Annotated in this window: 66 protein-coding genes and 2 pseudogenes (1 of these 68 running past the window's edge); 51 read left to right on the top strand and 17 right to left on the bottom strand. The window is 60.8% G+C overall.

The annotated features are described in order from the left end of the window. The 7 genes from R2676_RS25715 to R2676_RS25685 all read left to right on the top strand — a co-directional run. A protein-coding gene (locus R2676_RS25715) for a conjugal transfer protein TraB (protein ID WP_004636223.1) crosses the window boundary here: on the top strand, nt 1–93 show its end. 1,161 nt of this gene lie to the left of the window's left edge; the window shows 93 of its 1,254 coding nt (coding positions 1,162–1,254); its start codon lies off the left edge, out of view; it ends in the stop codon at nt 91–93. Continuing rightward, nucleotides 90–338, top strand: coding sequence for a DUF2274 domain-containing protein (locus tag R2676_RS25710; RefSeq protein WP_004636222.1), 249 nt, complete (start codon nt 90–92; stop codon nt 336–338). Before R2676_RS25715 ends, R2676_RS25710 begins: the two co-directional genes overlap by 4 nt. Nucleotides 339–348: 10 nt before the next feature. Beyond that, on the top strand, nt 349–585 hold the full coding sequence (locus R2676_RS25705; protein ID WP_223293337.1) for a hypothetical protein: 237 nt from the start codon (nt 349–351) through the stop codon (nt 583–585). Then, nucleotides 582–1,154, top strand: coding sequence for a phospholipase D family nuclease (locus R2676_RS25700; protein ID WP_004636218.1), 573 nt, complete (start codon nt 582–584; stop codon nt 1,152–1,154). Before R2676_RS25705 ends, R2676_RS25700 begins: the two co-directional genes overlap by 4 nt. Before the next feature lie 2 nt (nt 1,155–1,156). Beyond that, a complete protein-coding gene (locus R2676_RS25695) occupies nt 1,157–1,366 on the top strand; it encodes a DUF3717 domain-containing protein (RefSeq protein WP_004636217.1) in 210 nt (69 codons plus the stop codon). A gap of 53 nt (nt 1,367–1,419) precedes the next feature. Continuing rightward, on the top strand, nt 1,420–1,656 hold the full coding sequence (locus tag R2676_RS25690) for a hypothetical protein (protein ID WP_021197843.1): 237 nt from the start codon (nt 1,420–1,422) through the stop codon (nt 1,654–1,656). Nucleotides 1,657–1,732: 76 nt separating this feature from the next. Beyond that, on the top strand, nt 1,733–2,029 hold the full coding sequence (locus tag R2676_RS25685; protein WP_021197844.1) for a hypothetical protein: 297 nt from the start codon (nt 1,733–1,735) through the stop codon (nt 2,027–2,029). A gap of 104 nt (nt 2,030–2,133) precedes the next feature. Here the strand turns inward: R2676_RS25685 and R2676_RS25680 are convergent, their stop codons facing one another. Next, on the bottom strand, nt 2,134–2,340 hold the full coding sequence (locus R2676_RS25680) for a hypothetical protein (protein ID WP_004636210.1): 207 nt from the start codon (nt 2,338–2,340) through the stop codon (nt 2,134–2,136). Between the two features lie 198 nt (nt 2,341–2,538). Beyond that, nucleotides 2,539–2,979: a hypothetical protein gene (locus R2676_RS25675; protein ID WP_004636209.1), complete on the bottom strand. Its 441-nt coding sequence runs from the start codon at nt 2,977–2,979 to the stop codon at nt 2,539–2,541. 771 nt (nt 2,980–3,750) lie between these two features. Between R2676_RS25675 and R2676_RS25670 the strand changes: the two genes are divergently transcribed. The 5 genes from R2676_RS25670 (at nt 3,751) to R2676_RS25650 (ending at nt 7,949) form a co-directional block, all read left to right on the top strand. Then, entirely contained in the window at nt 3,751–4,578 is an 828-nt protein-coding gene (locus tag R2676_RS25670; RefSeq protein ID WP_004636206.1) for a DUF932 domain-containing protein, read from the top strand. A gap of 65 nt (nt 4,579–4,643) precedes the next feature. Then, entirely contained in the window at nt 4,644–6,515 is a 1,872-nt protein-coding gene (locus R2676_RS25665; protein WP_021197827.1) for a ParB/RepB/Spo0J family partition protein, read from the top strand. A gap of 97 nt (nt 6,516–6,612) precedes the next feature. Beyond that, nucleotides 6,613–6,846 carry a hypothetical protein gene (locus tag R2676_RS25660; RefSeq protein WP_004636925.1) on the top strand — a complete coding sequence of 78 codons (234 nt, stop codon included), beginning with the start codon at nt 6,613–6,615 and terminating at the stop codon, nt 6,844–6,846. Nucleotides 6,847–6,909: 63 nt separating this feature from the next. Next, a complete protein-coding gene (locus R2676_RS25655; RefSeq protein ID WP_004636923.1) occupies nt 6,910–7,134 on the top strand; it encodes a hypothetical protein in 225 nt (74 codons plus the stop codon). 11 nt (nt 7,135–7,145) lie between these two features. Next, nucleotides 7,146–7,949, top strand: a complete 804-nt coding sequence (locus R2676_RS25650) for a DUF4942 domain-containing protein (protein ID WP_004636921.1) — start codon at nt 7,146–7,148, stop codon at nt 7,947–7,949. A gap of 473 nt (nt 7,950–8,422) precedes the next feature. On the opposite strand, the gene R2676_RS25645 is transcribed toward R2676_RS25650, so the two are convergent. Next, entirely contained in the window at nt 8,423–10,117 is a 1,695-nt protein-coding gene (locus R2676_RS25645) for a type IV secretion system DNA-binding domain-containing protein (RefSeq protein ID WP_231973593.1), read from the bottom strand. Nucleotides 10,118–12,131: 2,014 nt separating this feature from the next. Here R2676_RS25645 and R2676_RS25640 point away from each other — a divergent pair. Together R2676_RS25640 and R2676_RS25635 are read left to right on the top strand one after the other, a co-directional pair. After that, the gene (locus tag R2676_RS25640) at nt 12,132–12,815 is read left to right on the top strand and encodes a hypothetical protein (RefSeq protein WP_021197829.1); all 684 of its coding nucleotides are present in this window, start codon (nt 12,132–12,134) and stop codon (nt 12,813–12,815) included. Then, nucleotides 12,793–13,215, top strand: coding sequence for a hypothetical protein (locus R2676_RS25635; RefSeq protein ID WP_004636912.1), 423 nt, complete (start codon nt 12,793–12,795; stop codon nt 13,213–13,215). The genes R2676_RS25640 and R2676_RS25635 overlap by 23 nt, the downstream gene beginning before the upstream one ends. Nucleotides 13,216–13,495: 280 nt before the next feature. Here R2676_RS25635 and R2676_RS25630 read toward each other — a convergent pair whose 3' ends face one another. Both R2676_RS25630 and R2676_RS25625 read right to left on the bottom strand, forming a co-directional pair. Beyond that, a complete protein-coding gene (locus R2676_RS25630) occupies nt 13,496–16,525 on the bottom strand; it encodes a Tn3 family transposase (RefSeq protein ID WP_011342939.1) in 3,030 nt (1,009 codons plus the stop codon). Then, the gene (locus tag R2676_RS25625; protein WP_442548595.1) at nt 16,522–17,100 is read right to left on the bottom strand and encodes a recombinase family protein; all 579 of its coding nucleotides are present in this window, start codon (nt 17,098–17,100) and stop codon (nt 16,522–16,524) included. Before R2676_RS25625 ends, R2676_RS25630 begins: the two co-directional genes overlap by 4 nt. A 253-nt stretch (nt 17,101–17,353) precedes the next feature. On the opposite strand from R2676_RS25625, the gene R2676_RS25620 reads away from it, so the two are divergent. Both R2676_RS25620 and R2676_RS25615 read left to right on the top strand, forming a co-directional pair. Further along, nucleotides 17,354–17,632: a hypothetical protein gene (locus tag R2676_RS25620; RefSeq protein WP_011342941.1), complete on the top strand. Its 279-nt coding sequence runs from the start codon at nt 17,354–17,356 to the stop codon at nt 17,630–17,632. Next, nucleotides 17,629–17,913, top strand: a complete 285-nt coding sequence (locus tag R2676_RS25615) for a type II toxin-antitoxin system RelE/ParE family toxin (protein ID WP_095145693.1) — start codon at nt 17,629–17,631, stop codon at nt 17,911–17,913. The genes R2676_RS25620 and R2676_RS25615 overlap by 4 nt, the downstream gene beginning before the upstream one ends. 97 nt (nt 17,914–18,010) lie before the next feature. Here R2676_RS25615 and R2676_RS25610 read toward each other — a convergent pair whose 3' ends face one another. Genes R2676_RS25610 through phnC form a run of 5 tightly spaced genes read right to left on the bottom strand, consistent with a single transcriptional unit; the run spans nt 18,011 to nt 22,418 of the window. Next, nucleotides 18,011–18,877: a LysR family transcriptional regulator gene (locus R2676_RS25610; RefSeq protein WP_231108837.1), complete on the bottom strand. Its 867-nt coding sequence runs from the start codon at nt 18,875–18,877 to the stop codon at nt 18,011–18,013. A 14-nt stretch (nt 18,878–18,891) separates the two neighbouring features. Then, nucleotides 18,892–19,902 carry a phosphonate dehydrogenase gene (locus R2676_RS25605; RefSeq protein WP_009238667.1) on the bottom strand — a complete coding sequence of 337 codons (1,011 nt, stop codon included), beginning with the start codon at nt 19,900–19,902 and terminating at the stop codon, nt 18,892–18,894. Between the two features lie 24 nt (nt 19,903–19,926). Continuing rightward, entirely contained in the window at nt 19,927–20,724 is a 798-nt protein-coding gene (gene phnE / locus R2676_RS25600) for a phosphonate ABC transporter, permease protein PhnE (RefSeq protein WP_009238668.1), read from the bottom strand. 12 nt (nt 20,725–20,736) lie between these two features. After that, nucleotides 20,737–21,597 carry a phosphate/phosphite/phosphonate ABC transporter substrate-binding protein gene (gene phnD / locus R2676_RS25595; protein ID WP_004629229.1) on the bottom strand — a complete coding sequence of 287 codons (861 nt, stop codon included), beginning with the start codon at nt 21,595–21,597 and terminating at the stop codon, nt 20,737–20,739. 2 nt (nt 21,598–21,599) lie between these two features. Next, nucleotides 21,600–22,418, bottom strand: a complete 819-nt coding sequence (gene phnC / locus R2676_RS25590) for a phosphonate ABC transporter ATP-binding protein (RefSeq protein ID WP_020200553.1) — start codon at nt 22,416–22,418, stop codon at nt 21,600–21,602. A gap of 347 nt (nt 22,419–22,765) precedes the next feature. On the opposite strand from phnC, the pseudogene R2676_RS25585 reads away from it, so the two are divergent. Continuing rightward, a pseudogene (locus R2676_RS25585) lies at nt 22,766–24,327 on the top strand (IS3 family transposase). A 417-nt stretch (nt 24,328–24,744) separates the two neighbouring features. On the opposite strand, the gene R2676_RS25580 reads toward R2676_RS25585, so the two are convergent. After that, nucleotides 24,745–25,500: a replication initiation protein gene (locus R2676_RS25580; RefSeq protein WP_004636909.1), complete on the bottom strand. Its 756-nt coding sequence runs from the start codon at nt 25,498–25,500 to the stop codon at nt 24,745–24,747. Between the two features lie 778 nt (nt 25,501–26,278). Here R2676_RS25580 and R2676_RS25575 point away from each other — a divergent pair. The 9 genes from R2676_RS25575 to R2676_RS25535 all read left to right on the top strand — a co-directional run bounded on the left by R2676_RS25575 (nt 26,279) and on the right by R2676_RS25535 (nt 30,460). Then, nucleotides 26,279–26,932, top strand: coding sequence for a transcription elongation protein SprT (locus tag R2676_RS25575; RefSeq protein WP_316887551.1), 654 nt, complete (start codon nt 26,279–26,281; stop codon nt 26,930–26,932). A gap of 170 nt (nt 26,933–27,102) precedes the next feature. Beyond that, nucleotides 27,103–27,744: a division plane positioning ATPase MipZ gene (locus tag R2676_RS25570; RefSeq protein ID WP_004636905.1), complete on the top strand. Its 642-nt coding sequence runs from the start codon at nt 27,103–27,105 to the stop codon at nt 27,742–27,744. 39 nt (nt 27,745–27,783) lie between these two features. Next, nucleotides 27,784–28,023: a plasmid partition protein ParG gene (locus tag R2676_RS25565; protein WP_004636903.1), complete on the top strand. Its 240-nt coding sequence runs from the start codon at nt 27,784–27,786 to the stop codon at nt 28,021–28,023. A 51-nt stretch (nt 28,024–28,074) separates the two neighbouring features. Then, a complete protein-coding gene (locus R2676_RS25560) occupies nt 28,075–28,380 on the top strand; it encodes a DUF7673 family protein (RefSeq protein ID WP_004636902.1) in 306 nt (101 codons plus the stop codon). A 49-nt stretch (nt 28,381–28,429) separates the two neighbouring features. After that, a complete protein-coding gene (locus R2676_RS25555; RefSeq protein WP_004636900.1) occupies nt 28,430–28,627 on the top strand; it encodes a hypothetical protein in 198 nt (65 codons plus the stop codon). 88 nt (nt 28,628–28,715) lie between these two features. Continuing rightward, nucleotides 28,716–29,072, top strand: coding sequence for a hypothetical protein (locus R2676_RS25550; RefSeq protein WP_004636899.1), 357 nt, complete (start codon nt 28,716–28,718; stop codon nt 29,070–29,072). Nucleotides 29,073–29,150: 78 nt separating this feature from the next. Beyond that, nucleotides 29,151–29,564 carry a hypothetical protein gene (locus R2676_RS25545; RefSeq protein ID WP_004636896.1) on the top strand — a complete coding sequence of 138 codons (414 nt, stop codon included), beginning with the start codon at nt 29,151–29,153 and terminating at the stop codon, nt 29,562–29,564. An 82-nt stretch (nt 29,565–29,646) separates the two neighbouring features. Further along, a complete protein-coding gene (locus R2676_RS25540) occupies nt 29,647–29,859 on the top strand; it encodes a hypothetical protein (RefSeq protein WP_021197832.1) in 213 nt (70 codons plus the stop codon). 151 nt (nt 29,860–30,010) lie between these two features. Beyond that, complete coding sequence (locus R2676_RS25535; protein ID WP_004636892.1) at nt 30,011–30,460, top strand: hypothetical protein; 450 nt, start codon at nt 30,011–30,013, stop codon at nt 30,458–30,460. A 302-nt stretch (nt 30,461–30,762) separates the two neighbouring features. On the opposite strand, the gene R2676_RS25530 is transcribed toward R2676_RS25535, so the two are convergent. Both R2676_RS25530 and R2676_RS25525 read right to left on the bottom strand, forming a co-directional pair. After that, entirely contained in the window at nt 30,763–32,496 is a 1,734-nt protein-coding gene (locus tag R2676_RS25530) for a phage integrase family protein (protein WP_004636889.1), read from the bottom strand. A gap of 8 nt (nt 32,497–32,504) precedes the next feature. After that, nucleotides 32,505–32,795: a hypothetical protein gene (locus tag R2676_RS25525; RefSeq protein WP_004636888.1), complete on the bottom strand. Its 291-nt coding sequence runs from the start codon at nt 32,793–32,795 to the stop codon at nt 32,505–32,507. 211 nt (nt 32,796–33,006) lie between these two features. Between R2676_RS25525 and R2676_RS25520 the strand changes: the two genes are divergently transcribed. From R2676_RS25520 to R2676_RS25510, 3 genes are read left to right on the top strand one after another with little or no spacing between them, the layout of a single operon-like run. After that, nucleotides 33,007–33,237: a hypothetical protein gene (locus R2676_RS25520; protein WP_012436847.1), complete on the top strand. Its 231-nt coding sequence runs from the start codon at nt 33,007–33,009 to the stop codon at nt 33,235–33,237. Next, entirely contained in the window at nt 33,224–33,595 is a 372-nt protein-coding gene (locus R2676_RS25515) for a type II toxin-antitoxin system PemK/MazF family toxin (RefSeq protein WP_004636884.1), read from the top strand. Before R2676_RS25520 ends, R2676_RS25515 begins: the two co-directional genes overlap by 14 nt. Then, nucleotides 33,592–33,816, top strand: coding sequence for a hypothetical protein (locus R2676_RS25510; protein ID WP_004636881.1), 225 nt, complete (start codon nt 33,592–33,594; stop codon nt 33,814–33,816). Before R2676_RS25515 ends, R2676_RS25510 begins: the two co-directional genes overlap by 4 nt. A gap of 38 nt (nt 33,817–33,854) precedes the next feature. On the opposite strand, the gene R2676_RS25505 is transcribed toward R2676_RS25510, so the two are convergent. From R2676_RS25505 to R2676_RS25495, 3 genes are all read right to left on the bottom strand, one after another. Continuing rightward, nucleotides 33,855–34,082: a hypothetical protein gene (locus R2676_RS25505; protein ID WP_004636880.1), complete on the bottom strand. Its 228-nt coding sequence runs from the start codon at nt 34,080–34,082 to the stop codon at nt 33,855–33,857. A 424-nt stretch (nt 34,083–34,506) separates the two neighbouring features. After that, nucleotides 34,507–34,896 carry a hypothetical protein gene (locus R2676_RS25500; protein WP_004636877.1) on the bottom strand — a complete coding sequence of 130 codons (390 nt, stop codon included), beginning with the start codon at nt 34,894–34,896 and terminating at the stop codon, nt 34,507–34,509. Nucleotides 34,897–35,049: 153 nt separating this feature from the next. Then, entirely contained in the window at nt 35,050–35,367 is a 318-nt protein-coding gene (locus tag R2676_RS25495) for a hypothetical protein (protein ID WP_231973595.1), read from the bottom strand. Nucleotides 35,368–35,533: 166 nt separating this feature from the next. Here R2676_RS25495 and R2676_RS25490 point away from each other — a divergent pair, with 166 nt between their 5' ends. The 12 genes from R2676_RS25490 (at nt 35,534) to pilV (ending at nt 46,566) form a co-directional block, all read left to right on the top strand. Further along, a complete protein-coding gene (locus R2676_RS25490; RefSeq protein ID WP_004636872.1) occupies nt 35,534–35,803 on the top strand; it encodes a helix-turn-helix domain-containing protein in 270 nt (89 codons plus the stop codon). Nucleotides 35,804–35,976: 173 nt separating this feature from the next. Beyond that, nucleotides 35,977–36,816, top strand: coding sequence for a hypothetical protein (locus tag R2676_RS25485; protein WP_037012878.1), 840 nt, complete (start codon nt 35,977–35,979; stop codon nt 36,814–36,816). After that, nucleotides 36,813–37,250, top strand: a complete 438-nt coding sequence (locus R2676_RS25480) for a lytic transglycosylase domain-containing protein (RefSeq protein WP_004636280.1) — start codon at nt 36,813–36,815, stop codon at nt 37,248–37,250. The genes R2676_RS25485 and R2676_RS25480 overlap by 4 nt, the downstream gene beginning before the upstream one ends. 29 nt (nt 37,251–37,279) lie before the next feature. Next, entirely contained in the window at nt 37,280–37,879 is a 600-nt protein-coding gene (locus R2676_RS25475; RefSeq protein WP_004636277.1) for a toxin co-regulated pilus biosynthesis Q family protein, read from the top strand. Next, a complete protein-coding gene (locus R2676_RS25470; protein WP_004636275.1) occupies nt 37,876–39,561 on the top strand; it encodes a hypothetical protein in 1,686 nt (561 codons plus the stop codon). The genes R2676_RS25475 and R2676_RS25470 overlap by 4 nt, the downstream gene beginning before the upstream one ends. 17 nt (nt 39,562–39,578) lie before the next feature. After that, entirely contained in the window at nt 39,579–40,145 is a 567-nt protein-coding gene (gene pilP / locus R2676_RS25465) for a type IV pilus biogenesis protein PilP (RefSeq protein ID WP_004636274.1), read from the top strand. Nucleotides 40,146–40,147: 2 nt separating this feature from the next. After that, entirely contained in the window at nt 40,148–41,404 is a 1,257-nt protein-coding gene (gene pilO2, locus R2676_RS25460; protein WP_004636272.1) for a type 4b pilus protein PilO2, read from the top strand. Beyond that, the gene (locus R2676_RS25455) at nt 41,404–43,233 is read left to right on the top strand and encodes a GspE/PulE family protein (protein ID WP_004636270.1); all 1,830 of its coding nucleotides are present in this window, start codon (nt 41,404–41,406) and stop codon (nt 43,231–43,233) included. Before pilO2 ends, R2676_RS25455 begins: the two co-directional genes overlap by 1 nt. Beyond that, nucleotides 43,230–44,270, top strand: a complete 1,041-nt coding sequence (locus R2676_RS25450; RefSeq protein WP_004636268.1) for a type II secretion system F family protein — start codon at nt 43,230–43,232, stop codon at nt 44,268–44,270. The genes R2676_RS25455 and R2676_RS25450 overlap by 4 nt, the downstream gene beginning before the upstream one ends. A gap of 34 nt (nt 44,271–44,304) precedes the next feature. Continuing rightward, on the top strand, nt 44,305–44,805 hold the full coding sequence (locus R2676_RS25445) for a type 4 pilus major pilin (protein WP_004636266.1): 501 nt from the start codon (nt 44,305–44,307) through the stop codon (nt 44,803–44,805). A gap of 31 nt (nt 44,806–44,836) precedes the next feature. Continuing rightward, a complete protein-coding gene (locus tag R2676_RS25440; RefSeq protein ID WP_004636265.1) occupies nt 44,837–45,316 on the top strand; it encodes a hypothetical protein in 480 nt (159 codons plus the stop codon). 11 nt (nt 45,317–45,327) lie between these two features. After that, a complete protein-coding gene (gene pilV / locus R2676_RS25435; RefSeq protein WP_004636262.1) occupies nt 45,328–46,566 on the top strand; it encodes a shufflon system plasmid conjugative transfer pilus tip adhesin PilV in 1,239 nt (412 codons plus the stop codon). A gap of 652 nt (nt 46,567–47,218) precedes the next feature. On the opposite strand, the gene R2676_RS25430 is transcribed toward pilV, so the two are convergent. Beyond that, nucleotides 47,219–47,380: a hypothetical protein gene (locus R2676_RS25430; protein WP_004636259.1), complete on the bottom strand. Its 162-nt coding sequence runs from the start codon at nt 47,378–47,380 to the stop codon at nt 47,219–47,221. A 120-nt stretch (nt 47,381–47,500) separates the two neighbouring features. On the opposite strand from R2676_RS25430, the gene R2676_RS25425 reads away from it, so the two are divergent. From R2676_RS25425 to R2676_RS25380, 10 genes and pseudogenes are all read left to right on the top strand, one after another. After that, entirely contained in the window at nt 47,501–48,526 is a 1,026-nt protein-coding gene (locus R2676_RS25425) for a CAP domain-containing protein (RefSeq protein ID WP_012436855.1), read from the top strand. Nucleotides 48,527–48,683: 157 nt separating this feature from the next. Beyond that, nucleotides 48,684–48,917: a hypothetical protein gene (locus tag R2676_RS25420; RefSeq protein ID WP_004636254.1), complete on the top strand. Its 234-nt coding sequence runs from the start codon at nt 48,684–48,686 to the stop codon at nt 48,915–48,917. 29 nt (nt 48,918–48,946) lie between these two features. Continuing rightward, complete coding sequence (locus tag R2676_RS25415; RefSeq protein WP_004636252.1) at nt 48,947–49,159, top strand: hypothetical protein; 213 nt, start codon at nt 48,947–48,949, stop codon at nt 49,157–49,159. A gap of 36 nt (nt 49,160–49,195) precedes the next feature. Next, a pseudogene (gene ssb, locus R2676_RS25410) lies at nt 49,196–49,549 on the top strand (single-stranded DNA-binding protein); the annotation flags it as partial. 59 nt (nt 49,550–49,608) lie between these two features. Then, the gene (locus R2676_RS25405) at nt 49,609–49,962 is read left to right on the top strand and encodes a hypothetical protein (RefSeq protein WP_004636248.1); all 354 of its coding nucleotides are present in this window, start codon (nt 49,609–49,611) and stop codon (nt 49,960–49,962) included. Continuing rightward, on the top strand, nt 49,959–50,510 hold the full coding sequence (locus R2676_RS25400; RefSeq protein WP_004636245.1) for a lytic transglycosylase domain-containing protein: 552 nt from the start codon (nt 49,959–49,961) through the stop codon (nt 50,508–50,510). The genes R2676_RS25405 and R2676_RS25400 overlap by 4 nt, the downstream gene beginning before the upstream one ends. Beyond that, nucleotides 50,503–51,534: a CpaF family protein gene (locus R2676_RS25395; RefSeq protein ID WP_004636244.1), complete on the top strand. Its 1,032-nt coding sequence runs from the start codon at nt 50,503–50,505 to the stop codon at nt 51,532–51,534. The genes R2676_RS25400 and R2676_RS25395 overlap by 8 nt, the downstream gene beginning before the upstream one ends. 17 nt (nt 51,535–51,551) lie before the next feature. After that, nucleotides 51,552–51,968 (top strand): hypothetical protein, encoded by a 417-nt coding sequence (locus R2676_RS25390; RefSeq protein ID WP_004636242.1) that lies wholly within the window; start codon nt 51,552–51,554, stop codon nt 51,966–51,968. 5 nt (nt 51,969–51,973) lie between these two features. Continuing rightward, nucleotides 51,974–52,330: a VirB3 family type IV secretion system protein gene (locus R2676_RS25385; RefSeq protein ID WP_004636240.1), complete on the top strand. Its 357-nt coding sequence runs from the start codon at nt 51,974–51,976 to the stop codon at nt 52,328–52,330. Next, nucleotides 52,324–54,194: conjugal transfer protein TraC (locus tag R2676_RS25380; RefSeq protein ID WP_316887550.1), on the top strand; the 1,871-nt coding region annotated here is incomplete at its 3' end. The genes R2676_RS25385 and R2676_RS25380, both read left to right, overlap by 7 nt.

Below are 54,194 nucleotides of genomic sequence, written 5' to 3'. Positions count from 1 at the left end.
CAAAGCATTTCTTCTATTGCACGCATTGCCGGCGTTCCGCTTCTGCGCGCCGTCAACGTGCCCAACTCACCCACCCTCAACGCAAAACCATGACTGAAAAGAAAGCTCGCCTCATGCTGCCCGTCGCCAAGCCGGTTCCGCAGCACGCCACGCTCAAGTTGACTATTCCAGCGGGCTTGCATGCCGCGCTGCTGCATTACCAGGATGCCTATCGGGAGATGAACGAAGCCGAACTATCCATGGACGACATCGGCGAATACATCCTGCGTCAGCACCTGCGCCGCGACAAGGCGTTTGCCGCATGGGCCGAAACGCGCGGCATCAAGCTCGAAATCTAGGTTTCCTGATGTGACGCACCAGACGACTGATACCGAATGGACAGGCCACAACATGCAGCGGATCACGGTCACGCTTGAAATGCATCCTGATGACTACAGGCGAATGCGAGAGGCGGCACAAACGGCGCAGATTCCAGAACCGGAATTCTGCGCGCTGGCCATCCACAAGGGTGTCAAGGTGCTTATGAACTGCCAGGCGGACGTGAGCGCGCTGCTCCATCCACTCAACGCCGGAGCCATGAAATGACGCCGCGCCGCCTGCCCTTGTTTGTGCCCGGCCTGGTGCTGGCCAGCACTGTTGCACTGTCTCCGATCGGCAGCTATGCAGAAGGCGTCTCGCTGCAGAACACCGGCACCGTCACCGTCTATTTCTCGCCGGCCGGCGGTGCCGCCGACGCGATCGCGCGGTCCATCGAGGCGGCCCACACGCGCGTGTGGCTTGCCGGCTACGAGTTCACGCACCCACGCATCGCCCGCGCGCTTGCGCAAGCTGCAGATCCGCGCCGGCATGTCGACGTGCGCGTGGTGCTTGACCAGGAGAACGTTCGTTCGTCCTACAGCGTGGCAACCTACCTGGCGCACGCCGGCGTGCCCGTGCGGATCGACTGGACGCATCCTCGCATGCACCAGAAGACCGTCGTTATCGACGACAACATCGTGGGCCTGGGCAGCATGAATTTCACGCGCGCTGGCGACGAGAAGAATTCCGAAAACTGGAACGTCTTCCGCGGCAACCCTCAGCTCGCGCAGCTCTATGCGCAGGCCTTCCTGCAGCTGCACGCACAATCGACGCCGTACCAGAGCAAGGGGCAGTAGCCATGACGACATTCACCATCGCTCAGATCGAACAGGCTATTAATTACTGGCGCGCTGCACAGCCTGGCGCCGAGTTCGCCTTGAATGCGCAGGCCCGGGCCCTCGCCAGCGTCTACGGGTTGATGATCTATGACGGCCGCGCGCACGTCGCGCTGGCGGATCTCACCGTTGGCCAGGTGGAAGCGCTGACCGCTGCGCTGGGCACGCAGTGATTCTCAACGGCAGCGACTCAAGAATGAGCCGGCCTGGCCGGCAAAGGAGACGGATGATGACAACCGGCAACACCACAAAAATCTTTATCAAAGCAAAAGACGCTACAGATGAAGTGCTGGCCGAGATCACGTTGAAGGATGGTCCGCACATGAATGCGCACGGGGATCTCGACTGCACGCGGTACTCGCTTCAGACGGCATTTGCGGAAATCTTCGGCCGAGAGGTGCGGGTCGTGGCCGATTCCGATATTCCGCTTACCGACAATCCAGGTATGGTGTTCCTGCCGTAAGCGCTGGTGAAATTTCGGGTTTCCCATGGAAACAATTGACGACGATGTTTCAGGGCGTCCGCCAGCAGGCGGGCGAGTGGCGGCAGCAGCTGACACGTCCCCCATCAACGCCGGCCTGCAGGCCGGCGTTGATGCGTCTGGCGTCATCGTCGCCAACGATCGTGACCGGCGATCCCTCGCCTGGTTGCGCGAACAGGTCGGCGACGCTGCCATCGAGGCCGCCGTCGCGCAGCTCGCTGGCCAACGCCGGCCCTACGTGTCCAACGTGGCCAAAGCACTCGGCATCGCGATCCCGAGCGACCTTGCGCTGACCAGCGCAGACACCGCCCGGGCCCGCATCGCGGCGTTGCGCTCGCTCATCAAGAAGAAGTGACCACGCAGGCTTGCGCCGGCGCGCCGGCGGCAAGAAAAAAGCGAGAGGGGTGAACCCTCTCGCTTTGGTGCTGCGTTGGCTATAGGAGCCGATTCCCGTGTGTCTCACGGCGTTTCTTTTTGCGTCCAAGCACCGTCATCGAGTGCCTGTTGTGCCTTCGCTTGCGTGGTGAAATATTCCACCGACTCGCGTGAGCACGGACCCGCATCGTCAGCCGTACCAATGTAGAAGCCGGCATTGGATTTGAGCACTTGCAACGGAAGTTCAATGTTGCAGTACTGCTGGGCCAACAAACCAAACGTGTGAATCATGATGGATCTCCAAAGTTGAGTGGAGCCATCCGGGAGCGTCGATCGACGCGCCGCGAATGGCGAAACGTCGATCAATGCCGGAACATTCTACAACTGGCGTTTTGGAGATGTCACAAGAAAAAACGGGGAAGGTTTTCACCCTCCCCGTTCGTGCGGCTAAAAAGCCTTTCCCGCTTGCTGCCTGACGACTTTTCACCATCATTCCCAGCTGGGTTTCATAGTGATTCTGCCGTCCAACCAATAGCATCCCATCAGCTTCAGCTCGTAGCCAGCTCGATGCAAGCGGCTCAGCCGTTGTATCCAGGCCGGCAGTCTGAACCACCAGTGCAACATCAGCGCAGGGTAGGCATCCGAGATCATCCAAAGACGCCCTTGGCAATTGTGCGTTTTCGCATTGCACCAAAGCGATCCCACACACGTGCCTTTTCTGGTGTACAGCGTCATCGACCAAGCTGCGTCTGGATGACTCGGAAGCGCGTCCAGAACAGCCCAGATCGCACCAGCTCCTCTGCCGATCTGTATTGCGCCCTTCATGATCCAGGAACCATATGCCTCGCTGCTCTCAGGGCGAAAATCAGGCCCTTCAGACAGGCAAGACAGGTTCAGCTCGACTTCAGGGATAAGGTTTGCAGACAACATGATGGCCTCCAATGAAAAAGGCCACTCGGGAGCGTCAATCGACGCCCCGCGAATGGCAGAACGTCGATCAACACCGGGCCATTCTATGCCTGCGATTTTGCGGAGCAAACAGGTATTTTTTTGCTGGTGATGCTGCGTCGTTTTCCGTCTGCAGCCCGGCCGTCAATTGCCACCCTGGGCGTCTCCCTGCGCTTCGCTTCGGGCCGGGCTCTCGTGCTGCGCATCGAGCCAGGCTGTGCCTGTCTCGCCCCGCCAGTGGCGGGCTTCCATCCCTGACGCTTCCGCTGGCCAGCCAGCGGTGCACCCCCTGTTGTGGCGCTCCTTCCAGGAGCGCAGTCCGACGAGCGGCAGCAACGACCGCGCCAGGGCCAGACCCGCGCCAGCGCTGCGCACTGTCACGTGTCTGGCTTGTCCTGTCACGGCCCTTGCCACGCCGCGCGAGGGTGCCGGCATCCGCCGCGCCAGCGCGCTACGCGCACTGTCACGTCGGCCGCTTCTCGGCCCCCTCGAAAACCGGCAGCACACAGCCCGTCAGCCGCGTCTGCATCCCCCCACAACCCCCGCACCTAGGGTGAGGGGGACTTGTGGGGGGATGCTTTGACGACGCGGCCGACAGGCTGTGTCTCACGCTGCCATCACCCCACCCTTCCCCAACCCCTTCCCGTGAGGGAAGGGGCTTATCTCCCCACCCCCCCGCCCGCCCCCAGGGGCGGGAGCGAGGAAGGTCCGAGCGAGAGGATCGCTCTCAACAACCTCTAAAGGAGATTCACCATGTCTTACCTGTCGCTGCGCAATGCCAACGTCGTGCGCTCCAAGACCCCGCTGGCCGATGACGACATCCGCCGCGTTGCGCCCTCCATCTTCGCGGACGGCAAGCACGAAAGCCGCTCCGATCGGTATACCTACATTCCCACCATCGACGTGCTGAACGGCCTGCGCAAGGAAGGTTTTCAGCCGTACATGGCAATGCAGACCCGCGTGCGCGACGATGGCAAGCGCGAACACACCAAGCACCTGTTGCGCCTGCGCCATGTTGACCACGTGGTCGACGTGGGGCAGGAGGTGAACGAAATCATCCTTTTGAATTCGCACGATGGATCAAGCGCGTACCAGATGCGCGCCGGTGTGCATCGCTTCATCTGCTCCAACGGCTTGGTGGTCGGCGACGATTTCGCGGACATCCGTATCCCGCACAAGGGCAACGTCATCGATCAAGTCATCGAGGGCGCATTCACTGTGCTCGATACCTTTGAGAACGTGAACACGCAGCGCGACGGCATGAAGGCGCTCACGCTCGACAGTGGCGAGCAGCAGGCTTTCGCGCGTGCCGCGCTCGCCTTCCGCTACGACGAGACGGTGGCACCCGCACCCATCACCGACACCGATCTGTTGAGCGTTCGCCGCATGGATGATCGCGCGCCCGACCTGTGGACCACGTTCAACCGCGTTCAGGAAAACATCATCAAGGGCGGTGTGCGTGGCCGCAATGCGACCGGCAAGCGCGTTACCACGCGCGCTGTGAACGGCATTGACCAGGACATCAAACTCAATCGCGCTCTGTGGGTGCTCGCTGAGGAAATGCGCAAGCTCAAGGCCTAGCCCATCGCGGCCAGCGCCCGGGCGGGCGCTGGCCGCTTCCCCTCTTCTCTCATTGGATACCCATCATGCAACGCAACCTGATTACCGTCCCTCTGTCCCGCCTTGTCGAATCCGACGCCAACGTGCGCACCGGTGAACTGCCGAACATTCCCGCACTGGCGGCCTCCATCCGCGTGCACGGCTTGATGCACCCGCTCGTCGTTACCGAAGTCAAGCAAGGCCGCAAGACCTGCTATGCCGTCGCCGCAGGGCGTCGGCGCCGCGCCGCCATGGAACTACTGCGCGATCAGCGCGCGATTGATGCCGATCATGACGTGCTGTGCCTCGTTGCGGAGAACGAATCGGAGGCGTTGGAACTGTCCACAGCGGAGAACATCGAGCGCGAAGACATGCACCCCGCCGACGCCTATGAGGCCTTCCGCAAGATGGTGGACGCCGGCACCAGCATCGAGGACGTGGCCGCGCGCTTTGGCGTCACGCCCGCAGTCGTGCAACGGCGCTTAAAACTCGCCAAGGTATCGCCTGCGCTGATCGCCGCCTATCGTGCCGAGGATATGTCGCTCGAACAACTGATGGCAATGACCGTCACTGACGATCACGCTGCGCAGGAACAGGTGTGGAACTCCCAGCCGCACTACGAACGCACGCCGGAAAAGTTGCGCCGCGCGCTGCTCGGACAGGACACCGTGCGCTCCGATAGCCCTCTTGCCGCCTATGTCGGCAAGGATGCCTATCTCGCGGCGGGCGGGCGCACGCAGGTGGACTTGTTTGAGTCCACCGCCTACTGGCTTGATGGCGCGCTCACGCGTGATATGGCACTGGCCAAGATGGGCGCGGAGGCCGAGGCGATCCGCGCCGCCGAGGGCTGGGCATGGGCGCTGGCGCTGCTGAATCCGAGCTACAGCGATATGGAGGCCTTCGGGCGCGCGCCGACAACCCTGCGCGAACCGACCAAGAAGGAAGCCGCCACGATTAAGAAGCTCGACACCCGCAAGACCAAGATCGAGCGTGACATGGGCGACATTGAAGAACGAGGCGAGGAAGAATCCGAGGCGTATGCAGCGCTGTCCGACGAATGGGACCGCATCGAGGGCGAACTGAGCGACCTGCAAGACCAGATGCAGGTGGTGGCCGACAAGAGCCTCGCGGGCGTTGTGGTTCTCTTCCAGCACAACACCGTCAAGATTCTGCGCGGCGCGATCAAGCCCGACGACCGCAAAGCCGCCGCCAAGATCGAGCGGGCCGCCACGCGCGCCGCATTCGGTGCCGGTGACGGCACCGATGCTGCACCCGCACCCACCCTTTCAGAAAAGCTCACCCGTGCCCTGACCGCGCAACGCACCACGGCACTGCAGGCGGTGCTGATCGAGCGCACCGATGTTGCGCTCGCCACGCTCGCTTATGGGCTGGTTTCGTCGCTGTGGTCGGAACGCTATTGGCGTGCCAACGCGGTCGGCGTGCGCACCACCGACATGCGCCACACCGTCACACAGGCCGATGCCAGCATCGAAACCTCGCGCGCGTGGCAGCAGATCGAGGCCGCAAGCGAAGCTTGGAAGGCCCGCCTGCCGGAAGAACTCGATGCGCTGTGGCCGGTGCTGCTGGCGATGCCGCGCGACGAACTGCTGTCGCTGCTGGCCTTCTGCACTGCTGTGACGGTGAACGGCATCCAGCCGCGCGCGGGCGAGCACGAAACCGATGCGATCGCGCAATCCGTCGCGCTCGACATGGCCGACTGGTGGGAGGCCACCACTGAGAGCTACTTGTCGCACGTGCCCAAGGCACAAGTGCTGGCCGCAGTCACGGAAGGCGTCGGTGCCGCCGAGGCGGCACCGCTCGCCGCGATGAAGAAGGGGCCAATGGTGGAGGCCGCCGCGCGCGCGCTCGCAGGCAAGCGCTGGCTGCCCTCCGTCCTGCAAGCCAGCGCTACGCCTTAGAAAAAAACGGCCCCGCCCGCTCGCGCGGGCAACCCGACAAAGGTGGTCCGAGCCGAGTGCTCGGACCACGCAAGCCACAATCTATTGAAGACCAATCATGACCAAGACCACCGCAGCCAAGTCCGACAAAAACGAACTGATCCGCCATGCCATCACAGCATGCGGCTACCTCGTGCGCTGGGGTTCCCGGCTGACCTTGCCCGAGTTTGCCGCAGCGATCCGCCGCCACTCGACGGACCAACGCGCCGAAGCCGTGGCCGCCGCGCTGGAGTCGGCCACGGGCTTTGTGGCCCGAGACTGGCGCGGCTTGCGCGCGAACTGGCAATGCTGAACGTCTCTGGCCCCGGCCAGCGTGCCGGGGCTGTCATCTGCCCCATCACCGCAGGGAAACACCATGCTCAAGTCCCAAGACGATGCTACCCGCGCAATCAACCTCGCCGCGCGAAACCTGGAAACCACGACGGCGGCCATGCAAAGCAGCGCCGCACTGTGCCTGCTCGATGCGCGCGACCTGATGGCGCGCGGCAATCATGACCAGGCTGTGTGCCGTGCGCGCGATTCGCTCGCGTACAGCGTCGGCATTTTTCATCCCGACTACAAGACCGCAGCCACGATCTAGCGAGACCCATCATGAGCGACTTGGTAAAGAGCGTCAGCATCGCCAATCTGGCGAGCCAGCGCGCGGCAGTGGTGGAACGTGTGCGCCAAGCGCTGGACCTGCTGGGCGAGGCCCAGAAGCTGGCCAGCGGCGCGCATATCGGCTTTCCGCGCCTCGTCATTGACAACAGCTATTCGAGGCGCGGCACCGTGTGCGTGACGGGCGACTACGCGAAGCGTGACGAGGCGGAAACCTGCATCCTGCACACCATCGACGCCGAGGGCTGGAATTACCTGCTTCAGGAGTCGGGGCTGCGCACCTTGATGGATGCCACGGCCCGCGATACGTGGGCAAAACAGATTGCCGAGGGCGAGGTGCCCGAACTGACCGCCGCCAACATCGAGGCGACGTTCGGTCAACTCTACGAGGCGCGCGGCGACATGTTCGAGCGCGGCGTCCTGCAATGCTTCCGCCGACTTTCTTGGGACTACAAGACCAATCAGCCATTCAAGTTCGGCAAGCGGGTCATCGTGACGGGCCTGATGACAGGCGGCTATGCAGGCAGCCGCGCGACGAACGAACTGGACGATCTGATGCGCGTCTTCCACGTGCTCGACGGCCAGCCCGAAGCGGACCACAGGAACGGCATGCACGCGCTGATTTCCGGCGCGCGGCACGAAAGGCGCAGAGAAGCCGAAAACGCCTATCTGCATTTGCGCTGGTTCAAGAACGGGAACGGGCATGCCACGTTCAAGCGGCCCGATCTGGTGGACAAGCTCAACCTCATCTTGGCCAAGCACTACCCGGCCGCGCTCGCGGCCGAGCGGAGGCGGTGATGGGCTTTGCGCTCGATTTCGTATGTCCCTTTGAAACGCGACCGCCCGAGGTGCCGCCGTAGGATCAGGCCGTCGTCATGCCTGGATCGCGCAGCCGCCCAGCTGAGACGCCGGCGGCCGCCGGCGCCCCAGCTCGTGGCACCTGCGGTGCCCCGACCCGGCGCGGCCGCTAGGCGGCGGCGCCGGGCGTGCGGCGCCAGGCCAAAACAAAGGGCGGGAACCTTTCGGTTCCCGCCCTTTGTTCGTTCATATTCCAGGAAAACGCTGGAGCCCTTCGCCGTTGCCAGCCGCACTATCGCGCAGCTGGCGAGCGGAACGGGATATTTCTGACGGTGGCCACCAAGTGCGGCCATGGCAGAGACAGAGGCGCGCGGCTCGCCCGGTTCAGCGCCGGCGCGGCCGGCACCGAACCATGCGCACCGCCGCCGGCGCCGCGCACCAGGTGCATGCGCACCTGGCGAGCCGCCTGGTTGCTATGCCGCCATCGTTGTGTCTTCCTCCGGCTTTTTCCACGATGCGACACTGTTGTCAATTTGCGTGTGGCAGGTGTACAGCTTGGAAGCAATCCGGCCTGGCATGTAAGCAATGGCGATGCGCTCAGGCAGATTCAGCAACGTATTGCGCGAAACGACCGGCTGCTCCTCTTTGCCAACCGTCCGATTCGCTTCCCACTGCTCGCCCCCGTGTTTGTTCGCCTTCGTCTGCTCGCGTTGCACCACATTGAGCCATTGCCCCGCCGACAGGTTTTCCGCCCACTCGGCAGTGCGCTCGTCGGCGGCGCGGTAGACGAACTTGATCGGCGTGTTGACCTCGAATTCCCGTGCCAGCGCCTTGCCATCGAGCCGCTTGTCGTCCGGTGCTTCCAGGTTCGCAATCGACTGCGCGGCCAGCAGCATGTTGCACTGGTGCTGTCGGATCGTGGCCAGCGCCTCATTGATTTCCGCGCAGGCCAGGAACTTCAGCTCGTCAATGCCGAGCACAACGTGCGCCGGCCGCGTCGCATCGAGCCGCTTAATTTCCGTCACCAGTTCCGATATGTATGCCTTGGTCGCGGCCTTAATCACCGGGTCGGCTAGGTCACCACGCACATACACAATCGCGTTGTTCATCAGGCACTGTTCGATCGAATGGCCCTTGCGCTTCACGGACTGTGAGAACGTGTCGACACGCGACCATTCACGCAAGGAATCGCGCAAGGTCGACAGGTTGTCGCGCCCTGTTTCGGCGTTCTTTTTCACGTATTCCAACAGCGACTTGATCGTGCCGTCGGTGCCTTCGAGCGCGTCATCGAGCAGCCCGCGCTCCTTCGCCTTGTGCACATCGGCGTCCGTGCCGAAGGATTCCAGGTTGAATGCGCGCACGATGCGAGTGCGCCGTTGGCGGAATGCGCCACCCAGGAACGGATGCCAAACACCACGCCCTTCCGGATTCAAATCGAGATAGACGAAGCGGCGACCGGCCGCCTTCGCTTCGTTCTGCAGCAGGTACGGCAGCCAGTTGTCGCCCTTCGGATCGACGTAAAAAATGCCGAAGCCAAACCGAATGCACTGCTTGAAGATGCTCTGCAGCACGATGCCCTTGCCGTAGTTTGTCGGGCCGAGGATGGCGTGGTGCGTCGTGCGGAACCTGTCCAAATCGAAGTAGATCGGCTGGCCGTCATCATCCAAGCCGTAGAAGATTTTGCCGTCGACAAAGTAATCCTCCGGCTTGAAATCCTTCGCCTTGAGCGTGGCGACTTCCTCCCGCGCATCGACAAGTTTGTCCGTCTCCTGCTCGATGCGAAGCGACCGCCAATACTTTGAAAGCACTGGAACAGCGTAGCGGTCCCACAGGAACCGCAGCGCCAGGCCGACCACGAACGCTCCCGCGACCATCATCCAGTAGCGGCCCAGACGATCAGCGCCCCACTCCAGGAACACGCTGGACGCTTGCCCAGAAGACGTGTCAGCCGAGAGAACGAAGGTGCAATACACCAACAACGGTATCGCCAAGATGCCCCAAAGCGCGGTGTATGCCGCCGCTTTGCGGACCCACAACACAAGATGAGCGACGAATGAGTCCTCGTCGTCCTTCAATGTCCACGGCACGGGATGCAGCAGTCCGACCGTGGCCAACGCCACGGCGAGCACGATCCAATACCACGGACTCGACCACGCCAGCAGGGCCATGATTGCCTTGCCGACCCATGCGTGCATTCCAAGGTGTCCGAGCATACGTCTACCTCATCTTGTTAGAAAACGGTGAAACCAGAGGGGGAAATCCCCCTCTGGTTTAGGCCAGTCAACTGCAAATAGAGCACAGCAGATCCGCCATAGGGCATCACCACTGGACCGGGTAGATAACGGTCTACGGCCGTACTGCAAGACGATGGTTTCCCACACCATCGACCCTGACGCGGGCTTGTGGCCCGTTTGACAACTGACTCTCCAGGTCAACGCCCGGATTGCCACAGCGAGCACGACGCGGTAGCGCCGGACCACTGTTTGCCGACAGCGAAAACATCGCTGCCATTCCCACCGGCCTGATTGCTGCCGGGTTGACTTTTCGGCGCCGAGGCGCCCACTGCTGTACTGCAATCAGTCCATACGGCCGGACTGATTTGACCGCTGATCCAACCGCGATCAGCGTGCCGAGACAGCCATGGTGGACTGTCGTTTTTGCTGCCACCGGCCCCATACGGGCGACCGAACTGCCTGCCGATCCAACTGCTATCGGTTTGACTCCAGCTCACTGCGCTGGCTTGCAGACTGACGCCGGCACCGCTAGGCGGTGCCGTTGCCGATGCCGGGTATCCGCCCGGCCGGGTGTTGGCAATTGCCATCTTCGTAGCTCCTTTTTCAAGGGTTCAATTACACGTTGGAGGACACCGAATTACCCATTCGGTCCGGGCGCGGGTACCAGCCGCGCCCGTTCCAACAACCACCGCGGGAACCACCCCGCTAACTTCACACTTGCGTACGCCGCAGTCTTTCGGACAGGCTTGCGCCTGCTGTTTGCGCTTCAGACGAATCGCGACAAACAGCTACGTGGCTTGCGCCACGCGGCCCTACTCAACCACTCTCCCTCGCATAGCCACCGGGTTACCAGCCCGGTTATGGCCTTAGCGATTCCCACGTTAGTGCAACGCTACTGACGCCAAACTGCGCGCCAGGACTTCACGCCTGCGCCTCCAGCAACAACAGTGAGGTGTTCCCTCTCACCCATTAGGTTTTCAGCGGCCCGAGATTCCAAAGCGGCTCGCTTACCTGTTGTGCCATCAACAGCTTCGTCTTCAGACAGGCTTGATGCCCCACCACATAGCGACCTCTTCGGCCGCATTTACACGCTTAAGCTATACAGCGACCCCACCAGCTTGCGCCGGTAGGTGCCGCGTGCGCCAGGTTTCCCCTTGCACGCCTGCGCCCTTTCGGAACGCCTCAGCAGCCTACGTGTGTGGCACAGGTTCTACGGTCTCCCGCAGCCCCTGGGCGGTGCTAACGACGGTGCAGACAGCCACCGTCTACCGCTTTCACGCTACACAGGAACTCAGCGCATTTCCTCGCTGAGCCCGTTTCCGTGTCGCCCAAACTCGCCCCTCCCGGGGATTGAGTCGAAGGACGGAGTTACACCGTCCAGCGCTCGTCGTAGTCGTACCAGCGCCATTACGCGCATACGACTTCGGCGTACTCGACGCAGGTGGTAAGCCCGCATCTAGAGCCATACAGCTTCGTGTGAAGTGAGTGGAATTTTGGGGATGGTCAGCCCCCAAAACGTCGCGGTGGTCTGCCCCCAATCCGTGTAATTTCGCTCGCGCGCAATTACCACTTCGGGCGACCGGTCCTGTACTACGTACTGCAAAGGGTTGGTCGCCCTCGTGCTGCGTTGCTGGCCGCTTGTGGCGGCCTCGGCAACGCAGGTGATACTTGCGCGCGTGGGCCGCTTGTGGCGGTCAGCAATCACATTGTAGCGTGATATGTTGGCCGCACGCGCTTCGCGCGGAATCTCTTATAATCAGGTTGGAACGCGATGCGTTCCAACTGACTGGATTCCTTTGCCTGGGTTGGATTTTTATTATGTTGGAATCGGTCCGCCGGAATGGTCGTCAGACCGTTGCGGCGGATCGCTAGATAAGAGCGTGTACACGCTCTCTTTTTGTGCATGCGCCCGACAACTTTTTTGGTCATCCGATACAAGACGCTCCTAATGCAACGCCTGTTGGATTCTGTCCGGCATGGCTATTGCCATTACACGGCCGCACAGGTTCCGGCCGAGAAGGCATTGGCGTTCTGTCAAAAGTTCGCGGAACGCTATGAGGTCGCGCTGAACCGCGACCAACGGGCCTACCGGAAACGGCTCGGCAAGGGCAATGCGCGGCTGATCCTTGCCGACCTGGCCAAGAACGGGACGCTGCACTGGTTCTTGCTCGTGTCCGATGGTGACCACCCGGCCAGGCAGATGGAGCCGCTACGCGATGCCCTGGAGTCGTCCACGCGCATCCGCGTGGACGACTACGAACTCCTGCGGCTGCCACGTGATCGGAATCATGGCGGCGGCGTCCGCCTGACTTGGCGGATGACCAACCAGCGCTTTGACACCTGGCGCGCTGCCGTCCGACAACTCGCCCGCTCGCCGCGGGCGGAGCAGGAGGTGCAGGCGGTAATCCAGTCGCTGTTCAAGACACCAGGCTTTGGCGCAACCCGCGTCCAGGTCGGCAAGTTGGTCGCTACGCTCGCCAGGGAGTGGGAGCGCGCCGGCCGAGATCCGACCGCGCTCATCTTGCCCGCCGCCCTACCCTACGTTCGGCGTGTCGCCGACGACGATTACACAGTCATCGATTGGTTCAAGGACCAGGAGGAAATGAAGCATGGACAATCAGAAGCCGCATGACAACGACGCGCTCGTTGTACTTCCCCCGATTCACGATGGGGCGGCCGAGCCTGATACCGTCGTCTTTACTCGCGCTGAGTGGGAGGCCGACGACGAATCGGAGGCGTTTGGCGTGCGCAAGATCGTGCCCAAGGCCAAGGAGAAAACGCCCGGGGTCAAGGCGGTGCTGATCTTTCACGACAGCTTCCTGCGGGCCAAGCGGCGGATGAAGGAATGCACCTCCATCCGGCCGGTCATCGATCTGCCGGAAATCATCAGCGCCATGATCGACGTCTGCGACGCCGATCCTGCCGTCATGGAGAAGGTCGGAAAAAAGATGCTCGAACGCCGGGCGCAGCAACTGGCCGAATTGCAAAACGGAGTCAGGTTCGGTCCCAGCAGCGGGAAGCAATCCAGCTAGGCCGACGATCCATTGGGACATTTTCCGGGTTGCGATCCGCTGCGCCCGACGTGGCCAGCGGCACGCTGGCCACGTCGATCCGGGCGTCCGCAGGATTGTATTGGGACATTTTCCGGGTCGCCGGCGGCAACCCGGAAAATGCAGCAAGTCCTCGCTAACCTTCTGGCCGCACTACTGGGACAAGCCATTGGGACATTTTCCGGGTTGGCTGCAATCGGCAGTTGCCGCTGACCTGACGGTCAGCAGCAGGGGTTCTAAGCCGGAACCGCCGAAATTTCCGTCATCCCAGCTCCAGCCCCGCCACGAGCGCATCCAGGTCGATCATCTTGCCGTCGCTCTGGAAGGTGTAATGCCCGTTCAGCAGGATGTGCCGCCAGGCCGCCGGCGATATCTGGGTCAGGAGAGCGTGCGCCTTGGCGTTGCCGCTCGCCTCGTACTTCATCAGCAGCCGCGAGAGGATGGCCGAGTTGTAGAAGATGACCGCGTTGGCGATCAGCCTGGCGCACTGGTTGCTGATCTCAATTTCGATGTCGGTGCGCCCGGTCAATTCCTTCTTGCCGCCGACCTGGGCGATGGTTGAGCGTAGCTGGTGATAGGACTCGATGCGGTTCTGTGAGCGGTGAACGTTGCGCTCCAGTTGCGGATCGCGCAGGTAGCGCAGCGTGTAGATGCTGCGGATGAGCTTGTCGAACTCGAACACCGCGCGCCGCGTCGGGTTCGGCGCGGTGTAGGTGCATAGCTTGCGGATCAGCGTGCCCTGCGTCATCTCCTTCAGTCCGAGCGTGGCGACAATCTGGTCGAGGTTCGGCTTCTCGCTGACTATGAGATCGCGGTCGATTCTCCCGGCCGGCCGGATCAGGCACTGATCGTACAGCGCCGGATCGTCGGCACTGTAGAGTTCCTTCAACTGATCGCCAAGGTCGGTGAAGCGCGGCTCGAAACGCAGGCCGAACCAGTGCAGGATAGCGAAGTTGGCCTTGTTGACGCTGTGCATGTCGCCGGTGATCGCGGTCGGCACGATGTCCGACGTGTTGCGATACCAGATGTCGAACACGTGATGGGCCTCGTAATCGTGCGCGCCGATCAGGTAGCCGTTGAGCGGCACGTGGTTGCACAGCAGCGTGTAGGCGACCACGCCCTTGCCGCGCCCAAAGTATTTGCGCGAGTGGCGCGCTTTCACGGTCGGCCGCTCGACGCCGAATTTCTGACCATCGACGGCACCGTACAGTGCATCGAGGTCGAACGAGTAGTACGGGAAGATCGGCAGCGCGGCGATGGCGTTGCTGATGCAGTCGTTGGCCGCGTGCAGCGTTGCGTGGCGCAGGTACTGTTGGTAGGCGCTCTCCAGCACGTGGTAAGGGATGTCGCTGGTGCGTGCCATGACCTGGTTGCCGTGGTTCATCGCCTGCGCGATGATGACCGCCATCAGGCTGTCGGCGTCGGCGACCTTCTTCGCATAGCGCGGCTGCAAAGGCGTCAGCGCCGACAGGAACTGGCACTGGCCGTTGACGAAGCGGAACACGTCGGCCACGTCGCAGAACGGCAGTTGCTCGTAGAACGCCTTCTCGCGCGCCTTCTGGTTCTCGCCCTTGGGCTTGCGCCATGTCAGCTTCTGCGTGTCCTTGTCGTATTCTAGGTGCGTCAGCTTGCCCTGCTTCAGCTCGCGGTTGAAGGCCAGCCACTGAGCGCGCAGCTCGGTCGCGAGCGCATCGAGCTGGGCATCGAGTGGCTGCCGCAGGAACGGGATGTCGATCTGCGCCAGCACGGCGGCCTTCTCATCCAGCGAAACCAGCTCGTCGGAAAAATGCCGGTGCTGCAAGCTGTCGTCGAGGTAGAGTTCACCCGACTGGAAGCGCTTCCTGACCTGGCGGTACAGCCAGAACTCGTAGCGGTCGGCATGCAGGCCCGTCGGCTTGCCATCGGCATCGAAGGTCAGCAGGTACGGTCGCAAGCGTTTCGGCAGCGTGGCCGCTGGACATTCGGCGAGCGGCCGTTGCGATAGGCGCTGCTGTTTGGCGAACACGTCCTTGGCCCAGGCCAGCGCCACGAGCCACGGGCTGCCCGGATCAGTGCCAGCGAGGTCGAGCGCGACATACAGCGGCCGAAGATGGCGGCGGATGCGCTCAGCCAGGCCGTCCACCGCCTGCCAGTGCAAAGCCAGCTTGCTCACCGGCTTCACGCTCATGCGCTGCGCGGTGGTTTGCAGCGTATCGCGGGGCATGATTTTGTAGGCGCGCTGGCGCACATCGCCGAACGGCGTGGGATCGGGCACGCTGTCGTCGATGTAAAGCGACAGCAGGCGGCCGACCTGCGGTGTGTCTTGCTGACGGCGCACCTGCTCGGCGACAAAGGATTGCTTTGCGCCCGCACTGCTTTCGTCCTCCAACTGCTTCATGTGGTAGGCCATCGCATCGACCAGGTTGTCGGAAAGCTGCCGGTAGCGCACCCAGGCATAGCAAAGCAGGTAGAGGTAGGTCTGATCGGCCTTCAGGTTGCGTAGATCGTGGACGGTGTAGAAGTTCGCCAGGCTGGCGTAGTACAGCAGATTCTGCTGCGAGACGCCGAGCTTGGGCAGCAGCGCCTTGGCGATCCGGTGCAGCGGCTCCAGCGTGGCGCGCTTTTCGCGTTCGCGGGCCATCTGACGCCAGCCAAAGTCCTTGGCGTCCTGCTTGAGCGCCGCCAATTGCGACAGGGTGTCGTCACGCACTAGAAGCCGACCCAGCGCGGCCTTGGCCGATTCGTCCAACACTTCCGACAGCAGGCCAGCCAGCCGCCGACGCTCGGCGGACAGGGCTTCGCTCACCAGCTCTTGCAGGGTGGTATAGCCGGGCCGGATGATCTTGTGCTCGTTTAGCCAGACGATCAGCTCGGCGGCGATGAACCCCGGCATCACGTCGCGCCGCACGGTCTGCGCGGCCTGCTGCGCGAGCTGCGCCAGGAACTCGGCCGCCCACGGCCGGTAGCCGAACAGATCGGCAATCCACTCGCGCTGGGTGTAGTGCTCGTGCTTGGAGATTGGCTTGTGCTCGAAGGACTCGCCGTGGAAGTAGCGGCTCAGCACGAAGGCGCAATCGTGCTCGACCTCACTCCAGTCGAAGCGGAAGAAGGCATGCTTGGCCTTGAAGTAACCGATCTGCAAGATGCAATAGACCTGGGCATGGAGACCAGGCCGGCTGCTGGCGAGCGCCAGTTCGGTTTCAGTCAACGCCAAGTATTCCAGCCGCTGGGCGTCGTCGAAGTCCGGCAGGCCGTACAGGGCTTCCTGCTCGGCGTCCGACAGGACGGTCAATCGTTCGCTCTTGGTCGTCATCGCGATGACGCTCCACGAGAGCCCGTCCAACCAACCCGTGCCAGGGTCTCGATCAGCGTGGTTCGCTTGACGCCGAAGTTGCGGCACACCGCCGCCTTGGACATGCCGCCATCGAGCGCAGCGACGATGGCCTCCAGCTTCTCGCCGGTGATCGCCTGCGGCCGGCCGCCGATCCGGCCCCGTTTGCGGGCGGCAGCCAGACCGGCGACGACACGTTCCTGGATCAAGGCGCGTTCGTACTGCGCGAGCGCGCCGAACACCTGGAACAGAAACTCGCCCGAGGGCGTCGTGGTATCCAGGTTCTCCGTCAGCGAGCGGAACGCCACCTGCTTTTCCTTGAGCGAGGTCACGATGGCGAGCAAGTGCGACAACGAACGGCCGAGCCGGTCGAGCTTCCACACGACCAACACGTCGCCAGGGCGAACGAATTCGAGCGCCCGCGCCAGGCCCGCGCGGTCGTCCTTCGCGCCGGAAGCATGATCCTCGAACAGATGCCGCGCATCGACGCCGGCGGCGAGCAGCGCATCGCGCTGCAAGTTCGTGCTCTGGCGGTCGGAGTCCGACGACACGCGCATGTAACCTACCAACATAGGCGGAAAACCATCAAGACGAGGTTTCCGTATGGTAGCGTCTGGCGACAGAGTTTTCCGCACAATTTTGCGGCCACTCGGAGGTTGGTGCAGAGGACCGTTGAAGGCCTGTCGAAAAACAAATGTTTTCCGACAGGTCTTGGCATAGCGCAGGCCCGCCTTGCAGTGTTCTGTGAGTAGCGCTTAGTAAAGACGACGTATATACTTTGTTAGTATTAAGTGGCAGGAGGCCCCGATCATGTCAAAACAAGCCGTTTTCACGATGAAGCTGGAGCCCGAGTTGCGCGCCGAGTTCATGGCCGAAGCCGAAGCGGCCCATCGCCCGGCGTCGCAAGTGCTGCGCGAGCTGATGCGCGAGTTCGTTCAGCGCCAGCGCGAGTCGCGCGAGTACGACGAGTTCCTGCGCCGCAAGGTCGAAGCCGGCCGGGCTTCGATGCGCGCTGGATTGGGGCGGTCGAACGATGAAGTTGAGGCCGAATTCGCCGCACGGCGTGCCAGTGTGGCGAGCCAGGCGTGAGGGTTGTTTGGACGCCCGAAGCGCAGCAAGACCGTGCCGATGTGTGGGACTACATCGCAGCCGACAATCCGCGCGCGGCGGCCCGGATGGATGAGATTTTCAGCGACGCGGCCGCCCGGTTGATCCAGCACCCCATGCTGGGCAAGCCGGGAAAGATTCCCGGGACCCGCGAGTTGATCCCGCACAAAAGCTATCGCCTGGTGTATCAGATCGACGGCGAAACGGTGTGGATACTGACGCTGGTTCATACTGCCCGCCTGTGGCCGCCTGTGCGCGATTAAGAGATGATCATGGCAACAATGAAACGGCGCGTTGACAGACTGCTTTCGAGCCAGACCGCGGTCGGCGGCAGGCGGCCAGAAGCAGACATTCGTTTTGCTATTTATATTCTATTGAGCCTAAATCCGGAGAATGGAGAATCAAATCTGCAAGGCTTGCCACCGGACCGCTTAACGAAGTTTCTGAGCGATGTACGAGATAAAGATCTTTGTAAACATCTTCTTCAATCGGAATTGCATGTAACCATCCGCTTGCCTGTTCATGCTTGACCGCGCTTTCCATCACAAGCGAGATTCCTAGCCCTGCGTGGACCGCGTGTTTGACCGCCTCGGTGCTACCTAACTGCATACCCACTGTGAACTCTGCCGAGTCGGCACCGGCATATTGTTGTAGTAGGCGCCCAGTTCCGGTAGCCGCTTCGCCTCCAAGCAAGTTCTGGGATTTTAACCACTTAAGTGGAATGGTCGACTCGGCAGCCCAAGGATGGCCGGGGCGAACAATGACAACCATCCTCTCGCGCCGCCATACTGTTGAGACGAACCCAGGACGTGAGTCCCACCACTCCATTACCGCTACATCCACTTCAAGCGTTTCCAGCAAAGCGGCAATCTCGATATTTTTGCCGATCCTCACATCGATCTTGTTTGCTAATTTATCTTGGAGCGCCTTGATATAGGGTTGTAAAAGATAAATGCCGATATTGGAGCTTGCACCAACGACCAGGCTTTTATTGTGGAGGGCTGCCGTAGCCTTATGGCTAGTACGGAGCAATTGTTCCGCATAGGGGAAAAAAATCTTTCCCTCCAATGTCAGGCTTTGCGGCATTGTTGCGCGGTCAATCAGCCGGGCCTGCAAAGACTGCTCCAGCCGCTTGATATGCTGCGTTACTGTTGGCTGGGACAATCCAGTTTGCTTCGCCGCTTCGCGAAAGCCCCCGCATTTGACGACGGCAATGAACGTCGCCACACGCTCCAGATCTATCACGCCGCCTTTACTCCCGGATACGGCTGATTAATCGCGCCCATCGGTTTTTCACCAGCGAGTGCCTGGATGATGTTCATCGCTGCCTGCCGCTCGATTTCAAGCCGAACTTCCTTGACCGCCGATCCCAAATGCGGCGTAAAAAACGTTTGTGCCGTATTGTCGAGCAGCGCCTTGGGGATAGCCTGCGGGCGATCAGCGCGTATCCATTCTTCCATCTCGAAGACATCGGCTGCATATCCAGCTAGTTTTCCAGACGCCAGTGCTGCTATCACCGCATTCTCATCCACGACCGAGCCGCGACATGCATTGATCAGGTAGCTACCGGTTTTCATCTTGGCCAACGCGGTGGCATCGATTAGATGCAGTGTCTCTGCGGCCATCGGAACCATCGGCACGACATAATCACATTTTTCGAGCAGTTCATCGAGCGTGACGCGCTGTACGTGCCAAGCCTTTTCTTGTTCGGCATTGAGCGGAATCGGATCGCAATACAAGAGATTCATTTCAAAGCCAGCCAAGCGCTGGGCGATTGCACGGCCGACCGCCCCCATACCAATGATGCCAAGCGTTTTTCCTGTCAAACCAGAGCCATATAGTGTCGGCCGCCAGCCTTGGAAGTGTCCGCTACGGATTTGCCTATCGCCTTCCAGCATATGCCTTGTCAAACCGAGAAGAAGGCCGATAGTCAGTTCAGCGGTCGGGATCGTAAGCAAATCCGGCACAATCGTAAGCCATACACCGTGGCGTGTGCAGGCGTTGACATCGAAGTTATCATAGCCTTTAAGCGCGGCGCCGATGACACGCAGCTTTGGACATTCCTCGAGAAACGCGCTGTCGATGCTGTCCGGCATGAAAGCCATGAGTGCATCCGCATCTTTGGCTCGCGCAATTACCTCAGAACGCGGCAAGGTTTCCCGTGTGGTGTTGGGGATAACATCGGCGCTAGCGGACAACAATTCGATGATTTCCGGGTGCACCCAGTGGGTGAGGACGACTTTGGGCTTCATAAAAACCTTTGTAAGCTTTGGGAGTTATTTGAACTTGCGACGCAGGAAGGAGCTGAAGGCGTCGACGAGGGTAACCATGCCTAAAATAACCAGCAAAATAGCCGAGACATCCTGGTATTGCATGATGCGCAGAGAGCCCATCAGCTCGAACCCGATTCCACCGGCGCCGACCATGCCCATCACGGTCGAAGCACGGAAGTTGTATTCCCATCGATAGATCGCGGTATCGGCCATTTGCGGAAGCACTTGGGGAAAGATCCCATGAAAAATCACCTGCAATGGCGTGCAGCCCGCTGCATGCGCGGCTTCTACCGGTGCCGGATCGGCATGTTCGATCGATTCCGAAAAAAATTTGGCGATCATGCCAACCGAATGTAAGCCTAGGGCTAAAACACCCGGCAATGCGCCGAAGCCAACGGCTGCCACGAACAGGATGCCCATGATCAGTTCGGGTATCGATCGCAAAGCGTTTAACAGGCCGCGTGTGGCTTGATACACGAGTGGATGAGGGCTAGTATTCCGCGCGGCGAGCACTCCTAAGGGAATGGATAGCAATACCGCGATTGCCGTGCCGGCGATACTCATGGCCAAGGTATCCAGTACCGGTTTGACCCAGGTGCCAGCCTGCGAGAAGTTCGGTGGGAACATCTCGCCGGCAATTTTTACCAGGCTTGGCATGCCATCCTTCAATCGCTCGGCATCAAATAGGCCGACGTAATACCAGCAACCGATCACAATCGCCAGCACAACGGCAAACTGCAGTATCGTGCGGTTCCATACGCGCTGGCGCTCGGCCAGAATCAAACCAAAATCAGCTTGCATGCTGTCGCTCACTTAGAACTTCGACAGATCGAGCTTGAGCAGTGTGCCAAGGCTGCGCACCACGTCATAGTCTTTGTCGCTGATCGGGCCGAAACCATCGGCTTTGAAAGGTTTCAGGACTTCCGGATCTTTGAGATTCAAGAAGGCTGCACGGATCTTTTCCTTCAGTTCCGGCTTCAGATTGCTGCGCATGGTCCACGGGTATTGCGGATATGGCTTCGATTCGGCAAGAACTTTTACTTTGTTGGGATCGACCAGTCCGCGCTGAACCAGGGATTCAAAAATCGGCTTACTCAAGCCGCCAGCCTGCGCGTGACCGTTTTGCACGGCCATGGCCACCGCGTCATGCGCACCGGCAAAGTGTTCGCGATAGTTTTCGCCGGCTTTCAAACCGTTTTCCGCCAATATCGACTTCGGAATCAAATGGCTGGAGGTGGATGCCTTATCACCGTAAGCGACATTCTTGTTGACGATATCACTGATTTTGGCGATGCCGGCGCCAGTATTGGCGATCAATACGGACTGGTAGGTAGTGCTACCCTTTTGCTTCATCGCTGCGAATGGCTCGATGTCGCTCTTTTGCTTAGCCAGCACATACGACAAGGGGCCAAAATATGCCATGTCGATACGGCCGTGACGCATGGCTTCGATCATTGACGAGTAATCAGTGGTAACCACCAGCTCAATTTTCTTTCCCAGCTCTTTTTCCAGATAGATTTCGAGCGGCTTGTTGTTTTTAATTACGGTCGATGCGTTTTCGTCCGGCAGCAGCGCAACTTTGAGCGTTTCTGGATCGGGATTGGATGATGCATGGCCAATGCTGCAGACGGCGGCAAGCAAGACAGACATTAATGCGGATGCGAGTTTTTTCATAATCAATCCTTTACGGTAGCAAGTTGCATGGGAAATGAAGTATCGATAAGCCGTTCCTCTCGAGCGTCTTGTGGAACGCTCAAAGAAGAACGGGGTACTTGTTCATACAGCGTGTCGTAACTGGCTTGATCCAAAGTCTGCGGGGCGGCATCAAAAATGACTCGGCCATGGGACAGGCCAATAATACGGTCGGCATAACGTTGAGCGAGGTCTACCTGATGCAGGCTGACGACCGCCGAAATCCCGTCCTCTTTACAAATGCGGTGCAGCAGACTTAGCACTCGCTCTGCAGTAGCAGGATCGAGGCTGGCTACCGGTTCATCAGCCAACACCAGTTTAGGTTGCTGAGCCAGAGCCCGGGCAATACCGATGCGTTGCTGCTGGCCGCCGCTCAATGCGTCGACACGGCTTAAGGCTTTGTGCAATAAGCCGACTCGGTCCAGACTTTGCAAGCATATGGATTGATCCTTCGCCGGGAGGGGGAATAGACTGCGTAATGCCGTGTGGTAGCCCATTCGGCCCATCGAAACGTTTTGCAAAGCCGTCAGTCGGCCAATCAATTGATGCTGTTGAAACACCATGCCAGTCTGTCGGCGATGCATGCGCAATGCACGCGAGTTCGCCAAATTTCCTAAGCCGGCGACAATGGTGGTGCCGCGCTGCGACGCATGCAGCGAATTAATACAGCGAAGTAGCGTGGATTTTCCAGCGCCGGAAGATCCGAGCAATACGGTGAACTGTCCCTGATGGAGTTTGAGAGTGGTGGGATACAGTGCAATCGCATCACCATAACTGACTGAGACATTCTGTAGTTCGATCATGACACCTCCGGCAGATTTGAATTCGTAATCAAAAATGATGACCTGATTACGAATCTGAATTGCAGCGATGGTAATGTCGTGATATGACACCCTGATGACTCGTTGATGTCATTTTTGTGGCATGGTCGCGGGTGCCTGTGAGGGAAATAAGTTGTGCTATCTATGCCAAATATAGACGTCTGCTATGGGTCGGGTGCCGTCGCGTGCGCAGTGTCAAAGCTGACATGACGAATACATGAGATGGGCTGATGCTCGCCGTCCGGTCAGGCAGCTGCCCCCCCCCCCGCGTCAGAATAGTTGTCGCCTCGATAGAACCAAGAACCTGGGGGCGGCGATGAAGGACGACAGTGGCTCGATACGGACAAGCATTCAAAGACAAAGCGGTGGCCAGGTTGCTGGCACCGGAGAGCGCCTCATTGGAGGTGGTCTCGCGCGAGGTTGGTGTGGGAGTGGGAACCCTGGAGCGTTGGCGCGAGGATGCGCAGTCCAGGCCCGCCCGAGGGCGGGCCTGGACTGCGGGCGCCCGGCTTGAGGCCGTGATCACCACGGCGGCGATGAACGAGGCGAGCAAAAGCGCCTGGTGCCGCGAGCATGGTGTGTACCCGCCTGATCTGGACAAATGGCGGGTGAGTTGCACCACCGCACTGGTCGACCCGCAGGATGCGCCTGCCAGTGCGCAAGCCACACGCGCTGATCGCAAACGCATCAAGGAACTCGAACGCGATCTACTGCGCAAGGACCGGGCACTGGCCGAGACAGCCGCGTTGCTGGTGCTGTCAAAAAAAGTCTCGGCGATCTTCAACAGGGGCGAGGACGAATGATCGGCCTCGAAGATCGCCAAGCCCTGGCCCAAGACATCGACACGGCCCATGCCGCAGGAGCGCGGCTGCAGCCGGCCTGCGATGTCGCTGGCATCGACGTGCGCACCCTGCAGCGCTGGAAGGCCCGCTCGGGCCTCACAGCGGGCGATGGCAGACCCAGCGCCGTGCGCCCGATGCCCAGCCATGCCCTGAGTGCGGCCGAGCGCGCGGCGCTGCTGGCGGTGGCCAACGAGCCGCGCTTTGCTTGCGCGCCACCGGCGCGCATCGTGCCCATGCTGGCCGACGAGGGCGTGTACCTGGGCAGCGAGTCCAGCATGGCGCGTGTGCTCAAGGCCGCCGGGCAGAACAAGCGCCGAGGACGTGCCAAGGCGCCCAGGGCAACAAAGCCGCCCACCACCCACATCGCCACCGCCCCAGGCCAGGTCTGGTGCTGGGACATGACCTACCTGCCCGCCAGGGTGATGGGCCGCTGGTTCCACCTGTACCTGATCCTGGACCTGTACAGCCGCAAGATCGTGGGTGCCGAGGTGCACGACAGCGACGACTCCGACCACGCCGTGCACCTGGTGCGCCGCACCGCGCTGGCTGAGGGCATCGCGGCGATGACACCCAAGCCCGTGCTGCATGGCGACAACGGCTCCACGCTCAAGGCCACCACGGTGCTGGCCATGCTCAACTGGCTGGGCATCAAGCCCTCCTACTCGCGGCCTCGTGTCAGCGATGACAACGCGTTTGCAGAGTCGTTGTTCCGCACGGCCAAGTACCGCCCGGAGTTCCCGGCTCAGGGCTTTGAGACGCTGGACGATGCCCGCGCCTGGGCCGCTGGGTTCGTACGTTGGTACAACGTCGAGCACCGCCACAGCGGCATCCGCTATGTGAGCCCGCAGCAGCGCCACACCGGGCAAGATCAAGCCATCTTGGCGGCACGGCACACGCTCTATCTCCAGGCCCAAGAGCGCCACCCGGCGCGCTGGTCGGGCGCCACCAGAGACTGGTCGCTCATCGACATGGTGACCCTCAATCCGGAACGAGACGAGGTGGTCAAGATGGCTGCCTGCGTTCAACATACTCAGCTCAAGGCTGCGTGACTCAGGCGACAACTACCTTGACGCGCGCCGCCCCCTGCAGGACTCACAGCAGTTGTATGCCACCCGTCATCCGAGACGTCAGTCGGCCTCATCCAGACCGGAACAATCTGGACGTGACGTCCGGCTGGCATTGCCGTGATCGAAATGGCGGCTAGTGACACGACTGTTGGGTCTACCCCATCGACCGGGCGCGGGACAAGCCACGTTGATCGGCTGACGGAATTTTCGGCGGTTCCGGCTTAGAACCCCCAGCAGCTGCCTCGCCGTTGCTGCGGAGGCCTATTGGGACATTTTCCGGGTTGGTTCGGGCGTGTGGATGCGTACGGCCGGCGTCGGCTCGCCGCCCCTGCTCCGACCTGGGACACGGCTATTGGGACATTTTCCGGGTGAAGTTGGCGGCACCTGGGCCGCCACCTATCAGAAAAGCGCCCCTTGGGGCGAGACGCGAAACCGGAAGTCCAGCTTGACGACTTTGCGACCGGCCGTCTCGGGTTCCCATTCGATGTGCAGGCCGTTTTTCTCCCGCAGCTCCTTCACGGCCGGCTCGATGACGCGCCGGCGCAGATCCTTGAAGTTCTTGCGCTGGCTTTCGGACGCATCCATTGCCCGATGAAATTCCTCGATCGTCGGCGTGTATCGGCCGGTGGCCGCCCAGGACTTGAAGCACTCGAACAGGCGCCAGGCGTAGACCGAGCGCAGAGCGGCCGCCTGGCGCAGCTTGTAGGTCGTGAATTCCTGGCGCAAGCCGAACAGGTGCGGCACCACTTCCTGGAACCAGACCAGTTCGATCCAGCCCTCGCCCTTGTGATACTTCGCACTACCCACCCAGCGGAACTTGAATTCCTCCGGCCCTCTGCGGGTTTCCCGCACCGTGCGCACGTAGCGGTTGAACAGGCTGTCGCTAGCCCCCTGCAGCTGCTCGTATGCCGTGTTGGCATCCACGCCGAAGGCCTCGGCGTACTCGGCCGCAGAGAGCCGCACCCGCCAGGCGCCTTCCCTTCGCAGCTCGACAAACGGGATCGAGTCGTTCTTTGCGATGCACGCTGCAATTAACCGCTTTTCGGCCAACGTCAGGCTGTGTGCTGCCCGCGTGAGCGCGTTGCTCATGGTGACGTTGCGTTCGGCCAGCGCCGGCTCGCTGTACGCGACCGGCTTGTCTTCCTCGACTACCATTGGGTCATCTTCCGGGGTATTGGGACACCAACAAACATAGCCCAATTGGCGTATTGGGTCAACAACTGTTGCATGCCACCTGTGGATGGCACCCGGAAAATGTCCCAGTGCTCCTGTGGACAGCACCCGGAAAAAGACCTAGAAACCCGGAAAATGACCACTTTGCGCCCGGGAAAAGGCCCAATAGACCCGGAAAAAGACCCAATGAGGCCGTTTTTGCCACGTTAAATCAATGAGTTACGCCGTCTAAAACGATTTAAAAACGGTAAAACGTAAACCAAAAACACGCGTGCGAGGCTTACCTGTGGATAACCGTCCCGCCGCGACCTTTAACCCCACCCGGGCGCTTCGCGCCCACCCGTGAGGGTTGTTCATCGACGCCCCGCACGCGGGGCTATCACGCGCGCAAGCGCGCTTGACTGCCCCGATCGCCAGCACAACCGCAGAGCCGGATTGCCCCGGCTACGCCGGGTCGGCGCTCTCCCCACGCCTTCGGCGCGGGTCCCCGGGCGCCTCAATCCGGGCGCGACGGCGCGCGCAAGCACATTTCCGCTCATCCAAGGCAAGTTGCTGGCAGAGAGAGGGTCGGGTCGGCCACCGCGAGGGCTCTAGGACGCGTATACGGGCGCTCAGAGCGTTTTTTTCGGGCTGGTTGACCCTCCGGGGTGTCCTGGATGGGTCTATGCGGTCCAAAAAAGCGCTCGGAGTGAAAAACATAGAGCGTGTACACGTACTCATCGCGATAATGGCGACACATTCCATCGGGAGGGGAAAGCTGATGCGCCATGCCAATCGTGAAGCCTGGTTGAACCACGTTGCACGCCGCATGGCGCCAATGTTCGCAGCGCTCGATGCCCCGCTGCCTGGTCGGATTCGGATCGCCATCGGATTCACGTCGACAGGCCAGCGCGGTAAGCGGATTGGCGAGTGCTGGGACACCAGCTGCAGCGAAGATGCACACTTCGAGATCTTCATTCGGCCTGACCTGGTGGAGTCGGCCGACCTGATGCCCATGCAAGTCGCCGCGATCCTTGCGCACGAGCTCGTGCACGCCGCGGTCGGCCTCGATGCTGGCCACCGCAAGCCCTTTCGGGATGTTGCGGTCGGGATTGGCCTGAAGGGTCCGATGCGATCAACGACGGCCGGCCCGCGCTTTGAGGAAAGTGTCACGCCAATCCTGGACGAGGCCGGGCCACTGCCGCATGCGCGCTTGCGGACCAGGCCAGACGCAGATAGCTCGGACGATGGCGAGGCGCCAGGGATCAAGACGACGGCGCCGAAGAAACAGACGCGGCGGCACATCAAGTGCAAGTGCGGAAGCTGCGGCTACACGGCCCGGACTTCTCGGAAGTGGTTAGATCTCGTCGGGGCGCCCCTCTGCCCCAAGCGCGGCGCCATGGCCGTGTGCGCGCAGGACGATGGCCAGGACTAGCTCCGCGTAAAAACTCAACTCAGCGCATCAATGCGATTGAAGCACTTAAACACTCAACTCAAAAGAGTGACGCATATACGCAACTCATCAACTCAAATGAGTTGATAAAGTGATGCGCTACTCTTATACTTAACTCTGTTACTCAACTCAAATGAGGTGATGATGTGAGTATGATCGTGCTTGTGGCAGCAGAGAAGGGCGGTACGGGGAAGTCCACCATTGCCAGCAACATCGCCGTGCATCTGGTTCGCCAGAATGTCGATGTTGTCCTGGTCGATACCGATGGCCAAGCGACATGCGCTCGGTTTTCCGAACGACGCGACGAAGCGGGTATCGGCCCAGCGGTGCCGTGTATCCAGCGGACGGGCGATGTCGCGGCGACGCTGCGCGATTTATCGCGGCGCTACCAGGTGATTGTGGTAGACGCCGGCGGCCGCGATTCCCGCGAAATGCGGTCGGCAATGGCTGTTTCCAACCTGTTGCTGGTGCCTACCCGCGCCAGCCAGGCCGATCTGGAGACGCTGCCGAAGGTCAACGAACTAGTCAGCTTGGCCCGAGGCCTGAATCCCGACCTGAAGGCCTTCGCGGTGCTGTCGATGGCGCCGTCCAATCCGACGATTCGAGAGGTGGACGACGCGCGCGAGGCGCTAAGCCAGTTCGATCAGCTCGAACTGGCGGACACCATCATCCGCGACCGGAAGGTCTACCGTGATGCGTTACTCAACGGAAATGGAGTGGTTGAGTTGAGTAATTCCCAGGCGTGCGCCGAGATCCAGCTGCTCGCCCAGGAATTCTTTGAGGTCGCCGCGTAGGCGTGAGTGTTTAAGTAACAACTCTTTTGAGTTACGCAAATGAGTAAATTTAAGATTGCCACCAAGAGCTCCGATGCCGGTAAGCCGGTGTCGCGGGACGAATTTGTCGGCGGCGCTGCGATGGTCCAGTCGCAGGTCGGAAACCGGCCCCTTAAGCCCGTGCGCGTGAACTTCGACCTGGACCCGGACGAACATCGGCGTTTGAAGATGCGAGCAGTTGAGGCGGGCATTTCCATCGCAGATCTCGTGCGCGGTCTGATCCGCAAGGAAATCAGCTAGCTGATGCTCAACTCAACGGCTTAACCCAATAACTCAACTCATGAGGAAAGCATGGCCAAGATGACGGATGCAGAACGAGCCGCCCTGGAACGCCTGATCTCGCACGCGATGCGCGACAGCGGGCAGAGCCGACGTGTCGCCGACTTTCTGTTGGCATGGTGGAACCCGGGCCAATGCGGTGGGTTCGATATCACCGTGACCTGGGGGCTCGACGACGAGATCGTGGAGGACGTGGTGGTCGTGTTTGGCTATGCCGCACGGAACAACCACTATCCGGACACCTTGGGCTACGGCTCGCAATTTGAGGCCATTGTCAGGGCGTGGCGGCCGGAACTGGTATCCGAAGAAGGTCAGTGATTCCCAGGGGAACGCCGGCCGCACCGGCATAACGAAAAGAGGACAAAAAATGGTTAAGGATCTCGGAATTCATCCGCCCAACACGCTCATTCTCGATAGCGTGACCTTCTGCGTGGACTTTTCTAAGGTTTCCATCGAAGGCGGTCACCCGATGGGACCAGTGTTCGCATATGGGGCGGCAAGAGCAGTCTTGTCGGCCAATGACGCAGAGCGGCTTGTTGCTGCTGGCGTCAAGGACAATCGCTAGATAGAGATGGGCCGGGCATCCTGGAGGATCAGGATTTGCGAGTGCCTGTCGAACCTCGCCAATGACAACCAGATGGATGGAGGATGAAATGTATGCCGTAATCGAAAAGTCGCTCGGTGGGCTAACGCTTCCGTACTACCTGCGCCACCTTTGCTTTGCCCTGATTTTCCCGCTCATGCTGTTCGCCCAGGTGAATCACCAGCCCGGCAGCGGTGGGATGTTCCTGCTCGCCGTGGTGAACACCCTGCTGTACCCGTATGCACGGTTCCTCTATGAACGAGTTTGGGGCTTCATCATGGGGGATACCAAGTTCATGCTGGGCGTTCTCTGGGTGTCGCTGGGGAAGCTCGCCACCATGATGGCGTGCTGGTGCTTAGCCGTTTTCCTGGCGCCCATCAGCCTTGTATACCTCTACTATCTGCGCGAACGAACAGTGCAACAGTGACCAGCTGCGTGCAAGAACCGGAAGAAGGGCTGAACAATGCCAGTAAAAAGATTGCCGCCAGTTCCTGCAGGCGTGTCGATGTACTTTTACATGAGATTCGCTGCAGGCGACGAGTGGTATCGGTTTAAGACGATGGCGGACATGCCACCTTGCTTGAAGCATGATTACCCGACACGTGATCTTGAATTTCGGGTTCCTCCGCTGTGCCACAGTTTTGAGATCGTCACCATAGATCTGCGCGCCGCCCTCGCAACGTTGCCGGACAACGAGCAGTTGAACCTCAATCCGGCACGGTGGAGTCGTGTTCGGCGGGATTTAAGCGAAGGCTGGTGCTACACACCGTGGATGGGCGTGGAGCAGGGACGAGCAAGTCTGACGGACGGTCGCCACCGCATCGTTGCGATGATGAAATTTTTGGAGCTGGAGTATGCCGAATTCGCTGTTCAACCCGAACACATTGCAACAGTGCGAGCGCAGGTCAAAACGCGCTGACGCGAGCCACTGTGTGAGTAATTGCGGAAGGGTCACGATGAAGAACCAAATTTTCGGACGAAAGGTCGGCTCTGGAAAAGACATGACTTGTCTAATCAGGGGTGACGGGGCATCGAGCGGCGGCAAGCCCGTCGACCCAGGTGTCATTGATGAGTTCGTCGTCGCGAACACGCGACGCGCGGTCAAACTGCTCCGAGAGAAGGGTGTGGAGGGTTACGTCCTGTTCGAGGGCGACCCGACACCATACGAATTCACGCCGGACGCAGATTTCGTCTATCCGGCTGTCATCCACTAGGAAAACACAGGGAATAGGGCGCCCGAAAAATCTTCTTGCATCCTGCAAAAGTGCTCCATAGACTGGAACCTGTCTTTAGACGTCCTGCCATTCGTGGGTCGTCTAACGACGCTCCACGGATGGCCTCTTTTACCTTTGAAGGAGGTTCATCATGTTGAATGCAGCTACCAAGACCACTGCCGTCCTGTTCCCGGTTTCCGACGATCGCCGCACTGAAAATGGTCCGCTGTTCTCGGGCTCCATCAAGCTCGAAGATACGCAGATCCCGCTGGCAGCCTTCCTGAAGGATGCCGAGAGTGGTGAAAGTCAGTTCCTGGACCTGGCGGTGGGTGCAAGGGGGCAGCAGCACTTCTCGGGTCGGCTTTTCCGCAGCACCGAGAAGAAGAACGCCAAGTCGCCCGATTACACGGGTTATTTGATCGTTCTGCCCATGACGCCTGATGTGCGCAATGAGTACACCAAGGAAGAATGGGAAGCTGCTCCGCGACTGAAGGTGTACGGTCGTCGCATGCGAAACGCGGACAATTCTCCGCGCATCTCGCTCGACATCGCACCGCCCAAGTCCGATGCACCCGTTGGTGATAACGAGCTCGCGTTTTAACACGTGGAGTTGGCTCTGTGCCGACGCAGCACCAAGCGAGAGGGTTTCCCCCTCTCGCTTTTTCATTTGCCGGCGTGCCGGCACTGGATGATTCTTCTGCATACCTGCGCGGCTGAAAGGCGAGCTTGCAGAGAGGTGGTTTGCCTGGTGCCGGTGGCCACGGGCACAACCTGGTGGTCATCCCCGCTGCTCGGCCCCGCGAGGCGCGCTGGCCGCGCGACAGCCTCCCAGATCCTCGCCGCCTCTCCATGTCCCCCAAGGGGACCCCTAGCGGCTCTAACCAGGCGCGGACACTCCCGACGCTAGACGCTGAACAGCTTGGCGACTTCGCGTTGGCGCCGGCGGGCACCGGCCTTGTCGTAGATCGCCGAAGTCGCGGGCGAGGCGTGCCCCAGGTAGCTTTGCCTCACATCGAGCGGCACCCCGGCCTCGGCGCCCGCAGTGCCGAAAGCGTGCCGGAACGCATGGGGATGCAGATGGATTGCCTGGGCGCGTAGATCTGGGTCGGCTTGCTCCAGGTGCGCACGGAAAGCCTCCGCGGCGCGAGTAACCAGGTGGCGCAGCCCTCGGTCGCTGTAGCCACGGCGGCCGTCGGCGGCCTTGGCCAGCGCACGCGGGCTGGTGCAGGGCTCGGCAGGTGCCAGCAGCGGGCCCTCTGCAGCGTGTTCGTCCCCCAGATCTCGCCAGTGCGCCACCAGTGCGTCATGTGCGCGGCGGCTGATTGGCACCATCCGCGTCTTGGTTCGCTTGCCGACGATGCGTAGCTCACCCCACAGCGGGCCATCGCCGCCGGCGGGCCGCAGGCCCGATCGTTCGGCGCCGGCGGCCTCGAATACACGCATACCGGAATCGTGCAACAGCAACACGGCGGCGCGGATGGTACGCCAGCGCACGTCATCGGCGGCCTGCGCGTCTAGCCATGGCTGCAGCGCTTGCCAGACCGCCGGCGGCACCGCGCGCTCGATGTCGATATCGAGTGCAGCCACACGCAGCGCTGGCATGCCGTCCCATGGGTTCGAGTCCAGATAGCGGCGGCCAACCAGCCACTCGCATAGGGCCGCCAGGACCTGCTCAGCATAGGCGCGGCTGCGCGTCGACAGCGGCCCTTGGAACGGCCGCCAGCCCGGCAGTGTGCGTGCGACCTGCGGCCCGCTCCAGCGTGGCCCGAAATCCTTCTGTGCCAGGAAAGCCCGGTACGCCAGGCAATCATCGGTCAGCAGATCGCTGAAAGCCTTGCCGCGCTCCAGGATGGCCCAGGCCAAGCAGCGTTCCGCTTCCTTGCGATACGCGCGCCAGGTGTGACCACCGGCTGGCCACAGCGACAACCAGGTCTGGATTGCCTGGTAGTCGTTGAGTGCGTCGATGCGGCAGCGGTTGGTGTCGCCCCGGTTGATGCCGGCGCGGCCATCGAGGGCCGCCGGCAGGCGGATCGCTTCCAGCGGCACCGCGCGGCCGGCGTGCGGCACGAGCTCGGGCGAGGGGAGCGCGGCAGGCAACGATACGCCAGTGACGTGGGCGCCCAGGCGCCCTAGTGTCGCTTCAGCTGCAGCCAGGGTGCGCACAATGGTCGCCGCAGCGGCCGGGCCGATGCGTGGCACACGGCGCCACCAGGCTCGGCCCAGATCGTTGGCCAGCGTCATCAGTTCGCCCAGCGTGGCCACGCCGGCGGCCTGCAGCCGGCGTGCCAGTGGTGCAGCAAACCACAAACGCACGTCGTGCTTGGTCGCCGGTGCCGGCGTACCCAATTCTTCCAGGCGCCGCAGGCCTGCGAGCACCTGGTTCAACGCCGTGGTTGAGCGCGGCCCGGTGGCCAACAGGCTGGCCAGCGCTTCCTGTTCATGACGCAGCGCCAGTTGCGCGAGCGTGGCGCGAATCGCGCGTAGCGCACGCAGGGCCAGGCTTTCTGTCCACTCGATGTCGGGATCGGACGACAGCCAACGGTCGGCCACGTCGACCGCCGCCACGCCCTGCAGCCAGGCGCGCATGGCGGCGTACTGGGCACGGGTTACATCGATGGCTTGATTTGAGTTTTTCATCAACTCACCTACTCAATTGGCGTGCCCGAATCTTCTCTGCTCGCGCGGTCGCGTTGCTCCATCTCGGCCTCGCACTCGGGCGAGCAACAGCCGCTGTAGCGCAGCGCGTAGTGGATCGTGTCGTAGAAGGCGACTGGCTGGCCGCATCCGTTGGCGCAGCTGCGGTGTTTGTCCAGCCACGCCGCACGCTGGGCGACCTGCTCACGCCTGGCCGCTTCCTGTCGTCGCTGCCGCTTGCGGTAGTACGGCGCCTGTTCTGGCTTGGGGGTGAAGGGGCCATAACGGCCGTTGATCTTCATGCAGTGCCTCCGGCGCACACTTAACGTGTGATCTAAACGACACAAAAATTACGACCTACTTTCTGCAAAACCCCGCTTTTGCGGCTAAAACGCCATGCCGATAATAGCATTTATCGGCAAGGGAGCGAGCCAAGCGTATGCACTTTTGTCTTACATCTACGTATTACGTTTTCTGCTAAAATTCGGTCAGAACATGCCCATGGAGGGAAACATGCAAGCCCACACCCTGTCTTTCCGCGCCGGCGACGCTTTTGTCGCCGAGACGCGCACGCTGGCCGAACAGGCCGGCTTGAAGAGTTCCGACTACATCCGCGAAGCTGTGCGCGAGAAGAACGAGCGCATGATGGCCGAGCGCATCGCCGCGCTGTCGCGCAAGCTGTCGGCCAAGCACCTGGCGGAAAACCAAGCCATCGAGGGCACGATTGCCGATGGCCTCGCCTAAAGTCAAACGCGGCCAGGTCTGGGCCGTCGATTTCGAACCGCAGACCCACAAGCAGGAGCCGGGCAAGCGAAACCGCCCGGCTCTTGTCATTCAGACCAACCTGCTAAACGATGCTGGCCACGCTACCACCATCGTCATCCCGGGCACCTCGGACGTTGAGCGCGAGGACTGCTTCCCGCTGCGTGTCGCGCTGGGCCGCCTGCCGGGCCAGGCCGTCGACGAGGCGACCGATCTGCTGATCGACCAGATCCGCGCGATCTCGAACGATCGCCTGATGGGCGACAAGCCCATCACGACGCTGAACACGAACCACATGCGCCGCGTCGAAGACGCGCTGCGGCTGTTGCTGAGCCTATGAGAGCCGTCCGCGGCACCCGCTGGATCGGCTGTGCTGCCTGCGGTGTTCTGCGCGATCACGTCCGTGAGACCGTTCAGCTCACCCCATTCGATGCCAACCAGGCAGGCGAAACCTGGATCTGCACGTTCTGCGGCGCTGCCCGTCTGCTTGCAAGGCCCTGCAGCGACCAGGACGACCGCGAGCAGCTGGAGCGCCGCGGGCAACTGCGCCTGATTGACTGATGCACTTGTCAGCTCAACTCACCTGAGTTGACGTTTCGTCAGTCGCGCAGCAGCTTGAGCGGAGGGGCTTTCTTGATGACGGCCTGTTCCTGGCGGTTGATCTCCTCAGCCTGCTTCTGTCTGGCAAGGCTGGCAGCGATTTGCCGGTCACGAGCCTTCTGCGCTTCTATGCTGCGGTAGTAAAGGGCGGCGAGCACCGCTGCAACGAGTAGTACCCCAATCACAATAAGCACGGGGGCCAGGCTGGGCTCTTTTTGCTGTTCCAATTGGCATCTCCTTTCTTTGGTGTATTTACTCAACTCAATTGAGTTCGCGTTTCTCGGGCGCCCGCCAGCAGGTGGGCGAGGGGCGGCAGCAGCCGGCACGTCCCCACAGCGACGTAGGCCAGCAGGCTGGAGTCGATGTCAGGTAGGCTAGATTAAACGGTAGCGCTCCGATTAAGCGCGCTATATTGTTTTGCGCAAATCATCGGGTATCCAATATGCGAAGAATTAAGTTTCTCGAAATTCAGAGTTGATATTTTCTAATATCAATCCATTTGTTGTTCTTCGGCAACGGAAAATATCCGTTGACTCTTTTTGAGGATTAAGGGCGACGCGAAAGAAAACCCTCCTAATGGGGGGTCGGGGTGGCAGGAACTAATTGTTGTAGACTTCCCGGTTTAGGCAGTATGGGATTACTTCACCCGGACTAGGCGGCGTTTACCAAGTCCTTGCTGGCGGCGGTAGCTGCCGCATCGTACGCATCCACTTTTTCGTAGTCCGCGAGATCCGCTTTGATCTTGGAAAAGCTTGCTGGGCTTAGCTTTGCGGCACGGCGGGCGAAGTTCTGGACCTCTTCGCTCAGGTCCGAAATGGACGACGTGGAGAGCTCCTTAGGACCACGGCCAAGCACTATCCAGATGGCGTTGTACCCGTATCTATCCTGGATGCCAATGGCATGTTCCAGTCGAATCTTTTGGACGTGACCACTCAGCCAATGCTCGACCAGCGCTTTAGAAACGCCGGCAGCACTGGCAATGGCAGCGACCGAAACAGCGGTTTCGCTGCGTATGAGTTGCATTCGTTCATAGAGAGGCATCTCACGAAGCTAGCGTGCAACCCACCATAAGAAATGCGGCTTCGCGACCATAGGAAATTATGGTAATGTTTTGAGAACGCGCGATGCCACCCGGCGCGCGCGTGGGGGAGTAAAGAATCTGGCGGAACTTACCGACCAGGCAGAGAAGTGCACCTACTTAGGCAAACGATGGGCGCTCTTTGCAGCTAGTGCAGGGTTCGAGCCTTGTTCGATTGCTTCGAGCTTGTCCAGCTGCTCAGCATCAACGAGCCACGCTGAGATGATGCTTTCGATGCGAGCTCGACGCTGCGAGCTGAGCGCACCAACACGAAGCGCTAGCGCTTGGATGGTGGGCGAAAGGTCGTTCGACTGCGGGACCAATGTCTTGGGCCCCTCGCCAAGAACGATCCATGTGGCGTTGTAGCCGTACTTTCGTTGAATTTTGATTGCGTACTGAAGCTTTATAGATTTGATCTGACCAGTTAACCACATGCTCGCTGTCCCGCTAGAGACGCCAGCCACATCCCCGAGGACTCCGATCTTGGTCCCGGTCTCTCTGAGGATGGTTTCGATTCGTTCGCTAAGCATCTTAGAAAACTAAGCGATTACATCCTTTGCTTATTGAGTTTCTTTCCTTAGTGTTCTAAGATCGGGGCGCATGAACGCACGCGAACTGATTGCCGCCCTTGGGGGGGTCCCGAAGCTGGTGAAGTTAACCGGCTTGACAGAGGGCCGCATCTACCAATGGCAGACAGGCAACTACATCCCAAGAGCGTGGCTCAAGTTCTTCCGCGCCCGCTACCCGCGAAAGGTGGCATGGGATGAATTGGTTCTGGCTGATCACCCGCCCCGCAAGGTGGGGAGTGTTTTGAAGACTGACCCCGAGTCGCAGTCGAGTCGAGACGAAGATCGGGAGAGGAAGAAATGAAGAATGTCACGACTCACCAGATCGGCATCGTGGCCTTCTACACTCATTAGGAGGTTGCCGGTGAATAGAAGTCCGTAGCAAGCCGCGCAAAAAGCGGCCCGCCAAGGTGTTTGCACCACCAAGGCGGGCCTAGCCAAAAGCCTACCCCAGTTTCCCAACAGAGGAACGATCTCATGGCTTCCCGCATTCTAGCAAATGCGGGCGCAGTGTTGCGCGCGTGCTTTATAGCATGCTTCTCTACTACGGCGTTGTTTCATCCGACGCCCGCTGCCGCCCGCACCAACGTCCTTTGCCCGCTTGATAGTGACGGGCAACCAGGCGCCATCATCTCCTATGTGTCTGCGGGGCCTGGCTCAGCCAACTTGTGTGAACTGAGCAAGGCCAAGACACCAGAACGTGCGCCGACCATTTTGGCGGCGACGGCAATTTCCTTCTCAGCGCCTGATCGCGCCCCAACCCGATCCACTCCGAATTCCGAGGTAGGCGAGCAGCCGGCGGCCTCCAGAAAAGGAACGGGGTCCATGCTGGCTGCAGTCTTCGGTGCCATCGCCATTCGGGACAACAAAGGCGGCGCCACCGAAATCCGCTTCGAGGGTGCACCGCCAGCGGATCTACGCCTCACAGATGTGCAAGGTCGCCTGCTTCCAGCTACTTGGCGCGGCAACATCCTGAGCCTTCCGCCAGTAGCTCGCTTCACGCTGAACGGTTTCAGTCAAGCTGTCGATGTCGCTCGTGTGCAGAGCACTGAATACCAATTTCCTGCCAGCAACTTGACTGGGCTCGAACAGGTATTCGATGAGGGCGATGCTACCTATCTCGCCTTCGACGAGCCCAAAGGCGGCGTTTCGGTGCTTGGCGATGGGCATTCGATCAGCGGCACGCTCAAAGGCCGGTACTACAGGCTCAATGGCATCGCAAGGCAGCTCTCTGTTATCGCTGATGGCGAGGTCGTGCATGTCGATCGCATTGCGCGGGTGCGCTTCTATGAGCGGCCTAGCACGGTGCGCCCATGAAACGCCTCGGCCCGATTCTGCTACTGGTTCTGTCGCTGTCGTCTCCAGCTGCCCACGCAGATTGCCTGGACGACGCAGCGGCGTACCACCGCGTCGATGGCGCGCTCCTGCGCAGCATCGCGCTGCATGAATCGCACATGAATCCTCTGGCCATCAATCGAAATCGTGATGGCTCGCAGGACCTGGGCCTTATGCAAATCAATTCCGCGCATCTGCCACGGTTGGCCCGCTATGGCATCACGCGGCAGCAGCTGCTCGACGCTTGCATCAATGCGTATGTGGGCGCTTGGATCTTGCGCGCCAACATCGACCGGTTTGGCGCGACATGGCGCGCGGTTGGCGCCTACAACGCGACGACACCCGCCAAGCAGCTCAGATATGCCAATCAGATCTACACGCGGTGGCAATCGCTGCAGCGCGCAGCATTGCCTTGATTTCTCTCTGATCTAACGAGTTCAAAACCATGCGCACATTCCATCCATTCCACCGAGCAATGCTCATCTTCTACTTGCTGACTGGCCTTGGCGTGACCGTTGACGCCCAGGCGCGAACAGCGCCGGCCCAGGCCAAAGCAGCTACGGACTGGCAAGAAATGCCAGATGGCACTTGGCAGCGAATCGCCGATGCCAAGGGCGCTATGGAGCCGTCTCCTGAAGAAGGCTGGCAACTGCTCGGATCGACGCCGGCCTCACCGAGTAAATCAGCTCAAGTGCGATCGGGAGTCGCGACTGAAATGCCGAACGGTAAGCGTCCATCCGAAATCTCCCGCTCATCCGCGGCGCCTGTTGCGCCACCCGCACCGGCGGCTGATGCCTTCGTACTGGTCAAGGGCAAATCCATGCAGGCGCAACTGGAGGCGTGGGCGGCACGCGCGGGCTGGACAGTGGAATGGAATGTGCCGGACGGCTGGATCGTTCCCAACGATCAGCCTCTTGGTAACGACTTTGCGCGCGCCGCGCAACAGACGATCGAGCAGCTTGCTGCCAACGGTGCTGACGTGCAAGCGGACATTTGGAAAGGCAACCAGGTGATGGTGGTACACCAAGCAGGAGTAGGCGAATGAAAAACTGGAATCCTCAAATCAAGCCCCTGGTGATAGCACTGATCGCCGTAACTGCTCTGCAGGGTTGCGGCATTACGCAGGTACGTGAGAACCAAGCGGCAATCGTTTCGGACGCACAGGCCAAGCTTGACGGGGCACCTCGTAGCCGCCCGGTAGTCCGGATTCACGATGGATCTTGGCTGATGGGCGAGAAGATTCGCGCAAGCAAACCGCAGCCGGAGATTTTCAGCAAGCAGGTGGTGTTCAAGGGGTCGCTCGCTAGTCTCACTGAAGCGGCGGATTGGATCGCCCAGAACGTTGGCGTACGTGCCACCGTCGAAGCTTCGGCCGCCACTATCCCGCTCCAGATGGCCCGGTCCGGCTCCGGGAACCCGCCCCAACGCATGTCGGATTTGAACGGCCCCCTGCCATCGAGCTACGGCACTGGTGCGGCGCCACTCTCACCGACCGGCGCCGCAATCTCTGCTGGCACGACGGCGAGCGCGTCGGTCGCGCCACTGGTGTTGAGCTATACCGGCAACCTGCGCGGTTTCCTTGAAACGATTGACGCACACTGGGGCGTTTGGGATCGCTACCGCGACGGCACCGTTGCATTTTTCAAGACTGAAACGCGCACCTTTCCGTTGCCAGACCTGGGCGAAGTCGCCTCAATGAACGGCTCGATTTCGGCTAACTCAACTGGGGCGGCTGGCTCGGGATCGTCCGGCACGAGCACGGCATCGACGGGCACCGGTTCATCGAGCGGTTCCGGCAACGGCGGCCAGACAGCGACGCTCGCTGTGGTATCCGATCCGTGGCTGAATCTGGAGAAGATCGCCAAGACAATCGCCGGTGCAGATGCAACAGTGGTGGCCGACAAGCATCTCGGTTCGGTAACGGTCACAGCCACGCCGCCGCAATGTGATCGCCTTGAAGAATGGGTCAAGGGTCTGGACGCCATGTTCGGCAAACAGATCGGCATTGACGTGAAGATCTATGAAGTCCGGTTGTCGCAAGAAGACAACTACGGTTTGAATCTGTCGCTTGCTTACAAGTCCGGCAACGGCCATACCGGCGCGACATTCACTGGAGCTGGCGTTCCAAGCGTAACGAGCACGGCATCGCCAATGACCTTTGGCGCCACCATCGTCGGCGGCAAGTTGGACGGCACCAAGGCCGCGCTCCAAGCGCTGTCCACCTTGGGTAATGTCTCGCGGGTTCTGCAACGCGGTGGCGTCACACAAAACGGCAAGGTGCTTGCGCTGCAGGACGCGACGCTGCAGGACTTCGTGCAAGGCACGCAAACAACGCTAGCCAGCAACGTTGGCTCTACGACGGCTATTCAAACCTCTACCAACATCTCCGGCTTCACTGGCAATTTCCGGCCCAAGGTCATCAATGGCCGAATCATGATGGTCTTCGATATGACCATCTCGGAGCTTCAACCGCTGCAAACCTTTACTTCGGGCAGCAGTGCGAGCCAGTCGACCGTCCAACTGCGAACGATGCCTCTGGCGCGCTTCGAGCAGTCGGTGGGGCTCAGGCCTGGCGAAACGCTGGTACTCACTGGCATGCGCGAGCAATCCACAAGCACAACCAACAACGGTATCGGCTCGCCGTACATGCCGCTGCTGGGCGGTGGCGTCGATGCGCAGAAGAAGGACACGATGATCGCTGTCGTCATCACTGCGCGCCTGCTCTAACCAAGGGAAATTCCGACATGAACAGAACCCTCATGAATGTCTTGGCGAGTGCGCTGCTGGCCGCTATTGCGATTTCCGCGCGCGCGCAGAACGCTTCAGCACCGCAAGCTTCTCTGGCCAGTGCCGGCGCACAGCAAGGCACGTCGTCAGCTGTCAGCCCGGCCGCCGCCGCGGGCGCGCAGCTCGCTCAAGGTGCACGCAGCTCCGAGTCCGATGAATTGGCCAACCTGCAGAAGCAGATTCCGCTGTGGAAAGCACGTGCCGAAATCGCCAAGTACCAGGCCGAGGTCCGTAAATCGGAGCCGGCCGTGGGATTGGCCGCGCCGCTGCCGGCAGCAACCATGGCAGCAGCACAGGGGGCCGTCCCCGCAGCAGCACCGGCCGCATCCGCGCTTGCTGCAGGGCCGCGCGCGATTTCGCTGCACGCCTACGACGGCAAGTACACCGCGATGGTGGAGGTAAACGGCCAAGCCATCCCTGTACGCGCTGGCGACACGCTTGACGGCGGCTGGAAGGTCGCTGGCATTGACGACGCGGGCATCAAGATCGTCAACGGCAAGCGTGTGCGTATTCTGAGGCCCTAACCATGGCGCACGCACTTACCTTTTCCGGTGCGAAGGGTGCTTTTGCAATTGGTTTGTCGTGGCAGCACGAGGAAAACCTGCCAAAGGCACAAAGCTTGCGCAAGCTGGCACGTCAGCTCGGGCCCAACGTGCGATGGGGCGTAGCGTTCAAGAATGCGCACGGCACCTTTCAAAGTGCGCTGTGTGAACCGATTGCAGGCGTCAAACCGTCACGGGCCAGACCTCTAGCGGCCATTGTCGCCACTGCGCATCCGCAACCCTGGGCAGGCCTGTATCACCTGGGCGGCGAGCATTACTGGTACATCGCGGTACGCCAGGGGCAAGCCGTCATCGCCGGCGGCGATCAGGTTGGCACGATCAGCGAACTGGCTGCTATTCGCGCTTATCACCAATCGCTACCAGGCTGGACCGAGATCGAGGGCAATCTAGACGACTTGGCCAACCTTGCACGCCAGGCCACGAGCGTGCCGGCTCTACACGACGTGCAGTCTGGCTCCTGGCGGACTGCCGCGCTTGCCGTAACAGCAATTGCGCTTGTGGTGGGAACTGTCTTTGGCGGCTGGTACTTGTATGACCAACAGCAAGAGGCCGAACGCTTGGCGGCCCAGGCCCGCCAGAAGGCAGCGGCCGCGCGCAAAGCTGCTGCTGCCCAGCAACGCATCCAACCTTGGCTTCGCGAGCCCACGCCGGCGATGTTCTTCGAGGCCTGCCGGGCGGCCTGGCACGAGCAGGAGTTGGCCATGCGTGGCTGGACGCTCGCCAGTTGGCATTGCAAGCCCCGTCCTGGTAACGCCCCCGAAGCTGGCCGAATTTCCATCGAGACATCGTGGAACCGAGAAGGCGGCCTTGCAGCGGATGCGCCTGGCGCACTCTCGGCTGACGGGCAGTCGGCCAATCATTCTCGCGAGGCCTCCTCGCCTTTTGGGCCGCCGGCGAATATCGACGTGCTCCCCCTTACTGCCGCACGCAAGAACATCTGGATGCTCGCGCAGGAACATGGCTTGACTTTGCGCTTGACCGATCCACCGCCTCCGCCAGCGCAGGCCGACAAGGATGCGCCACCCCCCGATCCTTGGATTCAGGTGACGGCGAATTTTACGCTGGCCGCACCGCCCTGGTTGGATTTGGCCGCGGCTTTCGATGTAGTGCCGGGCCTGCGCGTAGTCGACCTGGGCTACGACGCGCGAGCTCAACAATGGACCGCCAACGGCACGCTTTACACCGCGCGAGGCGCGGCGCCTGTACACGGAGGAATTTGATGTTTGCCTTCCTGAACCGTTTTGTTCGCAAACCGGCGCGGCTCGATCCCGGCGCGGCTGGCCGTGGCGGTGCCGTGACAGCCACGGACAAGGCCAATCTGGTGCCCGAACCGCCCGAAGCGCTGGCACCCCACGTCGTCTATCCGCGAGTGTTTGGCCCGCGTTTTGAACAGATCGCAGTTGATCTGAATCTGCTCTCTACAGGCCAGGCCCAGGCACTGCGCCAGCGGGCAGCAGGGCAGGGTGGGTATGTCGAATACCTGGCTCCGACGTTTGGCCTATCGTCCGAACAGGTGCAACGTGTGCTGGCCGCGCAGGGTTTTGTCGTGCACGTGGATGCACGTCACTATGGCACCCCGCGCTTTCTAGCATGGGAAGCCGTGCTACGGCGCCTGGGTGCCACGCCCCAGGTCAGGAAAGCCTCCGCCCAGGACCTGGCGGCGCTGCGCCGGGAGTTGGCCAATGCCGGGCGGCTGGACGATACCGATCTACAGACCCTGGCCAAGGCGCGTCAACTGATCGCCGATGCTGCCGCAGTCGGCGCCTCTGACATTCACATCCTGGTGCGCGAGGACCACACCGAGGTCCAGATCCGCATCAAGGGCGATCTGTGGACAGTCGCCTCGATGTCGATGCGCCGCGAGGAAGGTGAGCGCCTGACGCGCTCTATGTATTCGGGCTTGGCCACCATCAAGGAGGACAGCTACAAGGCGCTGAACTTCCAGAATGCACAGATCACAGGTGAAGCGCTGCCCGGCACGGGGCTCACCTCTGTACGGATTATTCGAGGGCCATCATTTCCGGTGGAGTCCGGTGGCGGCTTCTTGGTTGCACGTTTGCAATATCGTGATCTTGCGGCGCAATCCGAGGGCTCCCCAGAAGTTGCGAAGCGCTTGGATTTGTGCACGCCCAAAGCGCCACCGGGCGCTTTCCGTTTGGGAGAGATGGGTTACACGCCGCTGCAGGTGGAACTCGTCTCACGGCTGATGCATCGCCCGATGGGTGCTGTCATCGTGACCGGCCCTACGGGCTCGGGTAAAACTACCACGCTCTATGAATACACGCGGGAACGGGCGCGCCTGCTCCCACATGACCGCCTGATCACCATCGAGGACCCCACCGAATACCCGATGAACTGGGCGATCCAGCTCGTCACCGACAGCAAAAGCTTTCCGCAGATGCTGACCAAGACGCTGCGCATGGACCCTGATGTTGTCCTGCTCGGCGAGATCCGCGACGCGGACGCGGGCGAGGCCACCCTGCAGGCCGCCGCAACCGGGCACCAGGTGCCCACCACGCTGCACGTGACCGACCCATTCGAAACGTTCACGCGGTTGATGGGCATGGACCATGTGCGGCTGTCACTGGAAATCATCTGCAACCACAACCTGATTATCGGCCTGATCGCGCAGCGCATCGTGCAGATGCTGTGCCCGCACTGCAGTGTGCCTCTCGATCAGGCCAGCGAACAGTTGCCAGCCTACATGCTGCGAGCCTTGCATACCTGGGGGGACTTGTCCGGCGTGCGCGTGCGCGGCACGGGTTGCCCGCACTGCGACGGCAAGGGCATCGCTGGTGAGCAAGCAGTGGCCGAGGTGGTGGTGACCAGCGAAGCGCTGATGCAGGATTGCATCGAGCACGGCGTGTTGGTAGCGCGTCGTAACCACCGCCGGCGTGCCGGCTCCGATAAGCCGATGATTGCCCACGCGATCGATCTTGTGCTCGCGGGCCGGCTGGACCCTCGAGATGCCCAGCGCCGAGTCGATGCCATTCCGATGCGGGATGAAATCGATCTGCCGCCGGACGAAACGTCGGAGGTGACATCATGAGCGGCCTGTCGTGGACGCTGCGCCGGCGCCTGTATCAACAGGCTTCGTCGCAACTAGATAACGGGATGACGCTTTCGCAGGTGCTTGGGGAGTTCAGCACGCGCTTAGCGCGCCGTGGGCGTAAGCGTGCCGCAGAGGCCGCCGATGAGGTTGCGCGACGGGTGGTGGACGGCGATCCCTTCGTTCTAGCTTTGGGCGACGACCTTTCGGACTTGGAGCGCAGCGTGCTCGACGCCGGCGACCAAGCCGGCCAGTTGCCGGATTCCATGCGCCTGGTGATGGAAGTGCGTGATCTCACCACGCGCCTACGTCAGAAACTGCAGGCGAGTTTCTTCGCGCCCTCCGTCTACCTGGTTAGCTTGTACGCGGTGCTGTTGTTGATTGGTGCCTCGATCGTGCCGCAGTTCCTGGACGTGCTGCCGCTCTCCAAGTGGACCGACTGGGCCTATGCGATGTATCTGATGGGGGATCTCGCCGTCGGCTGGCCGGCACCGATTTGCTTCGGCGGGCTGCTGATCTATGCCGTCTGGTCATGGTGGGCGCTGCCGCGCTGGATTGGACCCGCGCGCGCGTTCTGCGACCGGCGCTTGTTCCCCTTCACGGTCTATCGGGAAATCACTGGCTTCACCTGGTTACTGTCGTTCGTCGCGCTCTTGCGCGCCGGCATCCCGGACACGGTGGCGCTGGACAACCAGATTGCGTCCGCTTCGCCGTGGCTTGCCTCGCGTCTGAAACCTATCCGCAATGGGCTGATTGATGGTCTGAGCCTACCGGAAGCCATGCGGGCTACCGGGTACGGCTTTCCATCCCCGGACTTGATCGATGAGATCGGCGCCTACGCCGGCTTTGACGACTTCACTGACAAGATCGCCGTGGCCGTGCGCCAGTACGCGGAAGTCATCGAGCGGCAACTGCTCGCGCGGGGCATGTTGATGTCGGCGGTCTTCACGGGGTTCATGTTTCTCGCTTTCGTGGTGCTGCAGCTTGGCGCCAACTCGCTTTCATCGATTCTCACGTCCGCGATGGGGCAAATCTGATAGCTCGGGCGTGATTCACTTTTAGAGGTTATTTATGGATCGTCTTCTCGGAAACATCATCGCCATTGTTCTGACGCTCTTGGCGCTCGTCGGACTCGCCTACGCGGGCTACAACGGCTTCCAAAATCACAAGGCGGGCGTGGTAGTCAACGACGTCGCGCAGATGATTACCAATGCCCGTGCAGGGTTCTCACAAAGCAATAACGGCTATGCAAATTTCACCACGGCCAATGTTCCGGCAATGATCAACGGCGGTATGTTCCCGACCGACATGGTGCGTGGCAATACGGTCGTTGATCCATGGGGTAACCCGGTCACGCTTGCTTCGACCAACAACGCCTCGCAAGGCGTGGTCGGCTTCGGTGGCGGCGGCAGCGAGACTGCCTCGCAATGCGTGAAGGTAGCCACCGGCATGAAGGACTATGTATCACTAGACATCAACGGTCAGGTTTTTACACAAGCGAACCTGCCAGATCAGGTCACTGCTGGTGCGGCCTGCAGCGCCACGGCCACGTTTTCCGTGACGTTCCAGTGAGCATGATGTTTCACAAGCTGGAGTCAGCGCCATGGCTTTCTTGATGCTGCCCATTATCACAGTGCTCTTTTTCCTGGGTGTCGGAGTCCAGGCCTGGCAGCTCGCGCAGGCTGTACCCGGCGCGGGCGTGCCGGGCCGCATGGAAGCCGCGGCCAACGTGTCGGCACAACAGGCGCTGGTCTTCGGTGCGGCTTGCGTGGCTACAGCTAGCGCGACGCCGGGCCTGATTAGCGCAAGCATTTCACCAGCACTGCCAGCTGGCGTCTCGACGCCGGCTGGCGCGGTATGCATGGCTGCTGCTCGCGCTGGCGGCGGACGCGACATCTACGGCTATATGCCGGTGGCACCCGGTGCGGCGGGATTCTTGATCCAAAACACCCAGGGCAATGTGGCGTGGTTTCGGGTCAGCAGGCAGGGCACGGCTGTGAACATGGTGACCGGCGTGACCTACGCCGTGCCAACCATGATTCCCGTTGGTGCACTGATTGATTGGGTGCAAACGACTACCTGAGGAATTGATTCATGGACGCCCTATTGGGATACATCGTTGCGCTGGTGCTGTCGATGCTGAGTCTTGCCGGCTTCACGACATGGGCCAAGGTCGGTGTCACCAACGTGCAAACTGCGGCCGTGGCGAGCCAGATGCTCGTCTTCAACAAAGCTGCGCAGCAGTATGTGCAGGACAACGCCGCTACGCTCGTGGCTCAGGCTACAGCTACTACGCCAGTGTCGGTGACCACGGCCACGTTGATCAATTCAACCCCCTCATATCTGCCTGCGGGATTTTCGTCGACCAATGCCTTCGGTCAAACCTGGCTACTACAGGTGCTGCAGCCGTCTGCGAACACGCTGCAATCCCTTGTGACCACACAGGGCGGCCGGGCGGTCACCGACGTCAAGCAGCTGGTGCAGATCGCGGCGCAGGCTGGAGCGCAAGGTGGTTTCGTGCCTTACACCGGGCAATTGGGCGACGCAACCATGACACCTAACAATGCCTATGGCGCGTTCGGCGGCTGGCGTGTGTCGCTCACCGGTTACACGAACCCTGGAAGCGGCCACCTGGCTTCGCTGTTGGCGTTTGGCGGCGCACAGGTCAACAACAACTATCTGTACCGGGTACAGGTTCCTGGACACCCGGAACTCAACCAGATGCAGACAGCGCTCGACATGACGGGCAACGACATCAACAACATCGGCAATGCGAACGCCACACAGGCGCATCTGACCGGTACTGGCGCCCCAAACACGGCATGCGCAAGCGCCGGTGCTATTCGCACCAGCACGACGGGAACCGGCCTAGTGATCTGCAGCGCCAGCACCGGCGTCTGGGAGCCGATTGGCACCGCAGTAGCTAACGTCACCAATGGCATGCCCTGCAACAACAACGGTCAGATCGCCACAGATGCAACCAATGCCGGTTACATCTGTAAAAACAATCAATATGTGGCGATCAACAATGCGATGGGCAGATTCGCGATCAATCGCCAGTTCACAAATGTTACTGACGGTATGACCTTCGCCAAAGATAGTTGTCCCGGCGGCACGCCTTGGGCCATGTATACGCCGGGGACATTCCTTGTGAACGATACCGGCTATGTGAATCCGCCAATTGAAGGAAACCTTTTCACCGCTATCGACCAAGGCGCGGTCTGGTATGCGCAGGCATCGGCCCGCTCGTCGTCGACCTGGTACAGCGGGAACGACACCGGAAATCTTGGTGGCCAGCTCGTGGGTACGCTGACAACGGGCTGTCAGTATTGACCGAACGTGTGAGGAGAAGAGAAATGTGCAAGAAGCAAGTGGCCTTGACGGTGTTGTCCTGCGCTGCGATCTGCGCCGCGTTATTCGGTGAGGCTCAAGCGCAGCTGGTTAAATTGCCAGCCGTACCGTTCACAGTCGCGGATTGTCATCCGGGCGATCATTGGGGATCGTCGCCAAGTCATGGCGGCTTGCTGCGATGTCTGACAAACAATCCGCCGCCCGCGCCTACGTGCCCGGCGGGCAGCACCCAAACATCAGCTCCTGTGTGGAACGGGGAGGCATGGAGCCAGCCGGTGTGCGCGGTAATTCCGCCGCCTGCTCCACCGTCACCGCCGCCAGGTCACGTGGTTGTGGCAACGGCCACCACCAACAGCTGCGGAACCCTTGGGGCCTTCAATACATATGCTGACGGGACGTATGACGCAAGCAATCCCGATTGGAGCCAGTCTTTCTCTGGTACTTGGGATCAGATGTTCAGCAATGGAGCGGCATATATGAACCAGAACTACGCTCGTTACTATCAGCCGATGTACATCCCCCAGCCTTCGGACCCGAATACCGCGACCCAATACTTGTCGCGTGTCTTCTTTGTCAACAACCCGTGGGCATGTGGTGGTGGCGTGGGCTAAGTTAACCAGACCCGCCAGTTACCTCATTTCTTCGCCTTGGCCCGCGCCTGAAGAATTTCCAAGATGAGGCGTGGGACCGAAACAGTCTCGCCACGCTTCACAGATTCCTGTGAAGCTTCGCGCAGCAAGTCCTGGTGGAGTTTCTGCGGTAGGCGAACCAATACCCCTTTTTTGTCTTCAGTCATGATTGTCCTGATCAAATTTGAGAGCGAATATATTTCGCTGATAGCAAGATAGCATGCTACGATGATATCATGAACACCCAGAGAGGTCGCCTCTCGCCAAAGCTCAACTGGAGAAGAAGAATGCGAAACACCAGCCAAACAATCTGCATCACCAAGTCGCTTGCCGCGCTCTCCCTCGTTGCCGCACTCGCAGCGTGCGGTGGTGGCGGTGGAGACAGTAGCACTTCCTCGTCGACAAGCGGATCTTCAAGTTCGTCAGGAGGATCGCCGTCGCAAACCGTAACTGGCACGCTATCAACGCCTCAATACACGAGCGGCAGCGCGCAAATCACGGCCTTCAATCTGCTCAATCAATACCGTGCCCAGTGCGGCATTCCCGCGCTGCAGGAGAACACCGTACTGGATCAGGCAGCACAGAGCCATGCAAAGTACATGGGCCTCAACAGCGCCATATCGGATAGCGAAACATCGGGAAGCGCAGGATTTACCGGTGCGTCTTATCAAGATCGAGCGGTGGCCGCAGGATTGCCGACTTCCACGTTTAGCACAGGTGTGAGCGGAGGTGCTTCGATCACAACTAACGGCTTTACGGCTGCTCAAGCAGGGCAGATGTTTGTCAATTCCCTGCTGGCGGGGGTGTACCACGCCGCAATCGTTGCTTACCCTTCCAATACGATGGGGATTGGGGAATACGAAACGCAATCTACCAGCAGTGGTCTGGCTTGGACGAATGCGTGGGAAAGCATCAGCGTGCTGGTCAGCCAGTCTTCGATTTTTAGCAACACGCCGCTTACGTTCCCCTGCCAAGGGGTTACCGGTGTGCCGTATAAATCGACAAGCGAGAGCCCCACTCCGCCGAACGTCTCGAACTCGGGCTGGGGCACGCCGGTTGTCGTGATGGGCAACACGTCCGACACGATCATCCTGCAGAACGCATCCATGACTGGCCCGTCAGGCAGCGTTGCACTTCAGATCCTGAATTCGACAACTGACCCGAACAAAGCTCTTGGTGCATATCAGGCCGTCGCCTACCCGACGTCGCCGCTGCTGCCGAATACGCAGTATTCGGTCACTCTGACCGGCACCGTCAACGGCACGGCGTTCTCGCGTAACTTTACGTTCACGACCGGCAATGTCGTGGGTTAAAGCGCAAACGTCTTCCTGAAAAGAACCCTTCTGCTCAACAGATCACGCCCATGAAAAACGGCCCATAGTCATCTGAACGAATCGCTCGCCAAGGTGTTTGCACCACCGAAGCGCGCGTTACCGCAAAAGCCCCAGTTTCCCAACAGAGGAATGAACCATGGCACTCGCCTTTTCAGCCAAAGCGGGCGCGAATATTCGCGCCGCCTTCCATCATCTCCGTATGCGCGTGCAACGTTGCGCGCTGCGGCTGTCACAGCCTCACGCCAACGTGCGCGCGCTCACGAGCAGTGGCGTTGCCATTCCAGCCTCGCGCGGTGTCGTGTCTCGGGCGATTTTCTGTCTGCCCTCTCTGCCTGCGAGCCAGCTTACCCAGCGGATTTGCCGTTTCTGACTGTCCGTGATTTTCCGGGAGAAGTTGGCATGCACCTGACTGTTCTTGAACGGCAGGCGCTCGCAGATGCCGCAGCTGAGGGCTTCGACGAAATCGAAGCAACGCTGCAGCGCCTGCAGATCGTCAATGCCGCGGCATTTCATACGCTGAGCACCTTGGCGACGCGCGTGTTCTTCGACCAGCCTGTTCGCAACGAACCGTGCCTGGCGTATGTACGCGCGCACCAGCCCAAAGGCGATTGATTCCCAACCCGCACTAGCACCAGGAGGACCTACAGCATGGCATCCGTCAACAAAGTCATCATCGTCGGCAATCTCGGCGCCGATCCCGAAACGCGCTACATGCCCAGCGGTGATGCCGTTACCAACATCCGCGTGGCGACCACCGACCGCTACAAGGACAAGGCCAGCGGCGAGATGAAGGAAACCACCGAGTGGCACCGCATCGCCTTCTTCGGTCGACTGGCCGAGATCGCCGGCGAATACCTGAAGAAGGGCTCGCAGGTCTACATCGAAGGCCGCCTCAAGACTCGCCAGTGGGAGAAGGACGGCCAGAAGCAATACAGCACCGAAATCGTCGCCGACCAAATGCAGATGCTTGGCAAGGCGCCCGGCGATCGTGGCACGGCAGGCGCTAACGATTTCGAGAGCGACGACGAGATTCCGCTGTGATTCATCCCCGGAGCCCGTCGATGAACTCGCGCGCCATCTTTCCTGACAGTCTCGCCCAGTTCTGTGCGGCCCGCGCCGGAGAGAAATACCGGCCGCACAACGGCGTCGAAGGAGAGCTTTTCATCGACGCCTGGTGCCGCAACTGCGTGCGAGCTACGCACGCCGGGATGGAACCTCTCGAATTTGATGCGAGCGCCTGCCTCATCGTCGGGGCCACCTTTGCATACACCATCGAGGACGCGCAGTACCCCAAGGAATGGCAGTACGCCCAGGACGGGCAGCCCTGCTGCACGGCATTTGTCCGCGTCGGCGAAGCCATTCCCGCGCATCGCTGTGAGCGGACCCGTGACCTTTTCGATCGGGATGCGTCATGAAGGGCTCTGCATTCCTGCTCGTCATGGCGCTATTGCCGGCGCTGGCCTTTGCCGACTGTATTGACGAAGCCGCCAGGTTCCACCAGGTCGATGCGCGCTTGGTGCGCGCCATCGCCCAGGTGGAGTCGCGGATGCACGCGGACGCCGTTGGCGCCAACAGCGATGGCAGTACCGACATCGGTCTCATGCAGATCAACTCAAGCTGGCTACCCAGCCTGGCGCGCTATGGCATCACCCGAGCGCATCTGTTTGATGCTTGTGTCAACGCCTACGTAGGAAGTTGGATTCTGTCTCGCAATATCCAGCAGCTCGGCCTCACGTGGGATGCCGTCGGGGCCTACAACGCCAAGAGCCCGGCAAAGCGTCTCGCCTACGCGCAAAAGGTCTATCAGGCGTTGGCGACGGCCAGCTCTACGCCGAGCCGCGCAATTGCCAACCCAGTAGCCTCAGTACGGCCTGTGGAGGCGCCGCGTGCTGCTGCGCGCCGCCGGCAGACGAACACGTCATCGGACATCACCATCGTCTCCTGGGAGCCACCCAATGAATGACCAGCAGACACGTGGTTTCGCGTTCGAGGTCCTCCATGACTACCTGCGTGATCTGCAGGAAATGATGGCAGACCCGGAAACCAACGAAATCATGATCAACCGCCACGATGTCGTGTACCGCGAGCGGCGCGGTGTGATGGAGCGCATCGAAGGGCTGGCGATCGCGCCTGCCGCGCTCGATACCGCCATCACGGTTCTGACCAATATCAACGACAAGGATCAGGCGCCGCTGCTCGATGCGCGCCTGCCAGGCCTGCGCATCGCAGCCGCCCGATTCCCCGTGTCAATCCACGGCGACATGATGTCGATCCGCAAGCACTCCGTGCGGCGCATCGCCTTGGATGATTACGTGCGCAACGGTGCTTTCGCCGTGTTGCCCGCCTCGCAGAACCGCTTCATCGGCCGGCAGGATCGGACTGTTCTCGACCACGCCGCTGAAGGCGGCGAGGCGTTGATGCGCTGCCTGCAATGGATCATGCGCCAGCGCTACAACATTGTGTTCTCCGGCGGCACCTCATCCGGCAAGACCACCCTGCTCAATGCGTTGCTCGAAGCGATTCCGGAATCCGATCGCATTGTCACCATCGAGGACACCGCCGAACTGAAGATCGCTTTGCCCAACTTCGTGTCGTTCGAAGCGAACCAGAACATCACGATTCGCAATCTCATTAAGTTCGCACTGCGCATTCGGCCCGACCGCATCTTTGTGGGCGAGGTCCGGGGCGCCGAGGCCTTCGACCTGGTGGAAGCACTGAACACCGGGCATGACGGCTCGATTTGCACACTGCACGCCACGAGCGCGGATGAAGCGCCCTACAAGTTGGAGTCGTACATCCGCATGAGCGAGGAAGGCCGCCTGATCGCCACCGAGGATCTGCGCAAAAAGATCGCCTCGACCTTCCGCTTCTTCTTGCATGCCGATCGACAAGGTGATGGCACGCGCGGGCCTGTTGAGCTCCGCGAAGTGCTGGGCGTTGAGGACGGCCGCTACAAGACACGCCTTTTGTTTTCCCGTTTCGCCTAATCAACCAGGAGTCTGTAATGAACGTTCTGTCCCAACTGCACCGCATCACCAACCTCGTCACGCAGGGCTATCTCACCACGCACTCGCGCCTTGCGGACACGAAGCAAGCGATTCACGCGCAGGTGGATCGTCACCGCAGCTTGATCCGCAGCGTGCTGTTGGCGCTCTGGATCGAAGCCATCCCCGGCCTCGCGCGTGCTGGCATCTGGAACGGGGGCCTGTGCAACATCTACCAGCAGGTGCTTGACAACGAACTGATCATGATCGTGTCCCTCGCTGCATTTGCCGGGGCGTTCATCTTGTGGCTGCTCGATGACGGCCACAGCAAGATCAAGCAGAACATCCTGCGCGGGTTCGTCGGCACCATGGCGCTGATCAACATGCCGGTGCTGTGGTCGCAGCTCTTTAACAAGGGCGTGGCCTGCACCGCCTGACGATCATGACTACCGCGATCGAAGCCGGCACGCCGGCGGCGGATACGCCCGCCGACTCCCTGTCCGTGCCCATCCGCAAGACCATGCTCGAAAAGTTCCTGATGGGGGGCATTGACAGGAAGCTCTGCGCCGGCGAGCTCGCCATCCTCATATTCACCGCCGTAGGCCTGCGCAATCCGTGGGTCCTGCTGGCGCTTCCGCCGACGCATCTGATCCTGTGGCTCGCGACGAAACGCGATCCTGACCAATTCAACTGCTATTTGCGCTACAGCAAACAGGGCGACTTCTACGAGCCGCGGCCGATGCTTCGCCAGACACGTAATGCTCGCCCCAAGGGCTTCGCGCGAGGTGAACTGTGCTGAACAACCCTACGCTCTCGCCGTTCGACCGAGAATCGCTTACACAGATCGAGGAACGCCTAGCAGGCCGGAGGCGATCGACCGCTGAGCTCGTGCCGTGGCTATTCAAGTACAGCGATTTCATGATCGCCAACAAGGATTCAGCCTTGATGGTGTCCTTTGAATTCACGGCACCTGATTCCAACAGCATTTCCATGACGGTGATGCGTGAACTTTACGAGCACGTCGCCGCCAGCCTGGGCAACCTGTCGCGCTATCCTATCTCGCTCTGGTGGACGGTCCATCGGCGCTTGGATTCGCGCTATGTCACCCTGCCCATGCCGGACAAGGTTGCGCAGATGGTCGACGACGATCGGCACGCGAATTTCTTGGCCGAAGGCAACTACGTCAACCGGCATTTCGTCACGTTCTCGCTTCTTCCCCAGGTCGGGCTCGACGCATTCGCCTCGCGCGTCATGCATGGCGTTACGCATGACGACCTGTCGATCCCGAGCGCGCTCTGGGAGGCCGTGCGTGCCACGTTTTCCGACCAGTACCAGTTCGCCTACACGCAGTCCGAACTGGAGGCTGCTGTTGAAACCTTTGAATCTATCCTGCACGGCTTCGCTGCAGACAACCCGCACATCAAAATGCGGCGTCTGGCCGGCAAGCGCCTCGGCGGATTTATGCACGCGGTCTGCTCCCCGCCAAGCGATCACATCACTGAACTGGACATCCCGGAAACGCCGGCACTCGACCAGGCGATGTGCGACACGGAAATTACGCCGGGCCACGACTACCTGCACTTCTACTCGAACGGGCGCCAGCGATACGGCATTGCAACGGGGATTCCGGGGAAGCGGGACTACTGGCCAAGCAATGCGTCGCCAAAGACTCTGGACGACCTCCTGAAGATCAAGGGTGAGCTCACCATCAGCCATTGCTTCCGTGTGTCGTCACCCAGCGCAGCAAAGCGTTTCATCGACAGTATCCGCAAGTACCACGAAGGCCAGCGCTTCGATGTGCGCCAGCTGCTCGCGGCGACCCTGCGCGGGACTGATATGGACGCCAAGCCAGGGCGCCAGAACAAAACGCGCCTGAAGGCCGCCGAAGAGGCGAACACACGCGCCGGCAAGGTCGAAATGCTTGAGGAGATCTACGGCTTCTACAACTTCACCGTCATTGCGTACTCGCCCGTGTTCGAGGAAACGCCGGCCTCGAAGGGTCTTGCCGGCGAGCAGGCCTACAAGAAAGCCGTGGCGACACACAACGCCGTGGAAGACGTTCTGCGCGCAGCCCAGTTCATACCGGTGCGCGAGACTCTGCACGCCATGTCGGCGTTTGCGACCACCATTCCGGGTATGTGGCGCGAGTGCGCGCGCTGGGCGTTTCTCGACACCGAAGCCGTTTCCCGCTTGCTGCCGCTGCGCGGCGTCTCGCGCGGCTCAATGTTCAATGCGCATCTGTCCAAGCAGATGCGCACACGGATTCCGGCGCTGGCGGCGTTTACCACCGAATACGGTACGCCTTTCTGGTTTACCGCCTACCTGATGGACCTTGGCCACATGCTCATCTGTGGCCGCTCGGGCTTCGGCAAGACCATCTTCATGTTGCTGTGCGCGACACTGTTCCGGAAATATCCGAACGCGCGGCTGATCGGCTTCGACATGAATTTGTCGATGCGCATTCCGACTGTCCTGCAGGGTGGGCGCTATCTGCAATTTGCGGCCGATGCCAACACCGTGGCCGAAGAGGAGCGGGCAACCTGCAATCCCTATGTCCTGCTGGGTCATCTCCGCCATCTCAAGTTCCTAGTCGACTGGACCGTGCTGCTGGCCAGCCAGCGAGGCTATCGGCCCACCACGGACGATCGAAAAGCCATCGAGAA

Source organism: Ralstonia flatus, from assembly GCF_958439105.1.
GTDB classification, from domain to species: domain Bacteria; phylum Pseudomonadota; class Gammaproteobacteria; order Burkholderiales; family Burkholderiaceae; genus Ralstonia; species Ralstonia flatus.
This window is presented reverse-complemented; position numbering and strand designations above follow the sequence as displayed.

Coding starts and splice junctions, on each gene's coding strand:
- R2676_RS25690 (WP_021197843.1), top strand. CDS start 1,420: ATGATGACAACCGGCAACACCACAAAAATCTTTATCAAAGCAAAAGAC.
- R2676_RS25530 (WP_004636889.1), bottom strand. CDS start 32,496: ATGAAAAACTCAAATCAAGCCATCGATGTAACCCGTGCCCAGTACGCC.
- R2676_RS25565 (WP_004636903.1), top strand. CDS start 27,784: ATGAGTAAATTTAAGATTGCCACCAAGAGCTCCGATGCCGGTAAGCCG.
- R2676_RS25630 (WP_011342939.1), bottom strand. CDS start 16,525: ATGACGACCAAGAGCGAACGATTGACCGTCCTGTCGGACGCCGAGCAG.
- R2676_RS25485 (WP_037012878.1), top strand. CDS start 35,977: ATGGCTTCCCGCATTCTAGCAAATGCGGGCGCAGTGTTGCGCGCGTGC.
- R2676_RS25470 (WP_004636275.1), top strand. CDS start 37,876: ATGAAAAACTGGAATCCTCAAATCAAGCCCCTGGTGATAGCACTGATC.
- R2676_RS25625 (WP_442548595.1), bottom strand. CDS start 17,100: ATGCGCGTGTCGTCGGACTCCGACCGCCAGAGCACGAACTTGCAGCGC.
- R2676_RS25495 (WP_231973595.1), bottom strand. CDS start 35,367: ATGTGGTTAACTGGTCAGATCAAATCTATAAAGCTTCAGTACGCAATC.
- R2676_RS25440 (WP_004636265.1), top strand. CDS start 44,837: ATGGCTTTCTTGATGCTGCCCATTATCACAGTGCTCTTTTTCCTGGGT.
- R2676_RS25500 (WP_004636877.1), bottom strand. CDS start 34,896: ATGCCTCTCTATGAACGAATGCAACTCATACGCAGCGAAACCGCTGTT.
- R2676_RS25635 (WP_004636912.1), top strand. CDS start 12,793: ATGGACAATCAGAAGCCGCATGACAACGACGCGCTCGTTGTACTTCCC.
- R2676_RS25640 (WP_021197829.1), top strand. CDS start 12,132: ATGCAACGCCTGTTGGATTCTGTCCGGCATGGCTATTGCCATTACACG.
- R2676_RS25560 (WP_004636902.1), top strand. CDS start 28,075: ATGGCCAAGATGACGGATGCAGAACGAGCCGCCCTGGAACGCCTGATC.
- R2676_RS25545 (WP_004636896.1), top strand. CDS start 29,151: ATGTACTTTTACATGAGATTCGCTGCAGGCGACGAGTGGTATCGGTTT.
- R2676_RS25490 (WP_004636872.1), top strand. CDS start 35,534: ATGAACGCACGCGAACTGATTGCCGCCCTTGGGGGGGTCCCGAAGCTG.
- R2676_RS25525 (WP_004636888.1), bottom strand. CDS start 32,795: ATGAAGATCAACGGCCGTTATGGCCCCTTCACCCCCAAGCCAGAACAG.
- R2676_RS25510 (WP_004636881.1), top strand. CDS start 33,592: ATGAGAGCCGTCCGCGGCACCCGCTGGATCGGCTGTGCTGCCTGCGGT.
- R2676_RS25650 (WP_004636921.1), top strand. CDS start 7,146: ATGAGCGACTTGGTAAAGAGCGTCAGCATCGCCAATCTGGCGAGCCAG.
- R2676_RS25395 (WP_004636244.1), top strand. CDS start 50,503: ATGAATGACCAGCAGACACGTGGTTTCGCGTTCGAGGTCCTCCATGAC.
- R2676_RS25430 (WP_004636259.1), bottom strand. CDS start 47,380: ATGACTGAAGACAAAAAAGGGGTATTGGTTCGCCTACCGCAGAAACTC.
- R2676_RS25570 (WP_004636905.1), top strand. CDS start 27,103: ATGATCGTGCTTGTGGCAGCAGAGAAGGGCGGTACGGGGAAGTCCACC.
- R2676_RS25620 (WP_011342941.1), top strand. CDS start 17,354: ATGTCAAAACAAGCCGTTTTCACGATGAAGCTGGAGCCCGAGTTGCGC.
- R2676_RS25480 (WP_004636280.1), top strand. CDS start 36,813: ATGAAACGCCTCGGCCCGATTCTGCTACTGGTTCTGTCGCTGTCGTCT.
- pilV (WP_004636262.1), top strand. CDS start 45,328: ATGGACGCCCTATTGGGATACATCGTTGCGCTGGTGCTGTCGATGCTG.
- R2676_RS25670 (WP_004636206.1), top strand. CDS start 3,751: ATGTCTTACCTGTCGCTGCGCAATGCCAACGTCGTGCGCTCCAAGACC.
- R2676_RS25695 (WP_004636217.1), top strand. CDS start 1,157: ATGACGACATTCACCATCGCTCAGATCGAACAGGCTATTAATTACTGG.
- phnC (WP_020200553.1), bottom strand. CDS start 22,418: ATGATCGAACTACAGAATGTCTCAGTCAGTTATGGTGATGCGATTGCA.
- R2676_RS25445 (WP_004636266.1), top strand. CDS start 44,305: ATGGATCGTCTTCTCGGAAACATCATCGCCATTGTTCTGACGCTCTTG.
- pilP (WP_004636274.1), top strand. CDS start 39,579: ATGAACAGAACCCTCATGAATGTCTTGGCGAGTGCGCTGCTGGCCGCT.
- R2676_RS25710 (WP_004636222.1), top strand. CDS start 90: ATGACTGAAAAGAAAGCTCGCCTCATGCTGCCCGTCGCCAAGCCGGTT.
- R2676_RS25390 (WP_004636242.1), top strand. CDS start 51,552: ATGAACGTTCTGTCCCAACTGCACCGCATCACCAACCTCGTCACGCAG.
- R2676_RS25415 (WP_004636252.1), top strand. CDS start 48,947: ATGCACCTGACTGTTCTTGAACGGCAGGCGCTCGCAGATGCCGCAGCT.
- phnD (WP_004629229.1), bottom strand. CDS start 21,597: ATGAAAAAACTCGCATCCGCATTAATGTCTGTCTTGCTTGCCGCCGTC.
- R2676_RS25675 (WP_004636209.1), bottom strand. CDS start 2,979: ATGTTGTCTGCAAACCTTATCCCTGAAGTCGAGCTGAACCTGTCTTGC.
- R2676_RS25550 (WP_004636899.1), top strand. CDS start 28,716: ATGTATGCCGTAATCGAAAAGTCGCTCGGTGGGCTAACGCTTCCGTAC.
- R2676_RS25665 (WP_021197827.1), top strand. CDS start 4,644: ATGCAACGCAACCTGATTACCGTCCCTCTGTCCCGCCTTGTCGAATCC.
- R2676_RS25475 (WP_004636277.1), top strand. CDS start 37,280: ATGCGCACATTCCATCCATTCCACCGAGCAATGCTCATCTTCTACTTG.
- R2676_RS25555 (WP_004636900.1), top strand. CDS start 28,430: ATGGTTAAGGATCTCGGAATTCATCCGCCCAACACGCTCATTCTCGAT.
- R2676_RS25580 (WP_004636909.1), bottom strand. CDS start 25,500: ATGGTAGTCGAGGAAGACAAGCCGGTCGCGTACAGCGAGCCGGCGCTG.
- R2676_RS25540 (WP_021197832.1), top strand. CDS start 29,647: ATGACTTGTCTAATCAGGGGTGACGGGGCATCGAGCGGCGGCAAGCCC.
- R2676_RS25405 (WP_004636248.1), top strand. CDS start 49,609: ATGAACTCGCGCGCCATCTTTCCTGACAGTCTCGCCCAGTTCTGTGCG.
- R2676_RS25455 (WP_004636270.1), top strand. CDS start 41,404: ATGTTTGCCTTCCTGAACCGTTTTGTTCGCAAACCGGCGCGGCTCGAT.
- R2676_RS25700 (WP_004636218.1), top strand. CDS start 582: ATGACGCCGCGCCGCCTGCCCTTGTTTGTGCCCGGCCTGGTGCTGGCC.
- R2676_RS25655 (WP_004636923.1), top strand. CDS start 6,910: ATGCTCAAGTCCCAAGACGATGCTACCCGCGCAATCAACCTCGCCGCG.
- R2676_RS25420 (WP_004636254.1), top strand. CDS start 48,684: ATGGCACTCGCCTTTTCAGCCAAAGCGGGCGCGAATATTCGCGCCGCC.
- pilO2 (WP_004636272.1), top strand. CDS start 40,148: ATGGCGCACGCACTTACCTTTTCCGGTGCGAAGGGTGCTTTTGCAATT.
- R2676_RS25575 (WP_316887551.1), top strand. CDS start 26,279: ATGCGCCATGCCAATCGTGAAGCCTGGTTGAACCACGTTGCACGCCGC.
- R2676_RS25680 (WP_004636210.1), bottom strand. CDS start 2,340: ATGATTCACACGTTTGGTTTGTTGGCCCAGCAGTACTGCAACATTGAA.
- R2676_RS25660 (WP_004636925.1), top strand. CDS start 6,613: ATGACCAAGACCACCGCAGCCAAGTCCGACAAAAACGAACTGATCCGC.
- R2676_RS25645 (WP_231973593.1), bottom strand. CDS start 10,117: ATGGCCCTGCTGGCGTGGTCGAGTCCGTGGTATTGGATCGTGCTCGCC.
- R2676_RS25400 (WP_004636245.1), top strand. CDS start 49,959: ATGAAGGGCTCTGCATTCCTGCTCGTCATGGCGCTATTGCCGGCGCTG.
- R2676_RS25515 (WP_004636884.1), top strand. CDS start 33,224: ATGGCCTCGCCTAAAGTCAAACGCGGCCAGGTCTGGGCCGTCGATTTC.
- R2676_RS25450 (WP_004636268.1), top strand. CDS start 43,230: ATGAGCGGCCTGTCGTGGACGCTGCGCCGGCGCCTGTATCAACAGGCT.
- phnE (WP_009238668.1), bottom strand. CDS start 20,724: ATGCAAGCTGATTTTGGTTTGATTCTGGCCGAGCGCCAGCGCGTATGG.
- R2676_RS25605 (WP_009238667.1), bottom strand. CDS start 19,902: ATGAAGCCCAAAGTCGTCCTCACCCACTGGGTGCACCCGGAAATCATC.
- R2676_RS25385 (WP_004636240.1), top strand. CDS start 51,974: ATGACTACCGCGATCGAAGCCGGCACGCCGGCGGCGGATACGCCCGCC.
- R2676_RS25425 (WP_012436855.1), top strand. CDS start 47,501: ATGCGAAACACCAGCCAAACAATCTGCATCACCAAGTCGCTTGCCGCG.
- R2676_RS25520 (WP_012436847.1), top strand. CDS start 33,007: ATGCAAGCCCACACCCTGTCTTTCCGCGCCGGCGACGCTTTTGTCGCC.
- R2676_RS25535 (WP_004636892.1), top strand. CDS start 30,011: ATGTTGAATGCAGCTACCAAGACCACTGCCGTCCTGTTCCCGGTTTCC.